The sequence below is a fragment of the Bartonella sp. TT110JLCBS genome, from assembly GCF_042193405.1.
Lineage (GTDB): Bacteria > Pseudomonadota > Alphaproteobacteria > Rhizobiales > Rhizobiaceae > Bartonella.
The window spans coordinates 57,672-102,865 of the sequence record NZ_JBHILT010000006.1; the positions used below are offsets into that span (position 1 = coordinate 57,672).

The window sequence follows — 45,194 nt, forward strand, 5'->3', positions numbered from 1 at the left end:
AATTTAAACAGCTTAATCGTATGAAAAAATGAGAGCTCTAACGGTATTTGCTTCGAATCACGCCCTACAGTCATTGCAAATCACGATAAATCATTTTACAATAACCAACAGTCTCTAACGCATCTTAACATAACAAACCGAGATCAATGCAGACATTTTTGCTTAATCTCTATCATTTAAATGATCCCGTAAAATAATACACATAGTAATTTCTATGCTCAAAAATTGTTATAGTCTGTTCTTCTAACGTAAACAATTCATTGATTTACAATCATAACTCATCATTTTACAATTTACATGAGAGATCTCAAGAACGTAAGGTTCCCTTATTTTCAATCTTCGTCTATTGAATCAATGAATAGCCATACTATCGCACATCACAAACAAGAAGAAGTATATGGATAAAAAACATAAAACGATAATGCCGGCTTACAACTTTCATTTAAACTAAAGACGATGGTGCCCTATCAATTTTACGCTATACCCACGGACTGCGTCATAAGATGAGCGGCAAACATAAAAAGAAAGAAAATACGTTTGGCAAGAACAATGGACTTATTTAATAACCTTCATAACTTCTCATGATAAAGAGATACGAAACTTTAGTGTAATATCACGCTTTTCTTTCCTACTTTCAGCCACGAACTATCCATAGATCATCGCCGATCTTATTTTTATGAATATAATGCAAAACACATAGATGAACACCATATATGAATGCTTATAGGAAGAAATAAACGTAAAGCCAGATGCGTTATTATAACCGTTGTTGTACAAAATGTTTTTAAAATTCAGAATATCACTCCAATCATTACCAATTTATGAGTAATTTTATGGCATCATCTACCAAGCTTTTACTTTTTCTATTACTTGTAAATCAACACCTGCTCTAAACATAGCAATATGTTTGAAATAAAGATTAGAGCAAATGAGAGCCATGTGAAAAGTTCTAGCTTTTATATGCCCAATTAGAGTAAAAATATTTACATCTGTTTGAGAAATCTTAAAAAGCCATCATTCATTTTGGAAGAAACATAAAAGCCCAAAGATAAAAAACTATTGCTATCTTTACCATCCCTTTCATTTGCCTTTACGACTTTCAAACACGCTCATAACGCTGTATTTTAAATAATGAAAATCATGCATTGTCTCACTTTTTTACTTTTTCGTCTTTTTAGAGCATCTTTTTGCACTCCTCACTAAAAATTCTAAGGTACTTCTTATCTAAAAATCTGTTTTAAAGAGACATTTTAAAATCTATTGGGCACCACCATCTTTGACATTTATGAAGGTATGAGCCATCACTATATTATATTGTGCGGCATTATATCATATTGCAGCCGCTCTCACATTTAGAAAATGTATGAAAGATGTATTTTCTTTTACAAACGGTATCATTAAGATAAATACCTTCTTTTGTAACAGACAAACAGACTCTTTTGGATTCTGAAACAGGAAATTTGAAATGAAAAAATATTCCTGTATTCAAACCTCTTATTGAGTCTAAAAAAATCAATGATCTTTTAAAATCAATATATTGGCTAATAAAATATAATATCAAGACACCTTAAATAATGATCCTCATAGGCTTAACTCTATAGAAGGTGCTTCATTATACAGCCTACACGCCGCTATAAAACACCAATACTCCCATATAAAAACATAATACAAATGTAAAAAACAATAGCTTATCAATGATTGAAGAAAGTTTTATCTTTACGCTATTCCTTGAGAAAAATCAGAGAATAAAGCACATTAACAAACGCGATTTATGCAAAATCTACTTGTTTATCTTTGATATCGTCAACCAATAAACGCGGATCACGAGCAAGCCAAAGCGTAACCATCCCCTCCTCACTGTTTTCATTTTGTATAGGAGTAAGACAAACCGTTTGTTCTAGAACAAGTCCCGAATTTTTAAGCCATTGTTCTATTTGTAAAGCCGAAAATCCAAGACGCATATGCACTTGATCAGAATATGAAGGCTCAATTTCATGATAACCAAAATCCACAATCAATAAACGGCCATGAGGACGCAAAACGCTTGATATCTCATGAAGAAATATTTCAGGATTTTCAAGAAAATGTAAAACCCAATGAAGAATAACTAAATCAAAAGTTGTATCTCCAACAGACAAGTGAAAAACATTGCTATCAAGCACGACTTGAACCGCATGCGTATAAAGATTAGAAAACAATTTTAAGATAGAGTCTCCACCTCTTCCAATATTCAGCATCGTCTGAAATGGTTTATCGCCAATGGTTTCAAGTAAAGCGTTTTCTACACCATGATCTGCCATATAGGATGACCGTAATACATCCCATTGCAATGCATTTTGTAAGAAATGCTTCTTCCTCGTTTTTTGACGCTGCTTTTTAACATCCTTCAAACGTTCTAAATCATGCGCTAACAACACATCATTCTTTGGCAAAGCCGAAAGAACACCCATCACAATGTCTTTACCCCAAAAATCATGACAAAGCTTAAAATAAAGGCTATCCCCCTTCTGATAACGCTCAATCAATCGTGCTTCGTACAATAAACGTAAATATCGTGATATACACGCTTGCGACTGATCAAGAATAAAAATAAAATCAGGAATTGTTAAATCTTCATGATGTAAGAGCCTAAGAACACGTAAATGGCTTACTTCTGCGACCGCTTTCAACAGCACAATCATTGCATCTAAACTTGCACTTTTTTTCATAAATATCCCCTAAACATTCCTATAAACATTTGTTTATAGGAAAAAAAGTCAAGCATAAGGCGCATATTCTCATCTATTTTGTTCTTGTCATTTTATCATACTATGAAAAAAATAGGCTAATGTAAAAAACCAACAGATCTTATCTCCCTGCTTCTCGTTATAATGAGAATACATTGATTTATAATAATAATTCATTCATTTTTAACTTGAATAAAAAACCGGAATACCGTAAATTTTTCTCATTTCAAATCTATTCATGATAAATCAATCCAAATCATTCTCTTACAGCTCATAAACGGAGGGGACAGATGGATAAAAATACCTTTTATGCCCACCTCAAAACAAGAACTGCATACTATTGAGTAAAAAATAACATAATAATACCAGCTTGCATTTTTATTAAGTAAAGATGATAATGCTCAATGACCAGAGCATTCGTAGAAATAGTACTATACTCTTCATCCCCTCCTTTTCATTGCAGTTTTACAAAAAATAACCGGTTATATATCATGAGTAGAATAACCCTATTTAGGTCATAATTTCATAAAGTGTCTCTTACTCTTTTCAATGAATAAAAACTCCCACAGAGTACACACACTTTATTTATGAAATAACAAACGCAATAAAATACACTATTATTCCAACAAAGTTGAGATAAAAAAAATTCTAGCGTGTAAGAGGTTTATAATTTGCATGCTTAGGATTAAGAGATTCCGCCCCAAGACGACGAACTTTATCAGCCTCATATTCAGCAAAATTACCTTCAAACCATTCTACATGACCATCACCTTCAAAGGCTAAAATATGTGTTGCCAATCGATCAAGAAACATACGATCATGCGATATGATAACTGCACAACCAGCGAAATTTTCCAATGCATCTTCCAATGCACCCAATGTTTCAGTGTCAAGATCATTTGTCGGTTCATCAAGAAGAAGCACATTCCCCCCCTCTTTTAGAAGTTTCGCCAAATGTACGCGATTGCGCTGCCCTCCTGATAAATTTGCCACCTTCTGCTGCTGATCTGCCCCCTTGAAATTAAAAGCCCCGCAATAAGCGCGGCTATTCATCTCATATTTGCCTAATTTAATAATGTCATTTCCACCAGAAATTTCCTCCCAAACAGTTTTATCCCCCACCAAGGAATCGCGACTCTGATCTACATAACTCATGTGAACTGTTTCACCGATACGTATTTGACCTGAATCAGGCTGTTCCTGTCCCGTCAACATTTTAAACAAGGTCGACTTTCCCATACCATTGGCTCCAATAACGCCAACAATACCCCCAGCAGGAAGTTTAAAAGAAAGAGAATCAATCAACACACGTTCGCCATAAGCTTTAGAGAGATTATCAACTTCAATAACAACTTGTCCTAATCTTTCTCCAATAGGAATAATGATTTGCGCCTCTCCAGGACGGCGCTCACGTGCTGCTTGAACCAACTCATCATAAGCCTTAATCCGAGCTTTTGACTTTGCTTGTCGCCCCTTTGGACTAGAAGCGATCCATTCTTGCTCACGGGATAACGCACGTTGACGCGCCGCCTCTTCACGACCTTCTTGAGCCAAACGCTTGGCTTTAGCCCCCAAATAAGCAGAATAGTTCCCTTCATAAGGGATACCTCTACCGCGATCTAACTCTAAAATCCAACCCGTGACATTGTCGAGAAAATAACGATCATGGGTTATCAAAAGCACGGCCCCTGGATATTCACGTAGATGCCTCTCAAGCCAAGCCGTCGTTTCAGCATCTAAATGGTTTGTCGGTTCATCCAAAAGTAATAAATCAGGTTTTGACAAAAGCAATTTACAAAGTGCAACACGCCGCTTCTCACCACCCGAAAGTTTTGTTACATCCCCATCGGCTGGCGGACAACCAAGAGCAGCCATAGCCATTTCCACTTGACTTTCTAAATCCCAAAGATTCTGACTGTCAATAATGTCCTGAAGCTGTGCACTTTCATCAGCCGTTTCCTCGCTATAATTCATCATCAATTCGTTATAACGCTCAAGAATTGCCTGCTTATCTGCAACACCTTCCATCACATTACCACGCACATCTTTGCTCGCATCAAGCAAAGGTTCTTGTGGTAGATAACCACAGCGTGCTCCTTCAGAAATCCATGCTTCTCCCGTATATTCCTTATCTAGCCCAGCCATAATACGTAAAATAGTTGACTTCCCTGCACCATTCGGCCCTAAAATACCGATCTTCGCATCTGGATAAAAAGACAAATGAATATTTTCTAGAACTTTTTTATTGCCGTAAGACTTGTTAAGCCCAGCCATATGATAGATAAATTGACGTGCCATAAATTTCTCTTTATATTATGCGATATTAAAGATTAGGATTTTGAAAAAAACTGCTTTTGCTTTTTGAAACAGTACAGTAAATAGCACTTACATCGTATCAAAAGCTTTTCGCTTTATATTGGTACATTTTTTCTAATCTCACAAGCCCCAGTATGGTCCTGAATGCAAAAAAACATCTCCCTAAAGAGCAAAAAGCAAATCTTTTTAGCTGTCCCTGAAACCTGTTATCAAACCTTGCCTCTCTTTTCCATACCAGATATAACATTGTATTTTTATCGTATTAAACCGACTTATCAATGTAATATGGTACCACAAAGAAAAGCAATTCTCTATGCGCCTTCTTTTCTCGCTTTATGGGCTTTATATTACGCAGTAAAAAATCCTTCTCTTTTTTCATCGATTTTTTGCTACGGAAAGCAATGGACCTCACCCCTTGCCTTGATATGGCTTAAATTACGTTTACAAAACGACCGCCGCCTTATGGGATCTGACGTCCCAAGCCCAATGATCATGAAAGCTCTGCATCAACACATAGCAACAAATGAATACAGTGCACTTCCCATTGGTACGTGGTTACAATTCGTAAAAAACTATAAAACCAATTGTAAAAACTTATCCATCCCCCTCTTTTGGCTTGATAATTATAAAAATAATATCAATATCCAGCAACTCATTTCAAAACTTCAAGACGACATATAGCTTTTTAAAAATACGATAAAAGCTCATCTCGTATAGGAATATATTTATGGAAAAAAAAGCCTTAATCGTCATTGATGTTCAAAATGACTTCTTGTTAGGTGGAGCACTTGCCGTACCACAAGGTGATGCTATTTTACCCGCCGTCAATAATCTCATAAATCATTTTGACCACGTTATCTTAACCCAAGACTGGCATCCCAAAAACCATTGCAGCTTTGCTTCCTGCTATCCTGAAAAAAAGCCCTATGATACAGTCATTCTTGACTATGGTCCTCAAATACTTTGGCCTGATCATTGCATACGAGGAACACAAGGAGCAGAGTTCCATCCATCTCTTAGAGTAGAAAAGGCACAACTTATCCTTAGAAAAGGCTATAATCAAAAAATGGATAGCTATTCTGCTTTTCTTGAAAATGATCAAAAAACACCAACAGGTTTACAAGTTTATCTCAAAGAACATGGCTTTACTAAGCTCATTATGTGTGGCTTAGCAACTGATTTTTGTGTCGGATTTTCTGCTCTTCACGCTATGCAATACGGTTTTAAAGTCAGTGTTTCATTAAATGCCTGTGCTGGTATTGATGTAAACGGATCACTAAACACTATGCTTAAAACAATGAACGAAGCTGGTATAGAACTTTTAATGGTTTCTTAAAATATCCTTCTCTAATCTACCATTATAATACACTGATTTATAAAGGATAAATTATTTTGCACATATTTAAGTAAGAGTCCAGAGTATCGTAAATTCTCTCATTTCAAACCTGTTTCAAAATCATTCTCTTACACGTTACAAATAGAATCAATGTATGAATAGAAATCATTCAAAAAAACAGTAAGGCCTCTTATGAACCATTAATGCAAGAACTTGTCATAATATTGAAAGCGGGTAAAAGTATAGCATCATCTTTCTGCCTTATATTTAGGTCAAAAAGTATCCTAGGGATTATACATTATTGGCTTCATGAATATATCATGCAATGAATTCAACTTTTTAAAAACGCAAATAAGCAATAAAATAGTATTTTATTTTGCATGAAAGACCTCTTTTTATTCAAAGATATGCGATAAACAAAAGCGTGAAAAAGGAAGAAATCTCCATTACTTAGATACAACATGTTTATCCAATTGATGATGCTTATAACGAATCGAAGAATATAATGCCATTCCAATAATACAGATTCCCACCAGTCCTGTTAAAACTTCAGGAACCGATATAATCGTTTGCAAATACATAATCACTGCAAGAACTAGAATTGCATAAAAAGCACCATGCTCTAAATAACGATAATGCAATAATGTTCCTGATTCAACCAACATAATTGTCATAGAACGAACGTAAAATGCACCAATACCAAGACCTATCGCAATAATAAAAAGGTTGTGTGAAAAGGCAAAAGCACCAACCACGCCATCGAAAGAAAAACTAGCATCAAGAACTTCTAAATAAAGAAACGCCCCTACCCCCCCGTGAGCTACTGTTGTTAAAGTCTTTTGAGGAGTATCCAAGAGATGACCAACAACTTCAACACCGATAAAGGTCAAAAGTCCATAAAGAGCTGCCAATAAAAAAGTTATTTTATTTTCTGCGTCAATCTGACCTGAAACAAATAAGATCAAAATCAAAACAATGGCAATATCAATTCCAACAAGCGCCCCAAACTTTTGAGCAGGTCTCTCTATAACATTAAGCCAATGCACCTCTTTTTCAGAATCAAAAAAATATTTTAAGCCAACCATCATAAGGAAAGTTCCTCCAAAAGCAGCAATCCCCATATGCGCATCGGTTAAAACTTCAGCATATCGATGTGGTTCCCATATCGCTAATTTGACTGCGGCAATTGGATTAATCCCAACAGCAACGACAACCACCAATAATGGAAAAACAATTCGCATCCCAAATACAGCTATCAAAATGCCCCATATAAGAAAACGACGACGCCACAATGGACTCATTCTACTAAGAACACGGGCATTGATAATAGAATTATCAAAAGATAAAGAAATTTCCAAAATTCCTAAAACAACGCAAATAAAAAAATATTTAAGAAAACCAGTAATACTTTCCGTTTCAAACCAACCAATAACCCCTCCTAAAAAGACACCAATAATCGTGAAAAAAAAAGCAAACCCAAAATAGCGTAATAGGGCCATGATCATTCCTCAAAGTTTATTTTCTACTTCATCTAAAGCACACCCAGTACAAATCCAAAGTTTGCATCTCTTTAAAGTTGCATCTATTAATGCAGAGGTGTATAGAATATATATGGTAAAGTTACATGAAAATTCTCTCAAAAAAAGCAAGAGACAAATGTAGCAAACAAGGAATTTTGTTTTGAAGTGAATATCAATTGTCAATACAATAAGTGAAAGATTGCTTTCTATCCACGAAAATAAAAAAATAAAAAGAAATTAAAGCTATAATATTGACATTATATCATAGATTATTAATACATAGTGTGCTTTTATTATTTGATGATTTATACCATGATGATTTACCGAGGGAGATAATTCGTGGCACGTCCTGAAACTGAATCAAAAACTATATTTGGAAAACGTTTACGTTATGTACGTCTTGCTTTAGGCGATCCATCACGTGAAACCTTAGCTAAAAGTTTTAGCATGACAAAAAATTCCATTGCTTTTTATGAGCGTGGAGAAAGAGAACCTAATCTTAGTGTCTTACAAACATACCGCACGTTATATGGTGTCAATATTAATTGGCTTTTAACTGGACAAGGGAAAATGTTTGACACCGAATATACTAAAGGTGATTTTGACTGGAATTATTTTATTAAAAAAATTGAAGGTCTTGAAGAAACACTTGCCAACAGTGATCGTAATGAAAAACTAAATCAAGAAAAAATCGATAGCTCTTATGAAAAATTGCAGCAATATTTATCAAGGCAAGGTTCATCAAACGGTCTTAGCCCTAAAACTGCAACCTCTTTGATCGATATGAAAGCTAAAATGGCCAATTCTTATACCCTTAGCTTATTCATTGATTTACTCATTCGAAGCGTATCCCAAAAAGAGGTTATAGCTAATCAATAAACGTCTATTTCAAAAGAAAAAACAAGAAGTGATTAAACTCTGCCAGTATGGAGAAAAGTATTTTTTACTCTATCCGTGCTGGTGGGGTTTTGTATAATTTATAAAATTTATTTCTATAATGACAATAAAAATATTTGCGTTGTAAATGAAAGTATAGTGTCTTTAAATTAAAAAAATAATTTTATAGTATAAAATTCTCATTCATATCTTATTGACAAGAAATTTTTTCTTGTTAAAAGAATAATAGCTCTCATAGAAATTATTTTTTAAGGTCAGAAAATTTAAGGGGAATATATTGACGGCTTCCTATAGAGACATACATTAATGTTCACAAACGGATTAGTTAAATATTTATCCTAAAAATTATCAGCTATTTTATGAGGTGGGAAACATGTATTTTGAGGTGTTTCAAGGAGTTCACAATCAATGGTACTGGCGTTTAATCTCAGGAGATGCACAAAAAGTTGCTTTTTCTAGTAAAGGTTATCCAACAAAACAAGATATCCTAATCAATATTGAACAAATCAAAGAAATTACACATAAGGCTCTTGTTAGAGAACTACAATCCTAACATTCTTTACCATTAAAATAAGCGTTCATTTTGTATAATGGTATGTTGAGTTACTTTTGTGACAAATGAAAGATGGCTGTTTTTCCCTCAATGAGAGGAAGTTTTTGTGTTATTTCTAACACTCACAAATAACGTCCATATTCTTGTAGATTATATGTTTATTTTCAATCATACTCAAATCTCTATAGCATTTATCAAAAAGAAAATCTCTTAAGTCTTGTATTTTTCATAAAAATAAACGCACATGAAGAGAAGATAAATCATCAATGATGAAATATAATTACTCTACAAGATATTAATATCTTTTAATATTTCTTTTCTGTATCTAATAATCATAACTGATTTATCCATTTCATCTTCATAAAAAACAAATATCTCGTTCTTTCTATTATCATGCAATTTTTTATACCTATTAGCTGAAACTATCGTAGCATTTACACCTTACATCTAAAAGGAACATGCAAAATTGTTCCAGCAATAATATAAAATTTCTGGATTATATAGACGCGCTTTTTAATAACTAGCATACCTATAAATTGGTTTATCATCATAAACTCTTATTTTATGACCAACGACGCTCTGTCATATAAACTTAAATGTTTTCATAAAATCAGAGTAAACTTGAATATTCTCTTTCAATACAATCTCTCCATCAGTATCATAATTGGCTTCATTAAAGTTTATCTCTCTCTTCATTCCAATCTTCCTAACACATTTCCATGCCCTTTAATGCAAAATATGAATACAATCACTCTTTATCATCTTCAAATTTAAGCATTTTTTTATATTTCTTTTCATTCTTTTCATATTGCTTAATTTGTTTTTTCAGTTTTTCAATTGCTTGGTCACGTCTTTTAATCACCATACTTTGCTCTCTAATAGCTCTATCTCGTTCTTCAGTCATCTTCATAGAATCTCTTAAAAACTCATGCTTTATTCTTCTAGATTCCTCTTTTAAAATTTTCACTTGACTGCGATAATATAAAGAAAATCGAAATATAGCCCCGCTGCACAACAAAACAACAACCATTGCTCCCAATAAAATTTCGTTTACACTCATTTGGATCTCCCTTAATTGTCGCTCAAGTGATCATCTTGACCAATTTGTTTCATCCTCAATTAAAAAAAAGAATGCAATAAATTGCATGTTCCAAGTGTGAACAATCACTCTCGGCATTCTTATCTTCTCCATTAAAGCATTGATAAATGACGCAAATAAATCTCTGAAAGCGGCTAAATCTACACTCACACCAATTATTTGCGACACATTTATTGACACAAAATACAAAAAATAAGGAACGTCAAAAAAAACTAACGACGCAATGCAATCATACAAGCCTTGCCCAAATCGTTCCTATCTTCTTTTTTTACACCATGTGGAATGCAGCTATATATGAAAGTTTTTTATCATTACAAAAATCTTCAGTGTCACAAAGCACAGCATTTCTGTAAAATTTTGCCTTCCCACAAATCTTTACATCATCACAAACTAAAGCATCATTATAAACTCGAGCCTTTCTACAATCACGAGTATCACCATAAAATTCAATACATTGAGCTTTTAAAACTTGATCAAAAAAGACCGCATTAGCGTAAACATATGCATCTCCACTCATATTCAAATAACGATAAAGTTCTTATTTTTCATAAACATGCGAACTCTTACGAATGACTACACAACCATATGTTAATGCATTGTTATAAATAACAATATCATTATAAACACAGACTTCATTATAAACCGCAGCATCATCAAAACATATTCATCCCCATAAGGGCATTGATCGAATGTACAATTCTACCAAACAAGCACCTTTGTAGCTCAGATTACCTTCCCGTTTAATAAAATATCCAAGATCACTTTTTTGATATTTCCCAATTTTTTAATACATATATACGATATACCATCTGATAGTGATCTAATTTATTACAATAAAGGAGAAATCAGTATTCTTTGCCTATGAATTTACATTTTTTCTACAGTCACTATCCTATCTCTTAAAGCTCTAAAGCCTCGTTATATTCACACACTACCTCAACGCAGAATTTTTTTTTACAAATTCTGATGTTGGGGTATATCTTGATTTATAATGCTGCTACGTATACTATCATAGTGAAATCTCATAAACATACGAGTGTGTATCGCCCTTTCTGGTATACACATTTACTTTTTCACAACCGTGGAACTAAGCAACCATTTTTATTGATTCGAATCTGAAAGTGTATGGGGACATTTTGTTATTAGTTAAAAACAACTCTATATGCTTCCTTAGCGAAGAGCTACACATGGATATTTTCACGCTCCTTGTATCATATATTCTGGATTCGCAACGCAATATTAACGCTATAGCGTAAATATGTAAAGGTCTAAAAATGACAAAGACTGAAAAAGATTGGTTCCAACGCTTAGTTGAATTAATAAAAAGTGACGGACGAACAATGATTGAAATAAGCAGAGCTGCAGGCTGTGGACAAAATTACGTCCAACAAATGATAAATGGGGGAAAGAGGCCTTCTGTAGATAAACTCATGGCTATTTTGAACACACTGGGAAATGCTAGTGCCATATATGTAATAACTGGTTTCAACATCTCCGATGAAGATTTAAAACTCATAACTTTGATTTCGTCTGGAGATAAAAAGAAGATTGAAGCCTTAAATGTTCTGTTGAATGAGCAGAATCTGTAGAATTTTCTACTTTATCTAATATCGCTTGCTTTTGAGACGTTGATAAAGACTCCCATTTCACAATAATATCAGATAAAGTTGTTTCAAATTTTTTATCATTCTTCATAGTCATACTCCGTGTAGTCAAACTATATAACGCTAAAGCGTTTAAATATATCTCATACCTTAGAAAAAAATATTTGCAATAGGCAGTATGGAAGCAATTGTGTACAAACTTATTTTACAAAATCAGATGAAGTTCTATTAGTCATGTACCATGGTGAAACAGAAAACATCACACGATCCAGACCTTCTTATGAAAATTGGTATAATCTATCAAAAACGCGAATAATGTTACGCAAATCTTGCGATTCGGACCAATAAAAACTAATGTGAAAATATCCCTGAAGACACTCCTGAACTCTATATAAGAGAACACGAAAAAGCTTTTTTGAAAAAAATACATCACAATTTTATTCTACATAGCACCATCTATGTTTTTTTAACAATATTGCAAAGCAAGAATATAACAATGTTATAGGAATAAATTCTTATAAACAGAGCCACACTACCTAAAACTCTGTAACACGTTTACAGGTAACCTCCCCTCTAAACGCACCTCGTAAATACTAATATAAGTCTCTATCATAAGCAAAAATGATACTATTAAAAAATAAAACGAATCACCACGCACAATTTTTGTACGTAAATTGTATACAGATTTACAACAAGAGAGAAATTTCCTTATGCAAATGAAGAATTATCTTTTCAAAGTATGACTTTGAAGAAGAAGTATACTTCTTCCAAAAAAACACTCTCCCTGCCAATAATTTTTCATAAGAGCAAAAAACTCATAACAAAGATAAAACTCTCTACATGATCAATACGAAAAAATGTTAACAATACAAAAAAGTGCTAGGTTTACCGCAATTTTGCCAATTCCTTATGAGAGTAAAATCAAAAAAAGACGTTTGCTCTTCAATAATAATGCGAATCACACGAAAACTCTATAATTTAAACATCAAGCAAAAAATACACAAAGACAGAAAACGGCATTTTAACGAATTTTCCAATATCATAGAAAACATTTCTTACAGAATAATAAAATGCTTATTACAATAGAATCTGGATGATGCAAAGCGATAGAAACAATCACTCAATTAACTGTTCAAAGAACAATTAATGAAATTCTTTTCAGAGAACACGCCACCGTCACTATGAACAATATTTCTCAAAAATAAAATATCAACAAATGTTATCATCGTTGTCCCCATGATACATATAAATGTCTATAAATCAGATTCTCTTATATACTAACCTTTCATCACGATGATGCTATTCAAACATCTAAAAGACATTAACATCACTTAGAAAAAAGCAAATTTACACTAAATGTTTTTTGAGCCATTTGTTCTGAACAGGTACAATCTTTAAAATTGGTTTTATTGAGATCTGTTTATTTGCAGAACAAGTATAAATAAACTTATCCAATAAAGCTTTTAGCCTTCTATTTTATGAAGAACACCATACAGAAAAAGTACAAAACAGTAGTATGAATTAAGAAAGTAAATAGCGACACATATCAGTTAATCCAAATGCTACAATGTTGCAAATGAGAGAATTTCTTTGATGAGAATAAGAAACCATACCATCATATTAAAGCGACTGAGAGAAAAAACTGCAACAAACAACGACTAAAGGCTTCTAGAACAAACAGTAAAATAAATAAAAAACGAAAAAGGTAGAATCTCAAAACTTTTATATAAGCTATCCATTTTTCTATTGGACATTTCCCTATTGGTGGGCCCGGAGGGACTCGAACCCCCAACCAAGCGGTTATGAGCCGCTGGCTCTAACCAATTGAGCTACAGGCCCCAAATAGGTTGTTTCTCTCTAAACTAAAATGCCTTATGATACAAGAGCTGACCCAGATTATAACCCATCTTTTTCTCTTTTTTTCTCTTTTCTATTGGTTTTTTTTCTAGTGCTCTAATTTCTTTACAAAAACTCTCAAAAATGAGAAAGTAATAAACTGATAAATATTAAAGGAATAGATATGATAAAAAAGAAAGTTCAACCACTGAAGGGGTCTCTGGTTAAAACAGCTATATTAGCATTCACACTCTTAACCACTTCATTGACTGTACATGCTGAAGCAAACAAAATAAAAAATGCAACAATCACAGTGACTGCAACCGGAGAAAGTCAAGCAGCACCGGATATGGCCATTATTAATCTAGCCGTTGTTACCTATGACAAAACTGCCCAAAAGGCATTAGCTTCCAATAATCAATCCATCAATGATATTATAAAAGCTTTTAAAAACAATGGCATCCAAGCAAATGATTTGCAAACATCAGGCTTATCCATTTATCAGTCAACTCCTGATAAACACCACGAAAAAAAGAATAATGAAAAACTCTATCATGTTTCAAATTCTTTAACCGTGCGCATTCGTGATCTTACCAATGCTGGTAAAATCTTTGATCAAGCGATGACACTAGGTGTTAATTCAGTTAACGGCATTACTTTTACCAACGCAGATACAAAGCCATTTTATCAAGAAGCACGTAAAAAAGCCATTACTGAAGCCATTGAAAAAGCGCAAACGATAGCACAAGCTGCCGATTTAAAATTAGGAAAAATTATTGAAATCAATGAAAAGGATGATTACTACCATCCAGCACCACGTCTCATGAGTAGAGCAGCAGATGCAAGCTACGCAAATACAAATTTTGCAGGTGGTGAATTAAATTATAATGTGAGCGTCACTGTAGTCTTTGCAATCGACTAAGTCACCAACTGTTGTATAAAAAATCACATTACTGGCCTTCACGTAGAAGAGCAGTAATGTGATAAAGATAATCTTCCTCAGATAATAATTCGTCTTCGTAAACCTCTATCTGTTCGCGTGCAGAAATACGCGCGGTATGTACCGTCTGACAATCTCCTGATACCAATGGATGCCACCAATGAAGATCTTTTCCCTCATAAATTAATCTATAAGCACAACTTTCTGGAAGCCAACGGGCTGTTTTAACTGTCGGAATGTCTAGCGATATACAATCTGGTACAATTGATTTACGATGAGCATAATCTCGACACCTGCAGGTTTCCCCATCTAAAAGACGACAAGCAATACTGGTTGCATAAAGGTCACCCGTATCGTCGTCCTCAACTTTATGGAGACAACAACGGCCACAGCCATCACAAAGGCTCTCCCACTCAGAAATGGAAATCTCTTCTAATTTTTTTACTTTCCAAAAGGGGAGTTCTCCACTCATAAACTCAGACACACCTTTTTTAATTAAGACGATCTATAAAAAATGAAACATTTAATTTCTATAATTTCATCTATTTTTGTCTCTTAAAAAGATTTAACTCAATGTATACTTTACACCATGTTCTTAAAATCTATCTGAATAAAAGAGAATATTCAAAAAATAGCGTATATAAATGAACGTAACCTATTGAAACATCTCTTTATAAACTGACAAAGAGTAAAATGCGTCACCTAAAATGATAGAAAAATTCCGCAAAGAATACCCATTTTTCATCAAAAATTCCGTATGTTGCAATATAAGTTTATTCCTAATAGATTCTATTTCTTAAAAAACGAACCGCGCTACACACAAGAGAATGTTTTTATCATTCATTTCTTGAAAGCCTCTCTCTACTTCATAACCACCCTTTGCCCTATATCTATTCTTTTGAGACAGAGAAGTACAAAGCCCCAAAGCTAAGAGAACCATTAAACATCGCAAACTTTCTAGATTGTTCAAATTCTTCCTATGTTTTTCTCAAGAAAGCATCCAAGTACAACGTGACGCACCTCCCCCTTCATTAAGAAGAAGGAGGAAGTTATTAAAATGCACACGAATTCCTTTATTTAAGAATCGAGAAAACTGCGCAATTTTCGTGAACGGCTAGGATGTTTCAATTTACGAAGTGCCTTTGCTTCAATCTGACGAATACGCTCTCTTGTAACTGAGAACTGCTGTCCCACTTCTTCCAATGTGTGATCGGTATTCATCCCTATTCCAAAACGCATCCGCAAAACACGTTCTTCCCGCGGTGTTAATGAAGCAAGAACGCGTGTTGTCGTATCTCGCAGATTAGCTTGGATAGCAGCATCAATTGGTAATAACGCATTCCTATCCTCAATAAAATCACCCAAATGGGAATCATCTTCATCACCAACAGGCGTTTCGAGAGAAATAGGTTCTTTTGCAATTTTAAGAACTTTTCGTACTTTTTCTAACGGCATAGAAAGCTTGCTAGATAATTCTTCTGGTGTTGGTTCTCGTCCAATTTCATGGAGAATCTGACGCGAGGTACGAACAATTTTGTTAATTGTTTCAATCATATGAACAGGGATACGAATAGTGCGTGCCTGATCAGCAATTGAACGCGTAATGGCCTGACGAATCCACCATGTTGCATAAGTTGAAAACTTGTAGCCGCGCCGGTATTCAAACTTATCCACAGCCTTCATCAAACCGATATTGCCCTCTTGAATAAGATCAAGAAACTGCAAGCCACGATTAGTGTATTTTTTTGCAATTGAAATGACAAGACGTAAATTAGATTCCACCATCTCTTTTTTTGCAATTGTTGATTCGCGTTCACCTTTCTGCACCTGCATAACAATCCGACGAAATTCACCAATCGAAATAGCCGTTTCTTGCGCAAGATTTTGTATCTCACTCCGCAATTTTTGGATTTCTTTTGCTTCACGCACCGAAAACTCTTTCCAACCAGGTGTAGGCAAAGCAGCAATATAATTCATCCAATCTGCATCCAATTCACGTCCTTGGTATTCTTTTAAAAAATCCTCATGGCCAATGCCATAGCTATTGGCAATCCGTTTCAGCTTACCTTCATTATGAATCAATCTCTTATTGATGTCATAAAGCTGTTCAACCAAAGCTTCGATACGATTTTGGTTTAAAGAAAGAGATTTTACTGCTTGAATCAACTCACCCTTTAATTGCATATATTTCTTCTTCTGAGAAGAAGTAAGAGCCCCTTCTTTACGCTCTGCCAAACTGCTTTCAACATGCTGATCTTGTAATTTTCGTAATTTCACATAGGTCTGAGCAATGAAATCCAATGTTTCCATAACTTGAGGACAAAGTTCATTTTCCATTGCAGCAAGCGATAAATTAACATCGTCATCATCTTCTTCATCATCATCTTCAATGTTTCTCTCTCCTGCGCTCTCCCCCATATTACGTATACCAGAAGACATTTTTTCTTCTTCTGTCTTACCAACTTTACTTCGCTCAATAACAGGAGCCTGCTTTGCTTCTGGACCAGCATAAGTCGTTTCAAGGTCAATAATTTCACGAAGAAGAATACGCTGCTCTTTTAACTCGTCACGCCAGATAATAAGAGCCTGAAAAGTCAAAGGACTCTCACAAAGTCCTGCAATCATTGTCTCACGCCCTGCTTCAATACGCTTAGCAATGGCAATTTCGCCCTCCCGCGAAAGAAGCTCAACAGCTCCCATCTCACGCAAATACATACGCACCGGATCATCCGTACGATCTGTTACTTCGCGTTTATTCGTTGTCGTTGCAATTGCGTGGCTAGAGGCTTCTACTAAATCCCCCCCCTCTACCGTAACTTCTTCTTCATAATTTTCAGACTCAACTTCATCCTCATCATCCACAACATTAACCCCCATCTCAGAGAACATCGCCAAGATATCTTCAATTTGTTCGGATGTAACCTCGTCAGAAGGAAGAACTGCGTTGAGTTCATCCATTGTTACGTAACCATTTTTTTTGGCAAGTTTAATCATTTTCTTGATGGCATCATCAGAAAAATCAAGAAGAGGACTATCCAAACTCGCTAGGCTTGTTACTTCTGCATTATCTTTCTGTTTAACCTTTGTTGCCATACCATAACTCCACTCGATCACCTCACAGTTTCCATGTAACCATAGTTTCCATGTGACCAGTTTGTTTGTTCTCACTAAAATACCAATAGTTACTCATATATACTTCCTTTTAAGAGATTACCATTGGAAAGAATACATTTTGTATACGCCCTGACATCTAGACAAACTTGACATCCAGACAAAAACGCGGGAAAACTCCAGAAGTTTCCCCGACACCTCTCAGCCCTTCTGAGATAATCTCTGTACCCTATCGTAAGAACCAATTTCCCGCTTTTCCTAAAATTTACCCGCTTTTTCTAAAATTGAATTGTCATCTTTATAAAATGTCACTCCACATAAACTTCCTCATCTAAAATTTAAGTGACTGATTCGCATTAAAAAAGCGAATCATTTTATCGTATCTTGTGTATTCCCGTCTATTTTTTCATCCAACCAACTTCCAAACCCTTCAATTAACGCTTCTGTTGCCTGCATCTGCTCCAACTCATTTTTTACCTCACGAAGCAGATCAAAAACCTCACTCTTAGGATTTTCTACAAGTTGCTCTTCAATATCCTGTAACCTCTTATGTAGGTGGTGTTCTTGAAGATGCAAGTAGACAGCTTGTTTTAATATAGCACGCGCATCTTCTAAAGGGGCTCCACCAAGGATAATACGCATACCAATATTTTGTACAAGATGTTTCATACGCTCTAACAGAGCCTTTTGTTCTCTTTTCTCTAAGAATGCAACCATCGTCTCTTTATCATGAAGCTGTTGATTCCCAAGAATTTCCAACATAGCTTGATGAAAAATGATCAATTGCGTATTTTTTAATTCTAACTCAGAAAGAATTTCAAAATTTTCATACCACAACTCAGGATAGTAAGCTAAAGTGAGTAAAATCACTGCTTCACGCAAAGGAATAGATTGCGAAGAATTTCGTACTATTTCAGAATTTGCTAACAGAGAAAAGGTTTGATCTTTAAAGGTCCTATTTGGTGAAGATTGACCATATCGCCCTTCCCCCCTTTTTTTCGAAAAAGAGTGACGAAAAAAATCAAAAAGGCGTTTTTTTACATCTTGCAAATAATAACGACGGACATCTTCATCCTTAATCGTAAAAATTTGTTGTTTTAGTTGTTTTTCTAGCGCTGCTCGTGTCTCTGGAATTTCAAAATGCTTTCCATAGGTAGCACGCCACCATAAAAGCTCACTCAAAGGAATAGCTTTTTGCAAAAAAGAAGAAAAAAGCTGTGCTCCACCAGCACAAACAATTTCATCAGGATCTTTCCCTTGTGGCAACAAAACAAAGCGTACACAAACCCCAGCCTTTAAAAGAGGCAACACACGATCAGCAACACGAAAAGCAGCTTTTAAACCAGCATCATCACCATCAAAACACAAAATAGGCTCCTTCCCCATCTGCCATAAAAGCTCAATTTGCGCTTCCGTTAATGCTGTCCCTAAGGGCGCTACAACTCCTTCAAAACCAGCTTTAGTCAATGCAATGACATCCATATACCCCTCAACAACAAGGAGTGAATGAATTTTTTCATCGCCAACAAAGCGACTGTTTTTGCGAGCTGCTGCCGCGTTATAAAGTATATTTCCTTTATGAAACAGCACTGTTTCAGGGCTATTGAGATATTTTGCTCGTGCCTCTTTCTCTAATGCACGCCCTCCGAAAGCCACCACACGTCCACGCAAATCTTCGATAGGAAACATAATGCGATTTCTAAATCGGTCATAAGAATCCGCGCTCTCCTCATGCACTGAGAGAAGCCCACATTCTTCCATTTGCTTTATTGAAATGCCCCGTGCACCCAAAGCTTCTTTCAAAGCTGTACGCCTTACCGGTGCAAAACCAATGCGGAAACGCTCTACAAGCTCTGGTGTAACACCACGTGCATCCAGATAACGACGTGCTTGCATACCTCCTTTATCGCGTAAATTATATTGAAAAAAATCTGTAGCAATTTTCATCACATCATAAAGGTCAGCTTTTTCCAGTTGACGTTTATGACTTTGTGAATCCAAAATAGGGAGTTTCATTCCCGCAAAATCAGCTAAACGCTCTACACTTTCTGAAAAGTGCAGTCCATCAAGCTCACACAAAAAGGTAAAAATATCTCCACTTACACCACAACCAAAACAATAATAGCGCCCTTTATGATCATCACAATGAAAACTTGGCGTTTTTTCACCATGAAATGGACAACAACACCAAAAGTCTCCCCGTGAAGGCTTACTTTTTCGAGGATCAAAATCCACCCGTTGCCCAATCACTGTTGAAATTGGGAGTCTCGTACGCAGTTCATTAAGGAAATCGGGCGGAAAACGCATTATCTCTCACAGAGTTTGAAAATTCTTTTTTGCATATTTAACGACTTTAGAGCATAATTCCAATACTTCCTCTTAAGCAGTTGTAAAATTTTAAACCCTCAACTGCATATATTTTTAGAAATGGAGAATAAAAAGTGATCGAATTTATTGCTCAATATCCGTGGTTAGAGGCTATTTCTTGGCTTGTTATTCTTACTATAGCTGCCCTTTTAGTGAACTTTCTAGGACGAAAATTACTTATTCACGGAGCAAAAAAACTCTCTTCTTTTCTCCCCAAAAATACAACGATCGATATTAATAATGCTATTCAATACATGGCAAATATCACTTCAGCTTTTATTCTTTCAGTTGGTGTTAATTTTATCCCAACATTACCCGATGCCTTTAGCACTGTCATCGGTAATGTTGCCAACGCCTTCATTATCTTCTTTGTTGTCCTGACAATTTCTTCCTGTCTCAATGTCATTAACATCCTTTACGAACAACGACCAACAGCACGACTAAAACCAATAAAAGGTTATATTCAAATTGCTAAAATTGCACTTTTTGCTGTTGCAACAATTTTAATGGTCGCTACATTGATTGACCGCTCCCCTCTTATTCTCTTCTCCGGTCTTGGTGCAATGGCCGCAGTTCTCATGTTAATTTTTCAAGATACGCTTCTTTCTCTCGTTGCCGGTATTCAAATTTCATCCACTGATATGGTTCGTGTTGGGGATTGGATTGAAATCCCCAATCTCGGTGCCGATGGTGATGTTATTGAAATTGCCTTGCATACTGTTAAAGTTCAAAATTTCGACAACACCATCACCTCAGTTCCTATCCGTAAACTTGTGACCGACCCTTTTAAAAATTGGCGTGGAATGCAAGAATCGGGTGGAAGACGCATCAAACGCTCCCTTTTTATTGATCAATCAAGTATCCATTTTCTCACAAAAGAAGAACAAAAATATCTTTCCCGATTTAATTTATTAGAAAATTATTTCACGCAAAAAGTAGCAGAAATTGATGAATGGAATGCTCAATTAGATAAAAATCATGATGTCTTAGCCAATACGCGCCGTTTAACCAACATTGGCACTTTTCGTGCTTATGTTTTTGCTTATCTGAAACAGCATCTAAACATCAATCCTAATATGACCCTCATGGCACGACAATTACCTCCTACAGAAAATGGTTTACCCTTAGAAATCTATTGCTTTACGAATACCACCGTTTGGATAGACTATGAACAAATTCAAGGCGATATCTTTGATCACCTTTATTCTATTCTGCCCTGTTTCGGTCTAAAGGTTTTTCAAAATCCAAGCGGTTATGATTTTAATCAAGTATTAAAAGCAAAAGTGAAATAAAAACAATAAACTTCAATTTATTAATTTGAGGCAACAACATTCACAACAACAAAGAAAGAATAAAGTATCATGAATGGTTCGTTGGTATTCCTTCATCTTGCCGGCGCTATTTCTTTACTTCTCTGGGCCACACGCATGGTGCGCACAGGAATTGAACGCGCCTATGGTGACAGACTAAAATATAAAATGTGCCACGTCATTTCAAAACCATTGTTTGCTGTAAGTTTTGGGCTTTTTACAGCAATGATTTTACAAAGCTCTACAGCAATAACACTCCTGGTTGGCTCTTTCGTTGAAGCTGGTTTTGTCTCTGGAGTAGCAGGACTTATGGCTGTACGCGGAGGAGAATTAGGATCAGCAATCGTTGTAAAAATTCTCACCTACGACCTCACTCTTGTTGTCCCCCTGTGTCTTTTAATTGGCACTTGTATCTTCATGACAACAGAAAAACGTGAATGGCGTCAAATAGGACGTATTATCATCGGTATTGGTCTTTTAATTTTGTCTTTAGAAATGATAAGTACAGCGACAGAGCCTTTACGTGAAAGCGAAATTTTGCCTAGCATCATTCGTTATCTTTCAACCGATCCTGTTTCCACTTTTTTGTTGGCTGCTGGCTTAACCTACCTCTTACATTCATCTATTGCAGGAATTATTTTGCTGGTCAATTTTGCCAATTACGACCTTATCCATACGCAACTCTGTGTTATCATGGTTCTTGGTGTCAACTTTGGCTCTTCTCTTATAGCACCACTTTTAACGCGCAACGCCTCTCCCAATACTCGCCTCGTTCCCTTAGGAAATTTACTCATGCGTGGGGCCGGTTCAATCCTTATACTTATCTTATTTCTCTCCTTTCATCCTCCCATCACATGGCTTGGCAATAATGCCCCTACTCAAGTGATCAACGCCCATATCATTTTTAATGTTTTCATTCTCCTTGCTGGAATACCGCTTTCAAAATGGATTTTAAAGTTAACCACTCAGATCGTGAATATAAGTGCAAAAAAAATACAAGCCGACAAAACGCTCAATTTATCCGATCAAACAGCTCTTGATGACAGTGTTCTTGATCGCCCAACGCTCGCCCTCTCGAATGTCATGCGTGAAGTCATTCATATTTGTGATCTTGTAGACATCATGCTAGAAAAAATTATGGGACTTTATGAAAAGCCTGATCCCAATATTATTCGTGAACTCAACCAACTCAACACCATATTGGACAAAAAACATATCGCCATCAAACTTTATCTTGCCCGATTAGCGGGACAAAAATTATCTGACGAAGAAGCTTTTCAAACACAAGAACTTCTAGGCGCCTGTATAAAATTAGACCAAGCAGGCGATGTCATTATTCATAATATGCTGATGCTGGTTAAAAAGAAACAACAGAAAGGTTTACAGTTCAGCAGCGAGGGCTGGAGTGATCTCCTTCGTTTCCACGCCATTGTACTAGCCAACGCGCATATAGCATTTAACGTTCTCGTCTCACGTGATACACACACTGCACACCTATTGGTACAAAAAAAAGATCAGTTACGAAACTTAGAAAAAGAGATGAGTTTAAAACATTTTAAACGTCTGCGTGAAGGGGATCTCAAAAATGTAGAATCATCCAGTCTTCACCTCGACACTGTGCGCGACCTCAAACAAATCAACTCTCTTTTGACCTCAATGATCTACCCCATTTTAGAAGAACAGGGACTTCTTCAAAGTTCTCGTCTACGCAACCCTGCTGAAGAACAAGCAGAAAAAACTTAAACTTTTCAAATAACTTGAATAAAACACACATCACATCGATTATTCAATTTTGAATATAGTCAAGATATTGATTTAATCAAAATATCTTATTATTCGACAATTTAAATGAGCTTTCTTCATCGTAAGTTTCTTTCATTTAAAATCTATTCATGATGAATTGCTCAAAGTCATTTGCTTGCACATTACAAACAAAGCAGCATGTAGAATAGAACTCTTGAAGAAAGACGTAAAAATGCCTAACCATCTCAAAGCCAAAACTGTTAAACACACAAAGAATAGGTCAAGAGTATGATAGTTCCAACCTAAACCCGCCTTGTAAAAAGGGAACCGCTTCACAGTAGCAGCGAAACAGAAATACTCTATAAGGAATACAAAACCCCACAAAAATGCAACGTTTATATCAAGACTGGTAGAGGTTCAACCTATACAGCCATGCTATAACGTGTCAACGAAACAGTTTTCATTTCAAACATCATTGATATCAATTGGCAAGCTCAAAACTTTTAAATATCCATTTTACTTATTGCTTTAATCACAATTATTTTTTTAAATTTAAGAGAGAGATTAAAAAAGCTTATAAATACACTTTATAAGATCTTAAAACATTTTCACTAATATTTTCTTATTTTATTCGTATTTCTCAAATAATTAATTTGTTTATAAATTAAAACGTATTATATATTTATACTTATTAAGTATTATTATGATATAAATGTGAATATTATTTTAATATAAAGGAAAGTAATAAGTAAAATCTCTAAAAGAAATATCCTTTCCACTGGGTAAAAAAGGAATAAACCTTGATTTTTACAAAGTTTACTCTAGTTACAATTTAAATTCAGGCAAAGGAGGGTATCATGGAAAATGCAAACATCGGTTGGATTGCAGCTATTATTATCGGCGGGATTGCAGGTTGGGCTGCACAGTATATTATGAAAAGCCAAACAGGAATATTGTTAAATATTATCTTAGGGATTATTGGCGCTGCGCTAGCAAGCTTTCTTTTTAGTCTTTTAGGTGTAAGTTTTGCTGGTTGGCTTGGCTATCTTATTTCAGGTTTTATAGGAGCCTGTATTCTTATATGGATAGGACAAAAAATTCGATCATAGCGTATTTATTTTTTACACCTTTTGGGATTCAATACAAAACTAGGAAACAACGAGCAGAGTTTGAAATATTCCCCTGTAACTTGTTACCAATTTTGATATGATGGTGAGATGCTTAAGCTGCGATTTTAGGCATACACCATCACCGTATTATAAAACGAAATGCAGTAAAAAACTTCATAACGCACCATTTTATACCTATATAAACTTACGCATATCAGGAGAGATATGTTGCGTTATTTTAACGAAATACGAACTGATTTTTGTACCACGTGCGCAAATCCAGCATATCTCACTGTAATAACAATTCATAAGGTTACAAAAATCACTAACGATGATTAAAAATTCTACCGTGTAATGCTTAACACCTATACACTCTATCAACAATACCCTTTTTACCAAGAAAACTCGAAGAGCTCTTTTACATTCTTAAGAATAAAGAGAGACGGTAAGCACGAAATGATAAAGAATACGATCTCCTTTACATCTCAATTCAAAAGTTTTGAATATCTCTTCACTTTCTAAAGTATAAAATAAAGTTTTGTTCCTCTTAAAACTTCCTCTTTATATCATCTTGCATAGATGAATTTTTAGCTCTTCTTTATATGCGTTACAAACGAATTTTAAAGCACGAAACATTTTTCCCATTGCTCTCATGCGATAAAGAAATTTCCGTAACGCATTGTGAAAGCGCTTTGAACAAAACATAATACTTTATTTTGCTTTTTTAATGAAAATAATCCTATAATATATACTTCCTGCATATCTTCTTTTAAAAACCTTTGCTTTCGATTTTCCCTTTGATATCTTCCTGTTAAAATCTTGCTGCTTTTACACTCCTTGTATTACAATAGAGCTATCTATTTAACCCAACATAACATATGGAATAAGACTTTAGCTGTAGAGTAAACCGATGTCTGATCTTGAAGATTCCATCTTACCACCCCTAAAGTGGTTTTCTGATCAAAATCCTCCAATACCAGAAAACGTTCGCGATTGGCTCATGGAATCGGGCTCAATGACGCTTCGATTAAAAAAATATTGTACCTGCCTCCAAGTTCAACCACAACGCGAATGTTTCATTACGCGAGATAAATTAAAAGAAGAAGCAGAACATCTACCCAAAAGTACGCGTTATTGGCTACGCGAAGTCATATTGATAGGAGATAATAAACCTTGGCTCCTTGGACGCACTGTAATTCCACAAGAAACCCTCCTACACAATCAAGCCTTGATGCATTTGGGAACTGTACCTTTAGGACATTATTTATTTAACAATGACAAATTAACCCGCGATTACATTCATATTGGTCAACAAGGTGCGCTATGGGCACGCCGTTCCCGTTTGCGATTAACGGGTAAGCCATTGTTGTTAACTGAACTATTTTTAACAGATTCACCATTGTATCCCCACAAATAGAGGCTACTCATTTTATTCTGCATAATTTATAGATTTTATATAGCTTATAAGGGATTTAATCAGAGAAAAGAATTTCAAAATTATCTCAAGAACACATTACAAACAAAGACTTCTTTTCAAAAGATCTTTTTATTTCATAAACTCAACTTAAAAATCTCTTCCCTAGAAAAAACGTTTTAAAGTTTTGATTTTCTTATCATTAAAACCAGCACTTGAATTAAAAAGATCTATTGTAATTTTTTACGAAGACGATTACACACTTTAGAAAAATTCATTTGCCCCGCATACCGTTCCTTAAGCCATGCCATCACCTTACCGATATCGCGTAATTTTTCAGCCTTTGTTTGTACCAAAGCTTCACAAAGAACCTGTTCTACTTCCATCTCCTTAAGTTGATAGGGAAGAAATTCACGAATAACTTCTATTTCTGCTTGTCCTCTCTCTGCCAATTCCAAGCAACCAGACTCTTTATAGACTCGTATCAATTCTTCACGCTGTTGAAGCATTTTAGTGAAAACAGATTGTATCTGCTGATCATCCACTTCTAGCTTCCCTTCCTTATAATAAAGAATATCACGATCCCTAACTGCAGCATTCATTAAACGAAGTGTAGCAAGACGCGCACTATCTTGCGCTTTCAAAGCAGCCCTAAGAGCCCCATCAATCTGGTTACGCAACATAAATTTATCCAATTTTGTTCAAGAAGAAGATGCCTTTTAACCAATCTTTATCCATCTTGCAATGGAGGATAAAAAATAATTAAGGACTTGATCTTCGAAAAACTAAAACAAGACTTTACCTCTTCATGGAATGTACTTATACTGCCTATTTCAAGAGAAACGTTACCAGAATAATATACACAGCATCTGTTAAAGGTATGATTTTTGTGTAAAGTTGGTCATTATACCTTTCAGAGAATAAGCCATCATACCTTTAGAATAAATTGTGGATACATACTATGATACAAGCGACTTCACCCAGCCACCCTTGGAGTATCAAAAAACCGACAGCCCTCTTAGTCTTAGCAGATGGGACCGTTATTGAAGGCAAAGGAGCAGGTGCTACAGGTATTGCTGAAGCTGAAGTGTGTTTTAACACCGCCATCACAGGCTATGAAGAAATCCTCACAGACCCGTCATACACACAACAAATCGTTAATTTTACTTTTCCTCATATAGGAAATGTAGGGGCCAATGACGAAGATATTGAAGCTCTCTCTCCTCTCAATTGTCATGGTGCTGTTGGCGCTATTTTCAAAGCAGACATTACACATCCCTCAAATTATCGAGCCAATGAAAATCTTCATCAATGGCTTAAAACGCGTAAAATTATTGCACTTTGTGGTATTGACACACGTGCTCTCACAATTCTTATTCGTGAAAAAGGTGCGCAAAATGCTGTCATTGCACACGATGCTAATGGAAACTTTGATATTCCTTCTTTAAAGAAACGTGCACAAAAATGGCACGGTCTCGTCAATCTTGACCTTACGAAAGACGTGACATCTCAATCATCAATGCAATGGGATGAAAAACCATGGAGTTGGAATAAAGGATACGGTACAAACAATGTGCATAATCTTCATATCATTGCAATTGACTATGGTATTAAACGCAATATTCTTCGCCTTATGGCAACACAAAAAGCACGCATTACTGTTGTGCCTGCCCACACAACTGCAAAAGAAATTCTGGCAATGAACCCTGATGGCGTTTTTCTTTCTAATGGACCAGGAGACCCCGCAGCTACAGCTCAATATGCCATTCCAACAATCAAAACATTAATTGATCATAATTTACCAATTTTTGGAATATGTCTTGGTCATCAACTTCTCGCTCTTACGGTTGGTGCCAAAACCGTGAAAATGCACCAAGGACATCATGGTGCCAACCACCCAGTTAAAGACCTTAACACTGGAAAAGTTGAGATTGTATCGATGAACCACGGTTTTGCCGTAGATTCTGCCTCTTTACCACAACATGTTCAAGAAACACATATTTCTCTCTTTGATGGTTCGAACTGTGGTATTCGAATCATTGGAAAACCTGTTTTTTCTGTTCAATATCACCCCGAAGCTTCTCCTGGACCACAAGATAGCCACTACCTCTTTCAGCATTTTTGTGATCTCATTATGAATTATAAAAAAATATCTTAAAATAAAAAGCCTCACCTTTTAGCTTCTCTCCTTTAAATTATATCATCTTCCTATGCACAGTTATATTATTTTTATACCTACAACTTATTGAATAAATATTCTTATTTATCATTCTGAAACTAAAAAGAGCGCTCTGAATAGCTTAAATTTTTCTCATTCTTCTCCTCTTAAGGTCGTATCCATCAAAATCATTGGCTTCTCCCCCCCCAAGCAAGATAAGTGTGTCGATAAAAACTATTTTTAAAAAGAGTAAAGTGCCTAATATTCAAATAACTATTTGCTTCACAATATAATTTTAAGAATTCTATTGAGCATGAGAAGCATAATTCCTCCTAAAGAATAAAAAAATTAAAGTGTGAGACAATGCAACAAATCTCTACTTTTTAAAAGATATTGCCGTAGATGGTTTTGAAAACTGTAAAGTCGAATAAAAAAGTAATCGCAAAACAGAAAACATCTTTTCAATTTTACAACTTTATATTCTTCCAAAATGAGGTTTTCTTTCGATTCCAGAACTTATGCCAACAAATATAAGCAATATTTTACTTCCAATTTGCCATATAAAATTTGGAATTGTTCATTCAATACTGATACATCTAACGCAGATACATTTTAATCTTTTGTTTTCAATATGCTGCTGTATTAGCACTGAATATTAATTTGCAAGCAATAGAAAAAATACGGACTCTCCCTCTACAAACAATATCATAAAATAAAAAAATTATTTTTACTAAATGAGAAGGATATATCGATATTTTATACAACACTTTGTGAAATAAATATCACAAAAAACTTTCTGCCTATAAAATGATACATTTTGTTTATATTGTGCATTCTTTAGCAAAATAGTACGTACCAGCCCCTCTCAACAAATTAACGTACCCGCAAGGCAAAAATAACTGTCGCAACGACAAGAAGAAAAAAGCCTCCAACAAAAGGAGCACCAGAAAAATAAAACAGTGCATTTTTATCTGTAAAACATTCAAAAAGAAACACATAAAAAACAGAACCAAATGTTAAACTCAACGAAATAACAGATGTCATCGCTCCTTGCAGTTCTCCTTGTACATTTGTCGGTACCTGCGCTGAAGCAATTGCACGTATAGGTGCATGAACAAGATATTCAAGCATTGTACACATACAAACCATATAAACCATCCACCCCTGCGTCGCGAATGTATAGCCCAGCATAGCAACAGAGGCAAACAAAAGCCCCACTATAACAATATGCCAATCACTCCATCGTTTAGAAAAATAAGGCAAAAAGAGAGCGACTACAATAAATTGGCCTATCCCAAAAACACTATAGGAGAGTCCAATAGAAAAAGAACTCCAATCATAGCGTTCTTTTGCAATGAAAGCCCAAATGCTTAACCATACAGATTCCGCAAACCAATAAAGAAAAAAGACCAATAACACCCAAAGAACCATCGGATATTGTTTCAGGTGCCAAAAAGCACCTAAGGGATTTGCCCGCTTAATATCAAAAAAGCGCCTATTCCATAAAGAAAGGGTTTCTGGAAGCATAACCCAAGAAAAAATAAAATTAATGAGTGAAAAACCAACAGCAAAATAAAACGGAATACGCGGACCAAACTGACCTAAAAAACCACCAATAAACGATCCTAAAATAAACCCCAATGCGGATGCAATGCCTAACAAACCAAAATTGCGTGTACGGGTTTTATCATCGGATATATCCGCAAGATAAGCTGTACAAGTTGCAAAACTAGCACCACTTATCCCTGACAAAAGACGCCCGATAAATAACATAGAATAGCTCCATGCTATAGCACATATGAGATTATCAAGAGCAAAGCAGATAATAGAGAGAAGCAAAATAGGACGACGACCATAACGATCAGAGAGATTGCCAATAACAGGAGCAAACAAAAACTGCATCACTGAATAAGCTGCAAGTAATTTTCCTCTTTCTACAAAAGATGTACTGACCTCTTTTCCAGTTAATTGAGAAAAATATTCAGGCAAAACAGGACAAATGATCGCAATACAAAGAATATCTAACAATAAAGTGATGAACACTAAAATGAGCCCACGCTGAACAAATTTCGGATTGAGCATTTGGTCTTGCATAACATACACACTATTTTACGCATACAATTACTTCCCCGCTATATTTTAACTCCCTTTTCCTTTTAAAAGTATTCTATACCGTATACTTTTCAAATACAAAATAATAACAAAGTAAAAATTTAAGTAAGAGTCAAGATAAAACTATAAAATTACGTTTTAATTGGTATATATTTAATTGCTATCTCATTGTCAAAGAATAAATTTTTTTTGCATTATACGAACAAAATATTTGTGCGACAAACTCATGAACAAAATTTCATGAAACACAAAGTATTTCCAATAGTTTTAGAGACATTATGATGAATTTTATCCGACATCATTTCCCCCTCTCATCCCACCGTTTTCAGGAATCTCAATTCCATTAGATACGTTAGATATCCTACAGTAATTGAAACCTTTTAAAAGATAAGCTCTTAAAAAATTTTCTTACCCTCAGAATATGCTATAAGGTTAAAGCAACATCACCCGAATAGCTTAACAACGTAAAAAGCTCATCATATTTTTAAAAGTATTTATTTGACAATAATTTTGATTAAAAAATAAGTATATTATAGAGAAAGTTCTTTAATTCTATAATCTTAGAAAATATTCATATCGCTTGCAATTTGTGTAACTTTAAAAACCATGATTGTATCTTTATATTCATTGATACTCTTAATGATTGTATGCTACCATTAAATCTAACGATGAACATGATAAGCATTTAAAAAATAGCACTTTTAGAAATAGTTCGTCATGAATTTTTAATTCAAAAATGGTGTATAAAATGCGAAAAATATCCCTATTAATTCTCATATTAATGTTGGTAACAGGATGTGATGTTCAGGATTCTGATTCACAAGAGAGTATTTTAGAAAATAAAATAAAAACACAACAAACAAACAACGTAAATCTAGATCCCTATACTCTAAATAAATTAAATGCTCTTCTCAAAAAACGTTCAGAAACAAATTATCAGGAAAAAGGGGCACTCATTGACTTTCTTTCTGAAGCTTTTTTAGGGACACCTTACCAAGCAAATATATTACATGGCTCAGAAAATACACCAGAAAAACTGATTATTGACTTTAGAGGCTTAGATTGCTTCACTTACCTAGATTATGTTGAAGCATTGCGCAAATCAACATCTCAAACAGAATTCATAAATAACGTCATAAAAACGCGTTATATTAACGGTAATGTTCATTTTTTAAATCGGAAACATTTTTTTACGGATTGGGCTTATAGAGAATATAAACTCGCCACTGATATTACCGCTGAAATAAGTCCCCATGCGGTAAAAATAGAAAAATATCTCAACAAAAAAGCTGATGGTGGAAGCTATCTCCCTGGGTTGCCAGTTGTGAAACGCACAATAACGTATATTCCAAGTAACTTTATTAATGAGAAGGTTATAGGTCGTTTACAGTCTGGTGATTTCATTGGTATTTATACGAAACTTGCTGGATTGGATGTAACACATGTGGGCTTCTTTATCATGACAGATAAAGGGCCAATGTTAAGAAATGCTTCTTCACGAAAAGAAAACGAAAAAGTCGTTGATTCTCCTTTTATGAATTATGTTGAAAAAACACCAGGAATCATTGTTTTAAGAGCTCTTGAATAACATGCGATATGAAATATCTTCTCTATTCTTAAAATATATACTGTCGTTATTCAGGTAAACATCTAACTTCGTTCAAGCTATACAGATACAATATATTTGTTTACAGTTTTAAGAGAAAAAAGTCGTTTTGATCTAACTTTGTTTATAGGTATGACAAAATCATTTTTGGAGAAATCACAGATTTATAATCACTTTATACTGGTTGAACGATAAAGACAGAAAAAAGTCTACTATAGTATCACGCTTTCCTTTCATATTCTCAACCAAGAGTTATCTATAGATTACAGCTAATCTGATCTTTACAAATATAACGCAAAAGACACAAACGAATGTTTGTAAAAATAAGTAAAAGTAAAGCCAGATATGTTTGGTTATTGTTTATAAAGTATTTTATAAAAATTCGATCTACCTCTCTAATTTATTGCATATAAATTTTTGACTTTATAGCTTTGTTTTCCTTATAAAGTCTTTGCTTTTTGTTGTTGTCTATAAATTAAAATAGCCCTAATGTAGCAGCATATTTATGATTAGGATGCACCAGTACTGTACGAGTCCTTGTAAAATTTTGATGCCAGATTGGAATGAAAATATGAAGGCATCAATTAAAAACCAGTTTCTATCTTTAGCATCATTCTTTCGCTCAGCTTTACGATTTTCTACAGCAACGACAATAATATCCTTTAAAGAGTAGAGATATGAGCATTATTTTTGGTTTTTTCATTCTTTAATGAGTCCCCATCTTTCATGCAATAAAGAACACTCTAAACAGAATCCATTGTATCGATAAAACAATACATTTATTAGCAACAATAATGATGATTAATCTATGATCACAAACTTTAAAATTCTATTCATAACTTTTATATAAAATTTACAATTAAATCTCATTAAACTTATTACGAAGGCTTCACTCCTCTTCGCCCTAAGCAACGAAACATCTACTCCCAACTGTCTGTAAACAATCCGTTTTCTTAAATGGATTTAAGCTGCTAACCATTTCATGAGATTCACTTACAAAAGAATACACCAGCAAGTCCTATTTTGAATATTTACTCCATACTCTAGAAACACTTAATAGATCAAACTTATATGCCTTATCTCACCACACCTTAAATGACAGTGTTTTAACGAAATAGAATAAATCTTGCCTTAAATACTCTGTTTAATCTTGTATACTTGATTGATGCAAAAATTAAATCAACGAAAGAGCATCATTGTATTTTCGAGAGGTATGAATCACCCCATCATAAAAAAACAGTCTAACATAACAGACAATTTGAAAAATCTTTTTATATAAAAGGGATTACCTTTGTACCGGGAGGCAATTTTGCCTCATCTTCAGGCTCGACATGAATAGAAATACGCACATTATCAAATTCTTTTTGAAGAACAGCTTCGATTTTATCACAAATTTTATGTGCTTCTCCTACCTGCATTACAGCAGGCACAACCAAATGAAACTCTATAAAAGTAACCCTCCCAGCAACACGCGTCCGCAAATCATGAACCTCAAGCGCACCCGATGCATTTGCAGAAATTAGCTCCCGAATCCGCATGCTTTCATTCAATTCAACGCCAACATCCATTAATCCCTGAACAGCATTTCTAATCACCTTCCAGCCCTGTAAGAGAATATTAACGGCAACGATTATCGCTAAAATTGGATCTAAAGCTCCCCATCCTCCGACAAAACCGGCAATCAAACCAATTAAAATTGCAAGCGACGTAAAAACATCTGTTATAAAATGCACTCCATCAGCTTTAAGAGCCGGTGAGCGATGGAGTTTTCCCTGCCCAATAAGAACCATTCCCCACATACAATTTATGACAGTTGCAATAAGATGAATAACAAGCCATATTCCAGGTTTCTGCAACAATTTAACGGTAGAAAGAGCTATCCATGCTTCTCTTAAAATAACAATTGCTGCAATAATAATGAGTATCCCTTCAAGAATTGCGGAAAAATATTCCGCTTTATGATGCCCAAAGGGATGATCATGATCCGCTGGCTTCATACTCACTTTAACAGCCCACCATGCTGCTAATGACGCAAGAATATTAACGATTGATTCCAATGCATCAGAATAAAGTGCAACCGAACCTGTGATGTGATATGCCCAATATTTCAAAGCAAAAACAATACACGCAATAAAAATAGAGTATAAAGTTAAGCTTTGTATATTGATTTTTACATCCATGAACCTCATCCTTTTCTTCACGAAATAGGGAATTAATATTTTTAACCATATCATGATACTTTTGGCATAACGACGATCTTTCCTCAATATTACAGAAGCTTCATCATACAATAAACGCCTCAGCTCACCATTATTATCGTAAAAACTGCTCAGTTACACGAACAGCATCAATAAATAAAGAAGAGAGAAAATAATAGAAAAAAGAGCTTTCCCAAGAGCAATCAAACACATCACCTTCATTATTAATCGTTTTCTGAATAACTTAAAGCCATCTCACGTCTCATAAACGAAAAACTTGTTTGTGCTCAAATCTATCATGATCATGCATTATTTTTTAATCTTATGATGTGCATTATAAGCCATCTTTGCACCTTAGAAAAAATATCTTAGCACTCTACTGTAACTTTACAGGTCAACTGGATTTTAAAAGATGATTTACTAAAAAATTTAGATATAAAAAGAAGAACAATGATTACCCTCAAAAAAAAAGAATCTGGGCATTGGGGACCCAGATTCTTTTCCCTTAGAAATTAAGGGCATACAGAACTTGGGAAATAGCGGGGACCCAAGACACTGCACCCGATACGAGAAAAAATATATGATTCCGTATCAGTATTTTTACATTATACCTATGGTTGCATATTGTCAACACAAATTCTACCATAAGTTTTAAAATAATGTTTTTTTATCTCTTTTTTTTAAATAAAACAAATTCTAACATCTGGAAATCATAAGAAAAAAGCACTAAAAATCTCGCATGCATTTGAATATCACAACAATCAATGAAACAGATGATCCACGCCTAAAAGCCTATCATAATATCCGTGAAAAAGATCTTGTTGGACGGCAACATCAATTTATTGCTGAAGGCAAAGTAACATTGTCCGCATTACTACACTCGAAAGAGTTTTCTGCCATCTCACTGCTCATCGTAGCAAACCGTCTCTCTGGACTTCTACCGCTTTTAGAAAAAACACAACCTCTATGTCCCATTTATTGCGTTCCACAAAAAGTTATGGATAATATCACCGGCTTCCATGTTCATCGTGGTGTTCTGGGTATTGGTAAACGTAAAATACTGCCATCCTTACAAAGTTTTTTAAAACATCTTCCAGAAAAAGCTTTGATTCTTGTTTTATGTGGTATCTCGAATCACGATAATATGGGATCAATTTTTCGTAATGCAGCAGCCTTTGCCTGTAATGGCATTATTGTCGACAAAACCTCATGCGATCCACTTTATCGCAAATCAATAAGAGTGTCTGCCGGCGCTGCTTTAAAAGTACCCTATACGCAAAACGCTGATATAGATGACATTATAGCTGCTCTAAACGATGAAAACTTTCATCTTTATGCACTCTCCCCTTCTGCCTCACACACTCTCAAACAAGCCAACAAAAGCAAAAGAATGGCACTTATTTTTGGAACAGAAGGCGATGGCTTACCACCCCATATACTACAACAATCAAAAACCTTACGTATTCCCATGACTGAGGGTTTTGACAGCCTTAATGTTGCCACAGCCTCAGGTATCGCACTTGCTCATTTTACCAACTTTGACCACTAAAAATGATAACACTTCAAGTTATAGAACATACCGATGTTGTATGTTATCTATCAGTCTCCAATAATATTGCCGTCCCCTAGCCTTTGAAAGCATTGATAAAAAACATTTTTACATTTTCTTTATCATCACTTTCCACACCCTAACCCCACTTATGACGTGCAAAAGATATAATTTTGATGGATTCAATCATAAAACAAACTTTCAATGAAAAAATCCTCCGGCATTCTCTCATTCAAGTTTAAGATTAAAAAAATATCATTATAAATCAACTTACTATGTTTTATGAAGCTGTTGTTTTTAGTTCAGATGAAACAGAATCTTTTGTTTCGAGATTGCATAAAACGCGCTCTAACATCATTTCAGTATCGGCTGCACGTTCTGAATGTGTTACAAATCCTCCCCCAAGAATACGCGCCTCATGACCATTTCCATCATAAAGAACGCAAGCTTGCCCTGGTGCCACACCATTTTCACATTCCAATAAATCAACGGAAAAAATACCTCCTTTATAATGTAAGCGTGCAAGATGAGGAGGACGCGTTGAACGCACCTTTACAGCCACCTCAATACCTTGAGAAGGGAATTTATCCAAGGGCTCATCACCAAGCCAATTCACATCACGTAAAAAAAGCTTATGCGTTTCGAGCATTTCACGCGGACCAACAATAACACGTGCATTTTCCACATCGAGATAAACCACATAAAGCGCTTCACCCGTTGACACCCCAATACCACGACGTTGACCAACCGTATAATTAACAATACCCGAATGTTTACCTAAAATCTTTCCATCAATATGAACAATAACGCCAGGATTAGCTGCTTCTGGACGCAGTTTTGCGATAACATCTGAATATTTTCCTTGTGGAACAAAACAAATATCCTGACTATCATGCTTATTGGCAACCACAAAGCCCATTTCTGCTGCCATTTCACGAACGCGGGCTTTTGGAAGGTCACCAAGTGGAAAACGCAAATAATCAATCTGTTCTTGTGTCGTTGCAAAGAGAAAATAACTCTGATCACGATCATTATCGAGAGGACGAAAGAGTGCTCGATGCGCTCCGTTGGAACGCGAACGAATATAATGTCCAGTAGCCAAAGCATCTGCCCCCAATTCGCGTGCCGTTGCTAATAAATCAGCAAACTTAACCGTTTGATTACATGCAATACATGGAACTGGGGTCTCTCCATGAGCATAGCTTTCTGCAAAAGGATCAATAACAGCTTCGCGAAAGCGCTTTTCATAATCAAGAACATAATGCGGTATTCCTAATGTTTCTGCAACGCGGCGTGCATCCTCAATATCTTGTCCTGCACAACACGCCCCCACCCGATGCGTTGCTGCCCCATGATCATAAAGCTGCAACGTAATGCCAATAACATTATACCCTTCCTTTTTCAAAAGACCTGCAACAACCGATGAATCAACCCCCCCCGACATTGCAACAACAATGCGAGAATCCTCAGGTTGTCCTGGTAAATCAAGACTGTTTAAAAACATGTATTCATTCTCTATTTAATGTTCTTTTTAATGGCTACCCATATGTTAACATTCTGATGCACGCTCTTCAGCACTTTTACACGATTGATTGTCTTTATATTATTTTTTTATCCTTTCCACAACCATAGGCATTACTTTCTTAAGAGCTGCTGCAAACAAAAAAAGAATGATGGAAATAAGGCATAATGGCAATCGTTTAGGAGAAATCCTTTTTTGCTCTTTTGAAAAATGGGGTAAAATATTGCAAGAATCTCTTTTACACACTTCAACTTGAGCTTCTTTTTACATGCCCAATCACTTTATTAATTTTTTCTTTCAGCGCTTTTAGCTCTTTTTTAAATTTCATGCTCTATAAACGAATCAAGTCCTTGACTCAAGGTAGAGGATACGAATGAGCAACTTGATAAAAACACAAATGAAATATGTTATTGGGCCAGATGGAAGTCCGCTTACAATTGCCGACCTACCGCCGCAAACAACACGGCGCTGGGTGATTCGTCGCAAAGCTGAAGTTGTTGCGGCTGTCAGAGGTGGATTGTTAAGTCTTGACGAAGCGTGCCACCGTTATACTTTGACTGTAGAAGAATTTCTTTCATGGCAAAGTTTAATCGATGAACACGGTTTAGCGGGATTACGAACGACCAAGATTCAACACTACAGGCATTAAGTTGCCATTAATTACGATTTGATAACATAAAGCAATTTATAAAATAGCCAAATTTAATAAAAATTTGGCTATTTTATACTATATCCAAAAGATAAATCTGAAAGAATGGATTTTTTAATAATTGCTTTAATTGCTTTTATCATCCAGCCATTAAATTAACCAACCACTGAATTAGCCAACCATTGAATTAGATTGAATCAAAATATTCTTATCATCCGCAGAAATCTTCTTTTCTCGGGCTTCCAAAAGCTGTGCACGTTGCAGCTCTGTATTAGCTTCATGGAGAGCAATTTCAGCGTTTGTTTTTTGAAGTTCTAAATCACGAATTGAATTGACCAGATTATCACGTCTTTGCCGCGCTGCACGCGCAAAAGCAGAATAAGCAAAATGGTGAACATCATTGTTTCCAGATTTACGTTCTTCATGAGAAATCTGTGCTTCCAACTCTAACACCATTCTTTCAAATTCTGCGATCATCATCTCAAGCTGTGCAATTTCACGGCGCTTTCCACGCACTTGAAACATCCTCAATCGCACCATATTTTCTCGTGGCTTCATACTCACTACTCCTTGATTGCGCAACTCAAAACTCGCATTCACACCCAATAAATATCTTTTAGTTATATGTCTATCCGACAAAAACAGTCTATTAACTTGAAATTATAATAATTTTTGCCTTTCATTAAAGCATCTGAAAATACAATCTGCTTTAAAGAGCAATAACTATTTCTTTAACTTTCCCCCCCATTATAAAATGAAGAGGTTTAAAGCTCAGTAAATAAACACTGAAATTGTAAAAAAGTAATTTATAAAGCTCTTTTACAAATTTTTTTTAAATTAAAGTTTATAGAAAAAGCCCTCCTTTGTTTATTATGTTAAAAAATATGGGATTTTTCTAAAATAATTTTGTAGCCTCTTTCAAAAATAAAAATATTTTGTTAACCACTATCATGGATAGTGGGGAATTTAGTAGTGATTGTTACGCGTACTACTGAAATGTTCATAAACACTTTGTTATAAGTGTTTAATTTAATGAATTGTTTTTATAACAGTGGCTTTGCTAACTGATATAAAATAGAAATGCTCCTTATGATTCGTGAAGGAGCAAAATGAGGGATCTAAAATGCGCGTATTATTAATTGAAGATGATAGAGCAGTTACTCAAAGCATTGAGTTGATGTTAAAGTCGGCTAACTTTAATGTTTATATCACTGATCTGGGTGAAGAAGGTATCGATTTAGGAAAACTCTATGATTATGATATCATTTTGCTTGATCTGAATTTGCCTGACATGTCAGGGTATGATGTCTTGCGGACTCTAAGGTTGGCAAAAATAAAAACTCCTGTCCTAATCCTTTCTGGTATGAATGCCATTGAAGACAAGGTTCGTGGTTTTGGCTTTGGAGCAGACGACTATATGACGAAACCTTTTCATAAGGATGAGCTCATTGCACGTATCCATGCAGTTGTTCGTCGTTCTAAAGGACATGCACAATCTGTTATTGTTACCGGAGATCTCACCGTTAACCTTGACACAAAAACCGTCGAAGTTGCAGGGCGCCCTGTTCATTTAACCGGTAAAGAATACCAAATGCTAGAGCTTCTCTCTTTACGCAAAGGTACCACCCTTACCAAGGAAATGTTTCTCAATCATCTCTATGGTGGAATGGATGAACCAGAACTAAAGATTATCGATGTTTTTATCTGTAAATTGCGGAAAAAATTGGAAGCAATCTCTTCCAGTGTAAATTACATTGATACAGTTTGGGGACGTGGCTATGTATTACGTGATCCAGTTGAAGAGAACGTACGAAAAACCGCTTAAGCAGTGAACATGCATATTGTAAAATCTCGGAGTGTAGCGGGCCGAGATTTTTTCCCGAGATCTTTTCTCTATTAAAAGTAGAGAACTCGCACACCAAAAATCTCATATAGAAAGCGCTTAAAGCTTAAGAAGTAACCACACCAAATTTACACATATAACCTTATCGCTTATAAGTTCAATCGAAGCCACTTTTCCCAACATGGCTTAAGCGCTTCTTTCTTGTTCAAAGCTTTTTTACACTTTCTAAAACAATACAATCATCACTTTCATCAATATTTATTTTCATCTCTGTCATCTGAGCAAGTAACATTGTGTAATAAAATTGGATGACATGTGCATCAACAAGCTCTTCTTGAATTTCTCCACGCAATAAAGCAAGAAAATGAGGGGGTATACGGAAAGTTCTACCGAAAATCTCAAAACGAAAAGAACGTTTATTTTCTTCTTGCAAAATCATAACAACAATTTCACCCCCACGAGAAACTGTTGCGTTTGCAATCAATAATAAATTAAGCAAAAGTTTAACTTCATCTTTTGCTAACAATAAAGAAGAAGCTTGCCATTTTAAAGTTGCTTTTTCTTCTTTCATATATTGTTGAGCAACCTGCTCTGCAGCCCGTGTATCTATTTGTCCTCCACTTGCACCAGCAAAACCAAAAGCCAATCGCGCAAATTGTAGACGTGCAGAAGCACTCGCAACGGATAAACGCACTAATTGTAAAGCATCTTCTTCAGCTCCTCCTTCATCATAAAGCTCCATTGCATTTTGAATAGCCCCCACAGGTGAAATCAAATCATGGCAAATACGACTACAAAGCAAAGCAGCAAGATCCGTAGACTTCAAAGAGATATTTAACATCATAATGATTGAAAACTCCTAGATTAAAAAAACAAACTTTATTTTAAAGAAAAACTCTTAACATCTGATGCATAATAGGAAACATTAACAATTATGCTAAAAAAATTTCAGAAATAAATTCAAGAATTTAAATAAGCTTACATCTTATTTTTTTATTTGAATAGAATGAAAATTCTAATATTATCTTTTGTTTATCACTAATAAAAGGAGAAAACTCCATGGCTCACTCTCTTATAAGATACTGGTACAAAAATATTATATCTTTAATCTTCCTTTTATTCGTCACTATAAATACTGCACATGCTCAACTAAAACCAATAAGGCAAAATGAACCTCATTATTCACTCCAAGAAATTATTGATTCCGGTCATATTTTTTTTGGAAAAACAGCGAGTGGTCTGGCTGTTGCAATTCAAAATATTTTTTCACAATACGGTTATCCCAATGCCTATATTTTAGGAGAAGAAGCTTCTGGAGCCTTTTTTGCTGGATTAACCTATGGCGAAGGAATGGTTTTTACCAAAAGCTACGGTCAACATAAAGTTTTTTGGCAAGGCCCCTCAGTAGGATGGGATTTTGGCGGCCAAGGCTCCCGTTTAATGATCTTAGTTTACAATCTTAATGGCATAAATAATTTATGGAAACGCTATGGTGGTATTTCAGGTTCGGCCTATTTAATAGCAGGTGTTGGTTTTCATGTCCTCAAATACCATAATACCTTGTTAATCCCAATACGTACAGGAGTCGGCGCACGGCTTGGTATAAATATAGGATATTTAAAATTAACACCTAGGCCAACTTGGAATCCGTTTTAAACGGTTTCTTATTTGAAAAGGGGTATTATGCTTATTCAATCATTTCTTTTTTTTATACTTGGAGTTGCTTTCACTTCTTGGTTACTGGTGCTTTTATCTCCTTTTATTTGGCGTAAAGCCGTTCATTTTGCGTATAAAGATGTTTGTGCGCAAATGCCATTATCACTCGCGGAAATAGAAGCAAACCAAGATTTTCTTCGTGCACAACATGCTGTAGAATTAGCAAACAACCAACAAAAGTACGAATTTTTGCAAAAAAAATATGCCCAACAAAAAATACAACTGAGCCAAGTAACAGAACAGTTTTATCGGCTATGCCTCCCCACAAAAGATACTCTCACCAAAGAAGCAATAGCAATCAAACAAAATATCGCCACACTATACACTTCCAAAGGAAAGACAAATGATTCGTGAAAAAATTGCACACTATCAGCAACGTTTACGAAAAATCCAAACTCATGAGCTTGACACGACTACTAACCACCAATTGCTGGAAGAACTCCGTGAAGAAACAAAAGAACTTGCAGCAACATTAGCAGCTCAAATAGCGCTACAAGAGGGGGATACATCACCCATCAACACATTGATTCAAAAATCCAAAAGCAAAAATGACCTAGCATCACGTATTCGCAAAAAAATAACGTTTCTCTCAAAAAGCCCCGTTAAATAAGTTATCTTTTAAAACACCTTAAAATGGAGAGTAAAATCAACAAAGGTTCATTGTAACTTTCATAACCCAAATCCTTTTTATTAAACGTGACTTTCTAGCTAAGCTAAAGGACAACGTTTTTTAACCCATAGCGTTCTGTAAAAAAACATCTTCTTGTCTAACAGATTCACTTTCTAATCATATCACCGCCCTAAAGGATAACATTTCATAGTCCCTAGAAAGGAAATAACACCAAAATATTGGTTACACACTCTAACAAAAAATACCTTCTAAGATGGATCACCAATAGAGCTTCGACCATAATTTTAAGGATAAACACACGCTCTCAAGAGTGATAAAAATCTCTTATTTTTTTGATAATCATATCCTGATCCGTTTGTGTCAAGTAAGGATGCATTGGTAAACTTAAAACACACTCTCCCAAAGACTCTGAAACAGCAAGGGAATCTTTTACATAAGGGAAGTGTTTATAAGCAGGCTGTTGATGTAAAGGAATTTTATAATAAATCATTGTAGGGATAGAATTTTTTTGTAAAAAATCTTTTAATTTATCACGTTCTTTTACCTTAATCGTATATTGTGCATAAGCAGAACGAATATTTTCTCCCATTTCTGGAACTGTAACAATATCTCTTAAGCCATTGGAATAACGTTGAGCAATTTCTACACGCTTTTCCATTTCATCTTCAAAGATCACAAACTTTTCTAGTAAAATTGCAGCCTGAATACTATCTAGGCGCGAATTCATACCAATACGTACATTGTCATATTGCGTTTCACCTTTACCATGAAACAAAATAGAACGTAAAAGTTCTGCCAAATGATCATCATTAGTCATCATAGCGCCTCCATCGCCATAACATCCTAATGGTTTTGCAGGATAAAAACTTGTGGCAGCCACATCACCAAAAGCACCGCACATAATATTACCGCTTCTTCCGCCCATAGATTGAGCAGCATCTTCAATCACAAAAAGGTTTTCCTTTGCTGCCACTTGAGCAATTTGCACATAATCAGCAGGCAGCCCAAACAAATCAACAGCAATAATAGCCTTTGGCTTTAAACGTCCCTCTTTTTTTACCATTTTGATTGCGTGAGAAAGTTTTTCAACATCAATATTGAAGGTATCAGGTAAAACATCAACAAAAACAGGTTCAGCCCCCACCAAAGCAACCACTTCAGCCGTTGCTGAAAATGTAAAACTAGGACAAAAAACAGCATCTCCTGGACCAATATTTTTAGCCATAAGAGGCATCTTCAAAGCATCTGTTCCATTAGCACATGCAATCACATGTTTAACGCCAAGATATTCTGCCAATTTGTCTTCAAATTCTGTTACTTTTGGCCCCAAAATATACTTACCACTAGCGACTACATGCGCAATTGCAGAATTAATTTTATCTTCAATACGCGCACGCTGCGCCCCAAGGTCTATGAATTGCATATTAACTCCATTGATCATCACAAGAATGCAAAAGCGCTACCTATCTCTTTTATCTATTATAATTGACATCAGCAGCTGTTAAAATCCGTAAAACCGCAATAGCATCATCACCATTTGTACGAGGTGATTGACGCGTTTCAATACATTGAAGGAAATGCCGTAATTCGCAAGTAAGCGGCAAATCTTCACAAACATCAATGTAATTCAGCTCATCCATGCTAAAAGCCCACTCTTGATTTTCTTTCCAAACAGCAAAATGGTGTATTGCCAATTTACGACTCCACGGTTCCATATCATCAAAAACGAGCATAGCCTTTGTTCCAACAACAGTTAAACGCCTCTCACGATAAGAACTCAAGCGTGAAGTAAAAAGATGACTACGCACACCATTTGGAAAAATCATATGAATATGAGAAAAATCAGAAATCTGATCAACGACAGCAGCCCCCTCACCGCGAATTTCGGAAGGTTCACATCCTGTCAACGCCAAAATCATTGAAAGATCATGAGGGGCAAGATCCCATAAAGCATCACTGTGTGTGTGAAATTTTCCAAAGCCTAATCTATGAGAATAAATATATCGCACATCTCCCACATCTCCATTTTTCACCAATTCACACATTTTTTCAAAAGCCGGATGAAAACGCAAAATATGGCCCACCATAAAAACTCGCTCATAGGCCTCAGCCTCCTGAACTTGGCGTTTAGCATCAGAAACATTTAGAGCTATTGGTTTTTCCACCAAAACATCTTTACCGCTTTTAACAGCACGAAGCACATTTTGCGTATGAAATTGTGGAGGCAGCGCTAACACCAGTGCATCAATATCTCGCTGAGTAAAAAGATCATCTGGTTTAACAACCTCTACACCATACAGTGTTGCAAAACTGGCAGCACGATCACTATCAATATCAGAAACTGCTGCTAAAGCCCCAAGAGAGTGGAGTGTCCGTATATGATTTTCACCCCAATGACCGCATCCTAAAACCGCTACACGTGGCACCATTTTCATGCCTTACCTTACTTTATCATATGAAAATTACACTTTTACATATCGAGGATAAAATAGAATGACAAGAGAAAAGCTTAAAAACGATGCTTGACATCTTACTATTCTACCCCTTATATCCGCAAAAGATGTAATTACTGACAATTATGATTGCTTATTTTGGCGGAGTAGCTCAGTAGGTTAGAGCAGAGGAATCATAATCCTTGTGTCGGGGGTTCAAATCCCTCCTCCGCTACCATTATTTTTTGTTGTGTATATAACTTGCCAGTGTAGCTGTTTGTATGTAGCTTGCCAGCAGGTTTTGTGTAGCTTGCCAGCGGTTTTTGTATATTTTGACACTAGGTTTTGTACCAATCTATTTTTTTTCAAAGAGTTTTTAAGGGGTTCTCAAAGGGTCTTCAAAGACCTTTCAAAGATCATTTAAAGCCTCTTTTTCTTTTCTGCTCAAAATCGCAATTTGAGATGATCAATCATTGAGTTGGAATCGTATTATTTGAGAAGCAGCGTATATAAGATGTGTTCACCTCTTTTAGCATAAATTGACTGATGATTTTTCTGTATCCTAAGCACATTATTCAGGACATTATTAAATAAGAGAAGCGTTTAAGGAATTCGGTCAACTTGACCAAATTGCTCTTCAGTATGCAATTGTGCAATGTTTGCACCATTGCTCCTTTGAGGAATTGGGTAAACAATACCCTATTGCTGTACTCATGCAATTGGATCAACTTGATCCTATTTCTCGTTTTAGCAATTGGGACAAGTTGTCCCTATTCCTCTAAATGCCCTTCATCACCAATCAAAGGGTAAACATTACCCTTTGATTTTCTGTCACTCAGAGGTTTCCTTTTCTCCTGCCTCTTTTCCCTTGTTTGGTGCCTCGAGTGTGATTTCTGT

General features: G+C 35.4%; 35 protein-coding genes and 2 tRNA genes. 19 read left to right on the forward strand and 18 right to left on the reverse strand.

Annotated features, from left to right (window positions below):
• Positions 1-1,769: 1,769 nt before the first annotated feature.
• A complete protein-coding gene (locus ACFILW_RS04140) occupies positions 1,770-2,708 on the reverse strand; it encodes an ArsR/SmtB family transcription factor (RefSeq protein ID WP_375685220.1) in 939 nt (312 codons plus the stop codon).
• A gap of 666 nt (positions 2,709-3,374) precedes the next feature.
• Positions 3,375-5,024, reverse strand: a complete 1,650-nt coding sequence (ettA, locus tag ACFILW_RS04145) for an energy-dependent translational throttle protein EttA (RefSeq protein WP_375685221.1) — start codon at positions 5,022-5,024, stop codon at positions 3,375-3,377.
• A 162-nt stretch (positions 5,025-5,186) separates the two neighbouring features.
• On the opposite strand from ettA, the gene ACFILW_RS04150 reads away from it, so the two are divergent.
• The gene (locus tag ACFILW_RS04150; protein ID WP_375685222.1) at positions 5,187-5,723 is read left to right on the forward strand and encodes a hypothetical protein; all 537 of its coding nucleotides are present in this window, start codon (positions 5,187-5,189) and stop codon (positions 5,721-5,723) included.
• Between the two features lie 46 nt (positions 5,724-5,769).
• Positions 5,770-6,378, forward strand: coding sequence for a bifunctional nicotinamidase/pyrazinamidase (gene pncA / locus ACFILW_RS04155; RefSeq protein ID WP_375623405.1), 609 nt, complete (start codon positions 5,770-5,772; stop codon positions 6,376-6,378).
• 446 nt (positions 6,379-6,824) lie between these two features.
• Here the strand turns inward: pncA and ACFILW_RS04160 are convergent, their stop codons facing one another.
• On the reverse strand, positions 6,825-7,877 hold the full coding sequence (locus tag ACFILW_RS04160) for a DUF475 domain-containing protein (RefSeq protein WP_375623407.1): 1,053 nt from the start codon (positions 7,875-7,877) through the stop codon (positions 6,825-6,827).
• A 360-nt stretch (positions 7,878-8,237) separates the two neighbouring features.
• Between ACFILW_RS04160 and ACFILW_RS04165 the strand changes: the two genes are divergently transcribed.
• Both ACFILW_RS04165 and ACFILW_RS04170 read left to right on the forward strand, forming a co-directional pair.
• Complete coding sequence (locus ACFILW_RS04165) at positions 8,238-8,777, forward strand: helix-turn-helix domain-containing protein (RefSeq protein WP_375623409.1); 540 nt, start codon at positions 8,238-8,240, stop codon at positions 8,775-8,777.
• Between the two features lie 391 nt (positions 8,778-9,168).
• Complete coding sequence (locus tag ACFILW_RS04170) at positions 9,169-9,348, forward strand: YegP family protein (protein WP_375623411.1); 180 nt, start codon at positions 9,169-9,171, stop codon at positions 9,346-9,348.
• Positions 9,349-10,096: 748 nt separating this feature from the next.
• On the opposite strand, the gene ACFILW_RS04175 is transcribed toward ACFILW_RS04170, so the two are convergent.
• Positions 10,097-10,408, reverse strand: a complete 312-nt coding sequence (locus ACFILW_RS04175; RefSeq protein ID WP_375623413.1) for a hypothetical protein — start codon at positions 10,406-10,408, stop codon at positions 10,097-10,099.
• Positions 10,409-10,715: 307 nt separating this feature from the next.
• The gene (locus tag ACFILW_RS04180; protein WP_375685223.1) at positions 10,716-10,964 is read right to left on the reverse strand and encodes a hypothetical protein; all 249 of its coding nucleotides are present in this window, start codon (positions 10,962-10,964) and stop codon (positions 10,716-10,718) included.
• 757 nt (positions 10,965-11,721) lie between these two features.
• Here ACFILW_RS04180 and ACFILW_RS04185 point away from each other — a divergent pair.
• Entirely contained in the window at positions 11,722-12,036 is a 315-nt protein-coding gene (locus ACFILW_RS04185) for a helix-turn-helix domain-containing protein (RefSeq protein ID WP_007347852.1), read from the forward strand.
• On the opposite strand, the gene ACFILW_RS04190 is transcribed toward ACFILW_RS04185, so the two are convergent.
• Entirely contained in the window at positions 11,960-12,142 is a 183-nt protein-coding gene (locus ACFILW_RS04190) for a hypothetical protein (protein WP_273790801.1), read from the reverse strand. The genes ACFILW_RS04185 and ACFILW_RS04190 overlap by 77 nt on opposite strands.
• Positions 12,143-13,813: 1,671 nt before the next feature.
• A tRNA-Ile gene (locus ACFILW_RS04195) sits at positions 13,814-13,890 on the reverse strand.
• Between the two features lie 181 nt (positions 13,891-14,071).
• Here ACFILW_RS04195 and ACFILW_RS04200 point away from each other — a divergent pair.
• Entirely contained in the window at positions 14,072-14,809 is a 738-nt protein-coding gene (locus ACFILW_RS04200; protein WP_375623416.1) for an SIMPL domain-containing protein, read from the forward strand.
• A gap of 28 nt (positions 14,810-14,837) precedes the next feature.
• Here the strand turns inward: ACFILW_RS04200 and ACFILW_RS04205 are convergent, their stop codons facing one another.
• The 3 genes from ACFILW_RS04205 to dnaG all read right to left on the reverse strand — a co-directional run bounded on the left by ACFILW_RS04205 (position 14,838) and on the right by dnaG (position 20,245).
• Positions 14,838-15,299 carry a YcgN family cysteine cluster protein gene (locus ACFILW_RS04205; RefSeq protein WP_375623418.1) on the reverse strand — a complete coding sequence of 154 codons (462 nt, stop codon included), beginning with the start codon at positions 15,297-15,299 and terminating at the stop codon, positions 14,838-14,840.
• Between the two features lie 605 nt (positions 15,300-15,904).
• Positions 15,905-17,920 (reverse strand): RNA polymerase sigma factor RpoD, encoded by a 2,016-nt coding sequence (gene rpoD, locus ACFILW_RS04210; RefSeq protein WP_375623420.1) that lies wholly within the window; start codon positions 17,918-17,920, stop codon positions 15,905-15,907.
• A 387-nt stretch (positions 17,921-18,307) separates the two neighbouring features.
• Positions 18,308-20,245: a DNA primase gene (gene dnaG / locus ACFILW_RS04215; protein ID WP_375685224.1), complete on the reverse strand. Its 1,938-nt coding sequence runs from the start codon at positions 20,243-20,245 to the stop codon at positions 18,308-18,310.
• Positions 20,246-20,379: 134 nt separating this feature from the next.
• Here dnaG and ACFILW_RS04220 point away from each other — a divergent pair, with 134 nt between their 5' ends.
• The 4 genes from ACFILW_RS04220 to ubiC all read left to right on the forward strand — a co-directional run bounded on the left by ACFILW_RS04220 (position 20,380) and on the right by ubiC (position 25,884).
• Positions 20,380-21,597 (forward strand): mechanosensitive ion channel family protein, encoded by a 1,218-nt coding sequence (locus ACFILW_RS04220; RefSeq protein WP_375623424.1) that lies wholly within the window; start codon positions 20,380-20,382, stop codon positions 21,595-21,597.
• A gap of 69 nt (positions 21,598-21,666) precedes the next feature.
• Positions 21,667-23,358, forward strand: coding sequence for a Na/Pi cotransporter family protein (locus tag ACFILW_RS04225; protein WP_375685225.1), 1,692 nt, complete (start codon positions 21,667-21,669; stop codon positions 23,356-23,358).
• A gap of 857 nt (positions 23,359-24,215) precedes the next feature.
• Positions 24,216-24,467 carry a GlsB/YeaQ/YmgE family stress response membrane protein gene (locus tag ACFILW_RS04230; RefSeq protein WP_375611967.1) on the forward strand — a complete coding sequence of 84 codons (252 nt, stop codon included), beginning with the start codon at positions 24,216-24,218 and terminating at the stop codon, positions 24,465-24,467.
• 910 nt (positions 24,468-25,377) lie between these two features.
• Entirely contained in the window at positions 25,378-25,884 is a 507-nt protein-coding gene (ubiC, locus tag ACFILW_RS04235; RefSeq protein WP_375623428.1) for a chorismate lyase, read from the forward strand.
• A gap of 227 nt (positions 25,885-26,111) precedes the next feature.
• Here ubiC and ACFILW_RS04240 read toward each other — a convergent pair whose 3' ends face one another.
• Positions 26,112-26,564: a GatB/YqeY domain-containing protein gene (locus ACFILW_RS04240; protein ID WP_375646143.1), complete on the reverse strand. Its 453-nt coding sequence runs from the start codon at positions 26,562-26,564 to the stop codon at positions 26,112-26,114.
• Positions 26,565-26,842: 278 nt separating this feature from the next.
• Here ACFILW_RS04240 and carA point away from each other — a divergent pair, with 278 nt between their 5' ends.
• Positions 26,843-28,039 carry a glutamine-hydrolyzing carbamoyl-phosphate synthase small subunit gene (carA, locus tag ACFILW_RS04245; RefSeq protein ID WP_375685226.1) on the forward strand — a complete coding sequence of 399 codons (1,197 nt, stop codon included), beginning with the start codon at positions 26,843-26,845 and terminating at the stop codon, positions 28,037-28,039.
• A gap of 873 nt (positions 28,040-28,912) precedes the next feature.
• Here carA and ACFILW_RS04250 read toward each other — a convergent pair.
• The gene (locus ACFILW_RS04250; RefSeq protein ID WP_273790812.1) at positions 28,913-30,133 is read right to left on the reverse strand and encodes an MFS transporter; all 1,221 of its coding nucleotides are present in this window, start codon (positions 30,131-30,133) and stop codon (positions 28,913-28,915) included.
• A 766-nt stretch (positions 30,134-30,899) separates the two neighbouring features.
• Between ACFILW_RS04250 and ACFILW_RS04255 the strand changes: the two genes are divergently transcribed.
• On the forward strand, positions 30,900-31,739 hold the full coding sequence (locus tag ACFILW_RS04255; RefSeq protein WP_375685227.1) for a DUF1460 domain-containing protein: 840 nt from the start codon (positions 30,900-30,902) through the stop codon (positions 31,737-31,739).
• Positions 31,740-33,028: 1,289 nt separating this feature from the next.
• On the opposite strand, the gene ACFILW_RS04260 is transcribed toward ACFILW_RS04255, so the two are convergent.
• Positions 33,029-33,937 carry a cation diffusion facilitator family transporter gene (locus tag ACFILW_RS04260; protein ID WP_375685228.1) on the reverse strand — a complete coding sequence of 303 codons (909 nt, stop codon included), beginning with the start codon at positions 33,935-33,937 and terminating at the stop codon, positions 33,029-33,031.
• 757 nt (positions 33,938-34,694) lie between these two features.
• Between ACFILW_RS04260 and ACFILW_RS04265 the strand changes: the two genes are divergently transcribed.
• The gene (locus ACFILW_RS04265) at positions 34,695-35,504 is read left to right on the forward strand and encodes a TrmH family RNA methyltransferase (protein ID WP_375623440.1); all 810 of its coding nucleotides are present in this window, start codon (positions 34,695-34,697) and stop codon (positions 35,502-35,504) included.
• Positions 35,505-35,784: 280 nt separating this feature from the next.
• Here the strand turns inward: ACFILW_RS04265 and mnmA are convergent, their stop codons facing one another.
• Entirely contained in the window at positions 35,785-37,008 is a 1,224-nt protein-coding gene (mnmA, locus tag ACFILW_RS04270) for a tRNA 2-thiouridine(34) synthase MnmA (protein ID WP_375623442.1), read from the reverse strand.
• Between the two features lie 391 nt (positions 37,009-37,399).
• Between mnmA and ACFILW_RS04275 the strand changes: the two genes are divergently transcribed.
• Positions 37,400-37,675, forward strand: a complete 276-nt coding sequence (locus ACFILW_RS04275) for a DUF1153 domain-containing protein (RefSeq protein WP_273790817.1) — start codon at positions 37,400-37,402, stop codon at positions 37,673-37,675.
• Between the two features lie 171 nt (positions 37,676-37,846).
• On the opposite strand, the gene ACFILW_RS04280 is transcribed toward ACFILW_RS04275, so the two are convergent.
• Entirely contained in the window at positions 37,847-38,233 is a 387-nt protein-coding gene (locus ACFILW_RS04280; protein WP_375623444.1) for a flagellar export protein FliJ, read from the reverse strand.
• Between the two features lie 565 nt (positions 38,234-38,798).
• On the opposite strand from ACFILW_RS04280, the gene ctrA reads away from it, so the two are divergent.
• Positions 38,799-39,500 (forward strand): response regulator transcription factor CtrA, encoded by a 702-nt coding sequence (ctrA, locus tag ACFILW_RS04285; RefSeq protein WP_375623446.1) that lies wholly within the window; start codon positions 38,799-38,801, stop codon positions 39,498-39,500.
• A gap of 223 nt (positions 39,501-39,723) precedes the next feature.
• Here ctrA and chpT read toward each other — a convergent pair whose 3' ends face one another.
• The gene (gene chpT / locus ACFILW_RS04290; RefSeq protein ID WP_375623448.1) at positions 39,724-40,362 is read right to left on the reverse strand and encodes a histidine phosphotransferase ChpT; all 639 of its coding nucleotides are present in this window, start codon (positions 40,360-40,362) and stop codon (positions 39,724-39,726) included.
• 215 nt (positions 40,363-40,577) lie between these two features.
• Here chpT and ACFILW_RS04295 point away from each other — a divergent pair, with 215 nt between their 5' ends.
• The 3 genes from ACFILW_RS04295 to ACFILW_RS04305 are packed head-to-tail and all read left to right on the forward strand — an operon-like array spanning position 40,578 to position 41,844.
• Positions 40,578-41,174: a DUF1134 domain-containing protein gene (locus tag ACFILW_RS04295; RefSeq protein WP_375623450.1), complete on the forward strand. Its 597-nt coding sequence runs from the start codon at positions 40,578-40,580 to the stop codon at positions 41,172-41,174.
• A gap of 27 nt (positions 41,175-41,201) precedes the next feature.
• Entirely contained in the window at positions 41,202-41,588 is a 387-nt protein-coding gene (locus tag ACFILW_RS04300) for a hypothetical protein (RefSeq protein WP_375623452.1), read from the forward strand.
• Entirely contained in the window at positions 41,578-41,844 is a 267-nt protein-coding gene (locus ACFILW_RS04305) for a hypothetical protein (protein WP_375623454.1), read from the forward strand. Before ACFILW_RS04300 ends, ACFILW_RS04305 begins: the two co-directional genes overlap by 11 nt.
• Positions 41,845-42,169: 325 nt before the next feature.
• On the opposite strand, the gene ACFILW_RS04310 is transcribed toward ACFILW_RS04305, so the two are convergent.
• Together ACFILW_RS04310 and ACFILW_RS04315 are read right to left on the reverse strand one after the other, a co-directional pair.
• On the reverse strand, positions 42,170-43,288 hold the full coding sequence (locus ACFILW_RS04310) for a DegT/DnrJ/EryC1/StrS family aminotransferase (protein ID WP_375623456.1): 1,119 nt from the start codon (positions 43,286-43,288) through the stop codon (positions 42,170-42,172).
• Between the two features lie 49 nt (positions 43,289-43,337).
• A complete protein-coding gene (locus ACFILW_RS04315) occupies positions 43,338-44,294 on the reverse strand; it encodes a Gfo/Idh/MocA family protein (protein WP_375623460.1) in 957 nt (318 codons plus the stop codon).
• A 164-nt stretch (positions 44,295-44,458) separates the two neighbouring features.
• On the opposite strand from ACFILW_RS04315, the gene ACFILW_RS04320 reads away from it, so the two are divergent.
• Positions 44,459-44,535, forward strand: a tRNA-Met gene (locus ACFILW_RS04320).
• Positions 44,536-45,194 lie beyond the last annotated feature (659 nt).

Coding starts and splice junctions, on each gene's coding strand:
- ACFILW_RS04140 (WP_375685220.1), bottom strand. CDS start 2,708: ATGAAAAAAAGTGCAAGTTTAGATGCAATGATTGTGCTGTTGAAAGCG.
- ettA (WP_375685221.1), bottom strand. CDS start 5,024: ATGGCACGTCAATTTATCTATCATATGGCTGGGCTTAACAAGTCTTAC.
- ACFILW_RS04150 (WP_375685222.1), top strand. CDS start 5,187: ATGCAAAAAAACATCTCCCTAAAGAGCAAAAAGCAAATCTTTTTAGCT.
- pncA (WP_375623405.1), top strand. CDS start 5,770: ATGGAAAAAAAAGCCTTAATCGTCATTGATGTTCAAAATGACTTCTTG.
- ACFILW_RS04160 (WP_375623407.1), bottom strand. CDS start 7,877: ATGGCCCTATTACGCTATTTTGGGTTTGCTTTTTTTTTCACGATTATT.
- ACFILW_RS04170 (WP_375623411.1), top strand. CDS start 9,169: ATGTATTTTGAGGTGTTTCAAGGAGTTCACAATCAATGGTACTGGCGT.
- ACFILW_RS04175 (WP_375623413.1), bottom strand. CDS start 10,408: ATGAGTGTAAACGAAATTTTATTGGGAGCAATGGTTGTTGTTTTGTTG.
- ACFILW_RS04180 (WP_375685223.1), bottom strand. CDS start 10,964: ATGAGTGGAGATGCATATGTTTACGCTAATGCGGTCTTTTTTGATCAA.
- ACFILW_RS04185 (WP_007347852.1), top strand. CDS start 11,722: ATGACAAAGACTGAAAAAGATTGGTTCCAACGCTTAGTTGAATTAATA.
- ACFILW_RS04190 (WP_273790801.1), bottom strand. CDS start 12,142: ATGAAGAATGATAAAAAATTTGAAACAACTTTATCTGATATTATTGTG.
- ACFILW_RS04200 (WP_375623416.1), top strand. CDS start 14,072: ATGATAAAAAAGAAAGTTCAACCACTGAAGGGGTCTCTGGTTAAAACA.
- ACFILW_RS04205 (WP_375623418.1), bottom strand. CDS start 15,299: ATGAGTGGAGAACTCCCCTTTTGGAAAGTAAAAAAATTAGAAGAGATT.
- rpoD (WP_375623420.1), bottom strand. CDS start 17,920: ATGGCAACAAAGGTTAAACAGAAAGATAATGCAGAAGTAACAAGCCTA.
- dnaG (WP_375685224.1), bottom strand. CDS start 20,245: ATGCGTTTTCCGCCCGATTTCCTTAATGAACTGCGTACGAGACTCCCA.
- ACFILW_RS04225 (WP_375685225.1), top strand. CDS start 21,667: ATGAATGGTTCGTTGGTATTCCTTCATCTTGCCGGCGCTATTTCTTTA.
- ACFILW_RS04230 (WP_375611967.1), top strand. CDS start 24,216: ATGGAAAATGCAAACATCGGTTGGATTGCAGCTATTATTATCGGCGGG.
- ubiC (WP_375623428.1), top strand. CDS start 25,378: ATGTCTGATCTTGAAGATTCCATCTTACCACCCCTAAAGTGGTTTTCT.
- ACFILW_RS04240 (WP_375646143.1), bottom strand. CDS start 26,564: ATGTTGCGTAACCAGATTGATGGGGCTCTTAGGGCTGCTTTGAAAGCG.
- carA (WP_375685226.1), top strand. CDS start 26,843: ATGATACAAGCGACTTCACCCAGCCACCCTTGGAGTATCAAAAAACCG.
- ACFILW_RS04250 (WP_273790812.1), bottom strand. CDS start 30,133: ATGCAAGACCAAATGCTCAATCCGAAATTTGTTCAGCGTGGGCTCATT.
- ACFILW_RS04255 (WP_375685227.1), top strand. CDS start 30,900: ATGCGAAAAATATCCCTATTAATTCTCATATTAATGTTGGTAACAGGA.
- ACFILW_RS04260 (WP_375685228.1), bottom strand. CDS start 33,937: ATGGATGTAAAAATCAATATACAAAGCTTAACTTTATACTCTATTTTT.
- ACFILW_RS04265 (WP_375623440.1), top strand. CDS start 34,695: ATGCATTTGAATATCACAACAATCAATGAAACAGATGATCCACGCCTA.
- mnmA (WP_375623442.1), bottom strand. CDS start 37,008: ATGTTTTTAAACAGTCTTGATTTACCAGGACAACCTGAGGATTCTCGC.
- ACFILW_RS04275 (WP_273790817.1), top strand. CDS start 37,400: ATGAGCAACTTGATAAAAACACAAATGAAATATGTTATTGGGCCAGAT.
- ACFILW_RS04280 (WP_375623444.1), bottom strand. CDS start 38,233: ATGAAGCCACGAGAAAATATGGTGCGATTGAGGATGTTTCAAGTGCGT.
- ctrA (WP_375623446.1), top strand. CDS start 38,799: ATGCGCGTATTATTAATTGAAGATGATAGAGCAGTTACTCAAAGCATT.
- chpT (WP_375623448.1), bottom strand. CDS start 40,362: ATGATGTTAAATATCTCTTTGAAGTCTACGGATCTTGCTGCTTTGCTT.
- ACFILW_RS04295 (WP_375623450.1), top strand. CDS start 40,578: ATGGCTCACTCTCTTATAAGATACTGGTACAAAAATATTATATCTTTA.
- ACFILW_RS04300 (WP_375623452.1), top strand. CDS start 41,202: ATGCTTATTCAATCATTTCTTTTTTTTATACTTGGAGTTGCTTTCACT.
- ACFILW_RS04305 (WP_375623454.1), top strand. CDS start 41,578: ATGATTCGTGAAAAAATTGCACACTATCAGCAACGTTTACGAAAAATC.
- ACFILW_RS04310 (WP_375623456.1), bottom strand. CDS start 43,288: ATGCAATTCATAGACCTTGGGGCGCAGCGTGCGCGTATTGAAGATAAA.
- ACFILW_RS04315 (WP_375623460.1), bottom strand. CDS start 44,294: ATGGTGCCACGTGTAGCGGTTTTAGGATGCGGTCATTGGGGTGAAAAT.